Genomic DNA, 56,849 nt, shown 5'->3' with positions numbered 1-56,849 from the left:
CCTGCTGAACGCCGAGGCCGGCACTACCCTGCATTTTGGCAAACAGCAGATTGAGGTAGGCCTGATTGGCCGCAATCTCCTGAACACCGCCTACCGCGATTACCTGAACCGTTTCCGGTACTACGCCGATGAAGTAGGCCGGTCCATTACCCTGCGGGTGAGCATCCCGCTGAATTTTTAACCTTATTTTTTCACCAGACTAAAGATTTGAAATCTATATGAAAGCATTTTTGAAACCATCCCTCGCCATTCTGTTCACCGCTTCTGTGTTCATGACTTCGTGCAGCAATGACGAAGATCCCGTGCCCACTAACGAGGAAGAACTAATCACCACTGTTAAACTAGCGTTTAAGCCCCAGGGCGGAGGAACTACCGTCACCGCAACTTATCAGGATCTGGACGGCGACGGCGGCCAGGCTCCAACCGTGACCGGCGCTACGCTGGCCGCCAACAAGACGTATGACGTGACTGTGCAAGTGCTGGATGAGTCGAAGAACCCCGCCGAGGACATCACCGAGGAAGTAGAGGAGGAAGGCGATGAGCACCAATTCTTCTACGTGGCTTCCAACGGCCTGAACCTGACAGTAGCCTATACTGATACCGACAGCAACAACCGCCCCATTGGCATTCACACCAGAATCACCACGGCAGCGGCCTCTACCGGCAACCTGCAAGTAGTCCTGAAGCACCAACCCGACCTGAAAAGCGCTACCAGCACCATCAATACTGGTGAAACAGACGCAGAAGTAACTTTCCCTATCACCATCCAATAAGGAGGGGTTCCAATACAAGAAAAGGCTTCGGCGGTGCCGGGGCCTTTTCTGTTTTACAGCCCTTTTCTAGAAAACAGCTTTAAAACGCCCCATAAAAAAGGGTTGGCTCTGCTTAGAACCAACCCTTTTTTTATGGAGGCTGTGCCGCTTAGTCCATTACGGGTTCCACCTTGTAGCCTTGCTCGCGGAGCAGCTGAATCAGGCCGCCCTCGCCGGGCAGGTGGGCCGCGCCTACGGCAATGAACGCGGGAGATTTTTGCATCATATCCACCAGGGGAGTCAGCCACTTTTTGTTTCGCTCGTCCAGCAGGAGCGCCTGGGTTTCCGCAGCTTCGTCCTGGGAGGTAATTAGGGCGTACAGGCCGTCCAGATCCTCTTGCTGGTACAGGGCCAGCATCTTTTGCATGGTCTTGCGCTGCTGGTCAAACTGCTTCACGCTGTTGAGCAGTTGGGAGGTCTGCAACTCAAGGGTGGTTTTGTCAAACAGGGCCACCTGCTCTTCAGGGGTTTCCAGCACGTAGATAGACTTGTACCATTTCTTGGCCAGGTTGAGCAGGGCCAGGTCGTATGACTCTGGGTCGTAGCCCAGCAGCTTGGGGTAGAGCAGCATCTGGCCCAGGTAGCCGGGCTTCACGTACCGGAAATGCTGCAGGCTCCGCTCCAGGCTATCCTTCACAAACTGCGAGAGCAGATTGTAGTCTTGCTTGGTCATGAGCGTTTCAATGGGCTGGCTCATGCGCATGTGCTTGGACAGCAGGTTGCTTAGCTTGGGACTGTCCAGATCAACCTCAAACACCGCTGTCTCGGATTTCACTAATTTTTGTTTTACCTTACTTGGCAGAACAAACTGGTCTTTGGGCACCAGGTGAAAAGTCCCGTACAGGTACGAGGTCTTGATGCCTTTGCCGCTTACTTTCCAAAGCAAGGAGTTCTTTTGGGTGTTGGGAGTGCCACAAGTCCCACTCTTCGGAAGCAAGGTTCCAAAGAACAGGCTTACGGTGAACAACCAAAAAAAAGCGCTTTTATACGTGCCCATAGGGAGGAAGGTTACAGTACTTTGACAAAAGTATTACTTTTTTCCGGAGCACAACATGTTTTTTACCAACAAAGCGATGAATCGGGAGAATTTCCCGACCAAATCTAACAAACTGGAGATAAAGCATTTACCCCGCAAGGGAGCTGCAACGCATTTATTCAAAAAGTACAAAACAGACCTATAACCCATATTTGCTTCTTCCTGTATGCAAGCCACTGCCCCGCCGGCCCCCCACCGCAAGCTCTTGAACACGGCCGTGATTGTGGCCGCCCTAGGCTATTTTGTAGACATCTATGACCTGGTGCTCTTCAGCATTGTGCGTATTGCCAGCCTGCGCGACCTGGGCATCACCAATGCCACGGCCTTGCTGGAAGACGGGGTCTACCTGATAAATATGCAAATGACGGGCATGCTGTTGGGTGGGATATTCTGGGGAGTTCTGGGCGACAAAAGGGGCCGCATCTCGGTGCTGTTCGGGTCTATTTTTTTGTATTCTGCCGCTAACGTGGCCAATGGCTTTGTCACCAACCTGGAGCTGTACGCCTGGCTCCGGTTCATTGCCGGGGTGGGCCTGGCCGGTGAACTGGGCGCCGGCATTACGCTGGTAACCGAGGTACTGCCCAAGGAGAAACGGGGCTACGGCACCACCATTGTGGCTTCGGTGGGCATCTCGGGGGCAATTCTGGCCGGGGTGATCGGCGAGTACTTCCACTGGCGCACGGCCTATTTTGTGGGCGGCGGCCTGGGGCTGCTCCTCTTGCTGCTTAGGATAGGGGTATATGAATCTGGCATGTTTGAGCGCACTCAGCAGCAGCAGGTGCCCCGGGGCAACTTCCTGAGCCTCTTTACCAGCGGCGCCCGCTTTTTCAAATACCTTAAATGCATTCTCATTGGGGTGCCCATCTGGTTTGTGGTGGGCGTACTCATCACGTTCTCTCCGGAGATCAGCCAGGCCCTGAACATCACGGCGCCTATCTCGGCGGCCAAGGGCATTGCGTTCTCTTACTTTGGGCTTACGCTGGGCGATCTGGCCAGCGGTCTGCTCAGCCAGAAACTGCGGAGCCGCAAACGGGTGGTGGTGCTGTTCTTGCTGTTGCTGGCGGGCATCATTGCCCTGTACCTGCTGGCGCAGGGTGCCAGCGAGGCGTACTTCTATGGCTTATGCGTGGCGCTGGGCTTTGGCGGGGGCTACTGGGCGGTGTTTGTGACCATTGCGGCCGAGCAGTTTGGCACCAACATCAGGGCCACGGTGACCACCACGGTGCCCAACTTTGTGCGGGGCGCGGTGGTGGTGCTCACCCTCTCGTTCAAGAGCCTGCAGGATGACCTGGGGCTGCTCACCACGGCCGCTCTCCTGGGCGCGGTCACCCTCCTCATTGCCCTGGTCTCCATCAGCACCCTGCCCGAAAGCTTCAGCAAAGACCTGGATTACGTGGAATAGGGTTTTAGGCCCGTTTCAGGGGAAGTAGCCTCAAAACAGCGCTGCAAGTTACTGAGTGAATGAAAACCGGATGGGCAGCACAAACCGCTGCGAAACGGGTTCGCCCTCCAGGGTGCCCGGCTTCCAGTTGGGCATGGTCCGCATGACCCGCATGACCTCCTGGGCAAACTCCCTGAAGCTGGCTTCCTTGATCCAGACCCGCTCCACCTTCCCGTCGGGGCCCACCACAAAGTTCACGACCACCTTGCCGCCCACGCCGGCTAAGATGGCGGCCTCTGGCATCCTTCCTCGGTTGAGGATGAATTTGCGTAGTCCCGCGGTGCCGCCCTTCGGGAACTCGGCCAGGGTCTGGTAGGGAACGTACGGCAGCTCGGTGCTGTCTGGGGCATAGCAGTGGCCTTCCTTCAGTCTGCCTTTCTGGTACACGTCTTTGCGTTTAAGGGCACCGGTGGGGTAGAAGGTCTTCAGCGTTCCGTGCAGGGTGTCTTGCCAGTACGTCATCAGAGCCTTCCGGGTGCCGTCAGCGTACCATTCCTCACTAATGCCCTGCAGCCTGTTCTGGTGGTAGTACTTCTTCTCAGAGACCTGTCCGCTTTTGTACCAGTCCATCGCCACGCCCTCCCGCACGGCCCCCATCACTGCAAAGGGCACCACGCTTTCTTTTTCGCCGGTGAGATAGTAGGTGATTTCCGTGCCGCTGCCGTCTGGAGCGCCGTTCCAGTGGCTGATTTTGTAGTAAGTCGCCTCCTCCTTTGATTTTACCCGTACCCGGTCCTTATCTAAGTACTCCAGCGAGTCTGTCTGCGCAAAAACCGCCAATGCGCTGCCGGCCCATAGCAGCAGCACCATCCCTATTCTATTCATACCTTTTACTTGTGCGGTCCAGTAGTCTCGTATATTGCACTAAACCGTTCCTTCAATCGTTGAAAGATAAAGATTAATTTTGGGAATGATTCTGTTCAACGAGACCGTAAACATTGACAATGCCGTGGCGGCCGAATGGCTGCAGTGGATGCAGGAAACCCATATTCCGGAGGTAATGGCCACTACGTACTTTGTGCGCTACCAGATTGCCAAGGTAATGGAGGAGGAAGACAACGGCGGCACCACGTACGCCGTTCAGTACTACGCCCGCCACATGGATGACCTTCTGGAGTACCACCGCGAACACGACAAGGCCCTGCAGGCCAAGATGCAAGCCAAGTACGCCGGCCAATACGCCGCTTTCAGAACCGTGCTGGAGGTAGTGGGATAGTTTTGGCTGAGAGTCTTTAGTTGTTCGTTGTTAGAGAACAGCACTCTTGTCAATCTCTCCCGTTTCTGGCCTACTTTCAAAGAAACAGCCCGAAAACGTTCCATCGCTTTCGGGCTGTTTTATTTCTGCCGAGTGCTCCCGTTAAAACCGCCGCAGCTGCTCTGCCGTGAGATTGCAGTTGATCCACTCGCCGTCCAGGTTGGCGCCAATGCTGCGGTAGAAGTTGATGGCGGGCTCGTTCCAGTCCAGCACCTGCCATTTCATGCGCTTGTAGTCTTCCTCCTTGGCGGCCTTCACCACCTGGTTGAACAACAACCGCCCAATGCCTTTTCTGCGGTGCCGCTCAGTGACCACAATGTCTTCCAGAAACAGCATTTTGCCTTTCCAGGTGGAGTAAGCGGTATAGTACAGCGCAATGCCCACAATGCCTTCCTCCGGCGACTCGGCCACGAAGAACTCAAAGATCGGTTTCTCCCCAAAACCATCCCGACGCATGTCTTCAATGGTATTAGAGACCTCATTGGGCGCTTTCTCATAGACCGCCAATTCCACAATCAGGGCGTGCACGCCGGGCAGATCGGCCTCCGTTCCTCTCCTTACGGATATAGTTAGACTCATACTACTTTTCTAAAGGGCCTCTCGGCCGATGGTGCTGCAAATTACGCCTCCGCGGGCCTAAACCCAAAGGGCTCCGGCACTGCTTTTCTTTAATTCATCCGCCAGCACCACTGGCCCTTAAGCTTTCAATTATTCTAAGTTATGCCGTCTTCCCGTTTTTAGCCCGAATTCCCCAAAGAAGCACAAAAGCCGATACTCCAGAAGAACATCGGCTTTTGGCTATTGTTGATTTGGTCTTCTACTGCGCTCCGTACGGATTTACGCCCATGTTGTAGAAGGTGAAGGACCAGACATCGGTGGCCTCGGCGATCTGGGCGGTGGTGGATTTACCGGCACCGTGCCCGGCTTTCACGTCTACCCTGATGAGGCACGGGTTAGGTCCCGCGCCTTTCTCCTGCAGCGTGGCGATGTACTTGAACGAGTGGGCCGGTACTACGCGGTCGTCATGATCGGCGGTGGTGACCAGCGTGGCCGGGTAGTTCACGCCTTCCTTGATGTTGTGGATGGGCGAGAACTTCATGAGGTTCTGGAACTGCGCCGGATCATCTGAGGAACCATACTCCGGCACCCAGGCCCACCCGATGGTGAATTTATGGAACCGCAGCATGTCCATCACACCCACGGCCGGCAGGGCCACTTTGAACAGATCCGGACGCTGGTTGGCTACGGCCCCGATCAACAGACCTCCGTTGGAACCACCGGCAATAGCCAGTTTCTGCGGCGAGGTGTATTTCTGGTCTCTCAGGTACTCGGCGGCGGCAATGAAGTCGTCAAATACGTTCTGTTTGTTGGGTGTCATGCCCGCTTTGTGCCAGGCCTCACCGTACTCGCTTCCGCCCCTGATGTTGGCAATGGCCAGCACGCCGCCATTCTCCAGCCACAGCATGCGCGAGATGCTGAAACCAGGCGTCACCGCCGAGTTGAATCCGCCGTAGGCGTACAGGTAGGCGGGGTTGTCGCCGTTCAGTTGCAGGCCTTTCTTGTGCGTGATGAACATAGGTACCTTGGTGCCGTCTTTGCTGGTGTAGAACACCTGCTTGGTCTCATACGCATCCATGTCCACGTCTACCTCGGCCTTGCGGAACAGGGTAGATTTATTGGTTGCCACATCGTACTGGTAAATGGCACTGGGGTAGGTGAAGGAAGTGAAGGTGTAGAATACCGTTTTGTCTTCTTTCTTCCCGTCAAAACCACCGGCGGTACCCAGGGTGGGCAGCTGTACATCATGCAGCCACTTGCCCTTGGTGTCATGCACGCGCACCAAGGTGGCGGCATCTTTCATGTAATTCAAGATCAAACGCCCGTTTACCAGAGAAGCCGAGTTCAAGACGTTCTCGGTCTCGGGCACCAGGGTTTTCCAGTTGGCTTGCTGCGGCTTCTTCAGGTCAATCTCTACCAGCTTGTACTTTGGCGCGCCCTGGTTAGTGAGCACAATGAGCTTGTCGCCTACGTTCTCCACCACGCCGTACTCTTTGTCAAAGCTTTCCACCAGCGGCAAAATAGGGCTATTGGCTTTGGAAAGGTCTTTCACGTACAGGCTGTTGTTGCTGGTGCCTTCAGAGGCGGTTAAAATCAGGTATTTCTCGTCTTGCGTGGTGCCCGCGAACAACAGGCGCAGCGGGTGCTCTTTGGCCTCCCAGATGAGTTTGTCCTGGCTCTGCGGGGTGCCTATTTTGTGGTAGTACACTTTGTGGTACTCGTTCTTGTTGGCCATTTTAGAACCTTGGGTAGGTTCTGGGTAACGGCTGTAAAAGAACCCGTCTTTGTGCCAGCTGGTGCCGGAGAACTTGATCCAGTGCAGCTCATCTGCTAGTTTCTTGCCGGTGGCCACGTCCAACACGTAGGCATCGCGCCAGTCAGAACCACCGGTGGAGGTGGTGTACACCGCGTACCTGGCGTCTTTGCTGAAGGCCAAACTACCTAGCGAGGTAGTTCCGTCTTCTGACAGCTTGTTGGGATCCAGGAAGAGTTCCGGAGTGCCGTTCAGGCCTTTTTGCCGGTACAACACCGCCTGGTTCTGCAGACCGTCGTTCTTGTAGAAGTAGTAATAATCGCCTTCGCGGAACGGAGCGCCGTACTTGGGGTAGTTCCACAGCTTGGTGAGGCGTTGCTTGATCTGCTCCCGGAACGGGATTTTCTCCAGGTAATCAAAGGTAACTTCGTTCTGAGCTTTGACCCAGGCCGCTACGTTCTGGGCCGTATCGGCTTCCAGCCAGCGGTAAGGGTCGGGCACCTGGGTGCCGTGATAAGTATCTACGTGGTTTATTTTCTCGGTTTTCGGGTACATAAAAGATGGTTTAGCAGTGGCTGCCGCCGTCACCGCGGCCTTGTCCTCTGTAGAAACAGAAGCCGACGGAGCATTGGTCTTGCAGCCGGTGATCGCCGCAAAGGCGGCAAGGCATAGAAACGCAGACGGTTTGTTCATGTTGTTTCGGGTTTGTTTTTAGTTAGCGTAAGCTTTTCAGCCTTCCCCAATTTACTCACCAAATTAATCATTTTGCAGGTTAGAGCGGGTGATTCTCCAGTAGAGTTCGGTGAATGGTTTCACCCCCGGGAAGTACAGCAGCCCCGCCAGGTAGTAGTGCCGGTCCAGCAACCGTTGACGGTAGGCCTCAAAGCCGAAGTAGACATCCTGTTCGCCGTTCTCATACTGACGCACATAGCAAGCCTGCCGTTTTCGCCCTGTAAAACGAATTTCCCGCGGAAAACTGTATTGGGTCAGATGCTTCCTGAAAATAAGGCTATATGGGAAAAACAGGCAGAAAACGGTCAGACAGGTCACCACAAAGAAAATAAGGAAGGCGAACTGGTTGATGAGGTGAAAGCAGATGAGCAAAGCGCCAATCCAGGGCCGCAGGGGAGGATGCCAGGCCGCCACTACCGCCGAGGTCAGGAAATAAACCGTGATCACAAACCCGATCTGCCACACCCACGGATACTCCAGATACAGGTGGGCGAATGGAAAAGGCTGGTCATAGTCTCTGAAACTGACCAACGCATTGTACAGGGCCGCCTCAGGTTTGAGCCAATGCACCTCCGGCGATTGAGACAGCAGTTTCTTGCTCAGCGCCGCTATCTTCCACAACCCCGACAAGGTATAGACAAACAGCAACCCAAAATAAAACCAGTTGATGCTTGCGTATTGGTACTTGTCTGGCTCATTCACCGCGGGGCGCTCCACCGCCACGAAGATCAGAAACAGGTGCGCCAACAGAAACAAATGGTTCACGTGCGGCAGATAACCGTAACTCCACAGCACCAGGTTAATCCATAGCAAGGCCGCCGCCAGCATCACTTGCGGGAGCATCGCCTTTTTAAGGAAGAACTTACTCCCATTCGCCAGAGTTGCCACGGCTACTACGCTCCAGAACACTTCCTTTGGCGGGAAAGCAGGCGCGACCAACCGGCCCACCATATTCAGCGGCTCAAACAACTCGGCTGGTCTATCTAAGTACAGGTTGAACTTCTGCACGGCCCAATAGAGCCAGACAAACGTGAAAAGCCGCAATGTCAACTCGGCATAGAAGAAATCTATGCTCGCGCGCAGGTATTGGTTATTGACGACATGAGTGCTGGTCTGATGCTTTCTTTCTGCCGTTGCCTCCATAGAATCAGAACCAGACCACTGTATCGGCTTCATAGTTGTTGGGGTGATGCAGCAGTTCTTCTACCGTGGTGCTTTCCCGCACGATGCGGTATTCACTTGCTTCTGGGTGCAGGTATTTGATCAAGGTATGCAGTCGGGCTTTGCTGTTGGTGGTGCCAGCAGAATCAGCCAAGGTGCGGTTAACCCAGTAGTCTAGGGTGTAGACGTAATCGTCCTGGTCAAAGGTGCGGGTGGGGCGTACGGCTTGCCGTTGAAAGGTCTTTTCCCCGGCGGTACGGGTGTAGATCCGATAGGTGCTGTAGTGATTGTCGCTGCCGCGGGGCTGGGTGAAGAGCTTCCAGTTGGCAAATGGGTACAGCTCGCCCCAGCCTTTGATAAGGGTAAACGAGGAACACAAAGACCCGATGATACTCACCACCACCAGTACCCTAAGCCAGACCAAACGCCGATAAGAGGAGGGCATACGCCGGAAAATTTTATTCACCGATATTAGGGAAAGAATTCCTATATTCCCAATAGGGCAGCAGTCTGCCCCGCAAGCGGTTTCCTCCTCCGTAGAGCCTTTCCCTAGGTTTGCCCTTTGCCCGGTCTTTCCCTGCGAAGTGCTGTCAAGATTTACCTTAACTTAGCTACACCTATTTTTATCTCTATGAAATTAAAGCACTTTTTCCTGTTCGTCGCGCTTCTTTTGGGCGCCGCCACGGTTCAGGCCCAAACCAAACCCATCGCTAAGGAACCCGCCGAGGGCGAGATGAAAACCTATTACATGGCGTTCCTGAAGAAAGGCCCCAACCGCGGGCATGATTCGCTCACCGCCGCCAAGATTCAGGAGGCGCACATGGCGCACATCAACAAAATGGCCGCTGACGGCAAACTCACCCTGGCCGGTCCGTTCCTGGACGACGGTGACCTGCGCGGCATCTTCATCTTCAACGTGCGCACCATGGAAGAAGCCAAAGCCCTCACGGAGGCGGACCCAGCCGTGAAAGCCGGCCGATTGGTGATGGAACTGCACCCGTGGTATGCCCAGAAAGGCGCCAAGCTGCAGTAAGCCCGTTTTGGGGCTACTTTGAAAAAAACAGCCCAAAAACCCGAAAAAATTTCTGCGACTGCACAATATATCCCCGCAAGCCTGCGTTTATAGGGCGTAATAGTTGTTGTGTACAGACCGAAGGGATTCAGCCGGCTTGGCTGGATCCTTTCGTGTTGTAAGGCCCTTTGGTTTCTGGCTCATTTTGTGAGATTCGGGCCAAAAACAGGGACCGCTTTCTTACCCATCGCACAATATCAGCGACTGCCCGGCGTTTCTATCCTGAAGTAGTTTCTGTTTAGCTTATTGGGGCATCTGTCTGTAGGGATAGGTGCCCCAATTTTTTTAGGCCCCGCGCACTTTCCCAGCCATCCGCAGAGAGTATATATCCGTAGTAGTATTGCATTGGTGTCACTGGTCCAGTAACTTACTACAGCGGAGGACTCCATGCTGGTATCACCTTCTGCACAACTAGCAATGGCAACTATGAAGCATAGGTTTACGCGCCTTTCCTCTTTTTTCCAAAAGAACTTTCTTACGGTTTTCCTCCTGGCGTTAGGGCTGGCGCTGGCGGGCCCCGTTACCGCGCAGGACGTGTGCCTGCTGGTGCCCCTTTCTCTGGAAGAGCGGGTAGACTCCGCAGACCTGGTGGTGGAGGGCAAAGTCATTAAACAGCGCTCCTTCTGGGACGACCAGCACAAGAACATCTACACCGCGCATACCGTGGAGGTGTACAAAGTATTCAAGGGCAGCCCTGCGGCCAACACTGTGGAAATCATCACCGAGGGAGGCCAGGTAGGTCTGGACATTCATGTGTACTCGGCTACCCTGCAGCTCAAACCGCAGCAGCAGGGCGTGTTTTTCCTGCAGCCGGCCAAGCGCAAGGTGGCCAAGGCGCGCTATGAGGTATTTGGCAGCATGCAGGGCTTTATCAAGTACGAACTCCCGCAGGGCACGGCCAAAGATCCGTTTGCCCGGTACTCCTCCATTGCCATGCAGGTGTACAGCCCGCTCAGGCGCTTGTCGGGCAGCGCCCTGCGCACCATCAAGGCCAATCCAGACCTGGAAGAGGCCCTGAAACCCAAGGCCGCCACCCAGAACCAGCGCCGGCTCATTCCCTCCATCACCAGCTTCAATCCCACCACCTTACGGGCCGGTACCGGCGACGTGCTCACCATCATGGGAAGCAACTTCGGGAACACGCGAGGCAACGGGTTTGTGGAGTTCCGCAACGCCGATGACGGGGGACAAACCTTCATCAAGCCCCTGGCCACCGATTACCTCAGCTGGACCGATACCGAGATCAGGGTGAAAGTGCCCACCCACGGCGAAGACGGCGGCACCGCGGGCACCGGCGTGTTCAGGGTGGTGAACAATGATCCCAACACGGCCACCTCGGCCACCCAGCTCACCATCATCTACGCCCATTCCAACGTGAGCTATGAAGACGCCGAGCGGGGCATTCCGCTGCAAAGTTTTCAGCCGCGGCTCATCTCGCAGAACGGGCAGGGCGGCTATACGTTCCGGTTCGGGGCCAGTTTTGAGAACAACACGCCGGCCCTCTACGCCTTTAAGCGGGCCATGAACGAGTGGTCCTGCAACACCTACGTGAACTGGGTGGCCGCCTCTAATGTGCCCATTGCCACCACCGAGGAAGACAACGTGAACTCGGTGCGGTTTACCACCTCCGGCGAGCTGCCCAACAATGTGCTGGGACGCACCATCAGCCGCTACCGGGGCTGCATTGTGGGTACCACGGTCAATTTTTGGGTGCGCGAGATTGACATGGAGTACGCCTCTAACTTTAACTGGCAGTATGGGCCAGAACCCGCCACCAACCAGCAGTTCGACTTCCAGTCGGTGGTGCTGCATGAGTTGGGGCACGGCCACCAGCTCAGCCACCTGATCTTGCCGCGGGCGGTCATGCACTACGCCGTGGCCCGGGGGCAGTCTTCGCGCGTGCTGAACCCGCTCAGCGACATTGCCGGCGGCAACTACGTGATAGCCCGCAGCCAGGTGCCTTTCTCCTGCAACGCGGCCCTCATGGTGCCCAAAACCGCCAACGCCTGCGCCATTCCGGTGGAGTTGATAATACTGGAGGGCGTGCTCACCAGCGAGAACCAGGTGCTGCTGCAGTGGACCACCCAGCAGGAGGTAGGCATCACCGAGTTCTTGATTGAGCGCAGCCCCGACGGGGTGGCCTACACCACCATTGGCTCTGTGCCTGCCCAGGGCGGTCCCAACACGGCCCGCTCGTACCAGTTCACCGACCCGGCCCCTTTTCCTAACCTCAACTATTACCGCCTGCGGGTAGTCAGGACCAACAACGCCACGGAGTACTCTGAGGTGGTGCAGGTGGCGGGTCCAAACTTCACGGTACAGCTGGCCCCCAATCCTGGTGGCAACCAGACGTTTCTGTACTTCAGGACCACCGAGGAGGAGAAAGTTAACCTGGTGATCTATGACGTGGCAGGTCGGGTCTTCGGTACCGTTGAGCTGAACGTGGCCCCCGAGTCGAACCGCTATGAGCTCACCCTGCCGCCCATCGGCCGCGGACTGTTCCTGATCAGGTGGGAGACGGCGCGGGAAAGCGGCACCATCCGGTACCTGAAACTGGAGTAAAGCCTACTTTAGGTTGCTCCGGCGCTGGGTTTGTGGTCCTGCGCCTGGCTGGGAGCATCCCTTCGCCTTAAAAAAAAACTCCGTTTAGGGGCTGTTTTCTGCAAAACGGCTCTTAAATGGAGTTTTCTTTTACCCGGCCGGGGAGTTGCATGGCACGGTGGCTCACCGTAGCTTAGGGTTTTAGAGTTTTGCCATGCCACAGATGAACTGGGAGCGCCTGATCTCCAAGAAACGCTTTGACACCCAAACCCAGGCCCACGCCACCGATGAGTCGGTGCGCGGGGAGTTCCAGCGCGACTATGACCGACTGGTCTTTTCCACGCCGTTCAGGCGCCTGCAGAACAAGACGCAGGTCATGCCCATGCCCGAGAGCGACTTTGTGCACAACCGCCTTACCCACAGCCTGGAGACTTCGTGCGTGGGCCGTTCTTTGGGCCGCATGGTGGGCAAGGTGCTGCTGGAGCGTCACCCGGGCATTCTGGAGGCCCATCCGGGCATGCTGGAGTCAGACTTCGGGGACATGGTGGCAGCCGCCTGCCTCACCCATGACATCGGCAACCCGCCGTTCGGCCATTCCGGCGAAGACGCCATTTCCTCTTTCTTCAGGAGCCCTGAGGCGGCGGGTTTCCTGCAGAGCCTCACCCCAGCCCAAACCGCCGACCTGCAGAACTTTGAGGGCAACGCCGCCGGCTTCAGGATTCTCACCCACACGCACCCGGGCCAAAGCACCGGCACCTGCGGCATGCGCCTCACGTACAGCACGCTGGCCACGTTCACCAAGTACCCGCGCCCCTCAGACCAGGTGGTAAAGGGCAGCAAGCGCGCCAGCGAGAAGAAATACGGCTTTTTTCAGGCCGAGCAGGCCCACTTCAGCAAGATCGCCCAGGAACTGGGCATGCTGCCCGCCGGCGAACACGCGTTTCACCGCCACCCGCTGGCGTTTCTGGTAGAGGCCGCCGATGACATCTGTTACCGCATCATTGACTTTGAGGACGGCTGCCGCCTGGGGCTCATCCCGTTTGAGCAGGCCCGCGAGCTGCTGCACCCACTCCTGAACGAGCGCCCGGGCAAGGTGCACAGCACCACGTTCCACGACTGGCGCGAGCAGCTGGGCGTCTGGCGGGCCGTGATCATCAACAACCTGATCTACGAATGCGCGGGCATTTTCCTGGAGCACGAGGCCGAAATCCTGGACGGCACCTTTGACCAGTCGCTGATTAACCTGGTGCAGCAGAAAGAGGCACTGGATGCCATCAAGAAGATCTCCATTGACCGCATCTACCGCAACCGGCCGGTGCTGGAGATTGAGGCTGCCGGCTTTGAGGTGCTGGGCGGTTTGCTGGAGGCTTTTCTGAAGGCCGTGTTTGACCCCACCACCGGCCGGCACCGCAAGTACCTGGACCTGGTGCCCGATCAGTTCCTGGGTCCTCAGCGCCAGATTTCCCCGGATACCTACGAGAAGATCCTCAACATCACCGACTTCATCTCGGGCCTCACCGACAGCAGCGCCATTGGCCTGTACCGCAAGATCAAAGGAATAGAACTGCCCCGGATGTACTAGAGGATTGTTGATTGTCTATTGCTGATTGTTTTCCTGCGATGAGTAGAAAGGCGGCGCTTGGGGGCTGTTTTTTGGGAAACGGCACCTAAATAGACAGGGAGATACCATAGGATTTACACAAATCTTGGCTTCTCCCTCTTTTGTCATCCTGAAAGGACCTTGTGGACGAACTAGAAAGGCTTTGCGTAGCTGCCTTTACTGTTTGCTCACAAGATCTTTCCAAGAGGACAAAGAAGAGGGAAGGAGGCTATGGATGGGGCTACCGCCTTGGCAAGGAAGCCAACTTAACCCCACCACCAGCCTCACCCCTTAAAAGATGATGGTCTTATTGTTGCTCACGAACACCCGCTCAGCGAAGACCAATTTAAGCGCCTGCGCCAGCACAATCTTCTCCACATCACGGCCCGACTGCGCCATTTCCCGGGGGCCCTGGGTGTGGTTTACCTGAATCACGTTCTGGGCAATGATGGGCCCCTCGTCCAGGTCACTGTTCACAAAGTGGGCCGTGGCGCCAATGATCTTCACGCCCCGCTCATAGGCCTGCCGGTAGGGGTTAGCGCCAATAAACGCGGGCAGGAACGAATGGTGGATGTTGATGATGCGGTTGGGGAACTGGGCCACAAACCCGGGGCTCAACACCCGCATGTACTTGGCCAGCACCACGTACTCGGGTTGGTAGAGACTGATGACCTGGCTCATCTCCAGATCATGGTTCTCGCGCGTCTTATGGTCATGGGAGACGTGGTGAAACGGAATCCCGAACCGGGACACCAGTGACTCCAGCTCTGCATAGTTGCCCAGCACCGCCAGGATGTTGGCGTTCAGGTCGCCGTACTCGTGGCGCAGCAGCAGGTCGCCCAGGCAGTGGTGCTCCTTGGTCACCAGCAGGACGATGTCTTTCTTGCGCTCCGGCACTAGCCGGATGTTGGCCTCGGGGGGCAGCTCGGCCTGGAGTTCCCGCACCAGCTTCTGGGGGAGCACTTCGCCGGCCAACTCGGCCCGCATGAAGAACTGGTTCTGCTGCCGGTCTACAAACTCATCATTGCTGGTGATGTTGAGGTTGTTCCGGAACACAATCTGCGTAATGGTGAAGATAAGGCCCTTTCGGTCTGGGCAGTCAATCAGGAGGATGTGTACCATGGGTGCTTGTGATCTTGCGGCCGTTTTAAGTCCTTTTGGCCGAAAACGGCGCTAAAACGGCTTGGGGCAGGTGCAGGGTTAGAAACGGAGCTTTTGCAGCTCGGGTAAGTCTTTGAGTTGTTTGAAGGTTTCCAGCAGGCCCAGCTGCTTCATGACCGCGCCGGCGTTCGGCAAGCCCACTACCTGCCAGTAGGTGCCCTGGTCCAGCATCTTCACTTCCACAATCACCGGGTTGGGGTGGGAGGGCACCCGCAGGTCTAAGCCCACCACCGCCAAAGAATCCTCGCGGTTCACGTAGGAGATGCCTTCCAGGCGGCTGTTGCGCAGCGGGTTTTCCTGCAGCAGCTTCTGCACGGGCAATACTCGCTGCAGTTGCTCCCAGTCTTCCTCACTGATCTGGGCCGGCGGGCCGGTGCCGGCTTTGCCGTGCTGCACGTACTGCTCAATGCCGCCGCGCAGGGCCTGCAGCACTTCGCCCTTCTTGGAGGCCATGGCCATGCCCAGCGCCATGGCGGCCATAGCCTGTTCTTTCTGGGGCAGCTCGGCCATGCCGGCCTGCACGGCCTGGTCCAGGAAACTGGCGGTGGTACGGTCCACGTCTACGTACTTCTCCAGCGCCACCAGGTCGCGGTTGTCTACGGCTTGCTTTATCTGGTACAAAGAGAACTCAGGCCCCTGGGCATAGCGCTTGTAGAGCCAGAAACCAACGGCTCCTACCAATGCCAGCACAGAGAGCCAAACCATCACTTTCTTCATAAGGAGTTTTCTTGGGTGGAAGCGTACTTCTACGCAATGTATTGCCGGTGGCCCATGCTCCCGCGCCCCTCCTAGTTTTATAAGCTGGTAGGGAGCGGGTAGCAAAGGCACTTCTATCTCCTCAGACGCAAAAAGCCGCCTGCTTGTTTTTGCCTCTTTTTCTTGAAAGTACGCTAAAAACAAACAGGCGGCTCTATGCAGGCTAGTTATGGCGAAGATTTACAGCATGCCCGCGGCAATGGCAATCAGGGCGCCGGCCAGCGTGGCCAGCAGTTTGCCCTGGTTGAAGCGGTGCTCTGGGCTGGTTTCAAACAAGATGGTGGTGGAAATGTGCAGGAAATTGCCCACTACCAAACCCGACAGCACGGTATAGGCCTCGCCGGAAAGCAGCTTTTCCAGGGCCACGTAGTTGCTGAACAGCAAGCCCAGCGGCGAAGCCACGGCAAACAGGAGCAGGTACCCGAAGGCTTTCCGGAAACTGTGCAGCCGCGTCACCAGCACCGACATCAGCGCAATGGCCGCCGGAATGTGGTGCAGCGCAATGCCCGCCAGAATGTGGTAGAAGTTGTCGCCTACATGGTGGTGGCTGTGCAGGTGTTCATGTACCTGCTGGGCGGCCATGCGGCTCTGCACCATTACGCTGCCCTCCAGAAACGAGTGGATCACCAGCGAGGTCAACAGCAGAACTGGCACCGTGCCACCCGCGTGATGGTGGTCATGCTGCCCGGCCGGGTGCGCGTGGATGTGCCCGTGCTCTACCCCGTGCGAGAAGACCTCCAGCACCAGCTGCAGGAAAAAGCCCGCCAGAATGTAGAACCCCACGCGGTGCGGGTCCTGGGTACTCAGCAGCACATCTGGCAAAATGTGCAGGATGGTGAGCGCAAACAGGTACGCCCCGCTAAACGCCAGCAGCAACTTTAGCCAGCGCTGGTTGTTCTGGGGCAGGAAACGCACCAGCCAACCGGCCAGCACCACGGTACTAAATAGAACGGAGACCGCTACTATCATGGGTTATTTCTTCAGGATGAAAATCATGCGCTCGCTCTTCTGCGGATCAAACGGGTTTAGCTGGTAATCGCCGAACACGTCTGCCAACCGCAGCCGGGCCATCTGGAAGTACTCCAGAAACTCCTCATAGTGGAGCGCCCGCACTCTTTCCACAAATTCATACGGCTGGCCCTGGTCCTCAAACCGGATGGTCTTCAGGATAAAGCCGGCCTCTACTTTTCTAGTGATGTGGAAGGTGATGCCCTCTACCTGCTTGGTTTCCTGCGCCACCAGCCGCCCAATGACCCGGGGCGTGTTCATGAAGTCAATGACCAGCTTGCCGCCGGTTTTGAGGGCGGCGGTAGTGGCCCGCAAGGCTACCACGTTCTCGGCATCGGCCTTGAAGTACCCAAAGCTGGTGAACAGGTTGAACACAAAGTCAAACGCCTCTGGCCGGAACACCTCGCGCATGTCATGCACGTAGAAGCGCAGCTTCTCGTTCTCAAACTGCCGGGCGTAGGCAATGTTGTGCTCAGACAGGTCCAGGCCGGTGACCTCATAGCCTTGCTGGTTGAGGTACACGGCGTGCCGCCCTTTGCCGCAGGCCAGGTCCATGAACGTGCAGGTGGGCTTGGGCCTGAGGTGCTCCAGCAGCCGGTCTAAAAAGCGCTGGGCCTCTTGGGCATCACGGTTCCTGTACAGTACATGGTAGTACGGCGAGTCAAACCAAGTGTGGAACCAATCGGCCGGTTGTGTCATGCGGGGGTGCGGGGAAAGAGGAAGAAGGCGGCCGTTTCAGCGGCACCTCCTCGGGCGAAGCCTTACAGGGTAACCGTTGAGTCAGCAGGGGCCTGATACGCCGGGTTTTTCTCCAGGTCCATGCCGCACACCGGGCATTTGCCGGGCTGCATGCTGGCGCTGCCCTCGCACTCCATGGGGCAGATGTAGGCCATTTGCTGAGCTGGGGTGCCGGCGGCTGTGGTATCCTGGGCTGCTCCCTGGTGCTCTGCAGTGGCGGGCTGCTCCTGCGTGCCAGAACTGTTGCAGGAAGTTACCGTGGCGGCGGTGGCCAGGGCCAGGGCCCAGGCAATGAAAATCTTTCTCATAGAAAATAAAAGGTACGCCGAAGCCCGTTTTTGGCCGGTTTACAGAAAAACCGGCCAAAAACGGGCTTCGGGCAGGGTTGGCTATTCGTGGTTTTCTACCGCTTCTTTTTGGACGCTTTTCTGGGCAGGAGCAACTTCTTCCTGCTTTTTGGTATTGGTAGGGTTCTCGTGCTCGTCGTGGTTGATGTGTACATCCGGACGAGTCACGGCCTCTTCATTGTTCCCATTGTCAATGTTGGCCGTGTTGTTCCGCATTCCTGGGGGCACGTAGTCGGTGGTAACTTTTACTTCAGGACGCAGGTCAGACGGTTGGCTGCTGCAGGAAGCCAGGACAAGCGCACCGGCTACAGCAAAAACAGAAAGGATATTTTTTATCATTTTTAAGGAAGTTAAGTCTAAAACAGATTCTTGGTTTAGACGCTTATGCAGGAATAAGGTTTTTACGGCGCAACAGGGACTCCATCAATTTCAAATCATTGGGGCTGTTGAAGATTTTGTACGGCAGGTGCAGGAACACCGGCACGTTGAAGGTTTTGGCCAGCCAGCCTTTCCAGCCTTTGGGCAACTGGTCGGCCGCCGGGCCTTTGAGGTACAGTTGGTAGGCGTCTTTGGTCTGGCTCACGCGGTCAATCATGTCCCACTGCAGGGCCATGCCCTCGCGGTCGTTGCGCTTCATCAGGATCTGGCGCTGGTCTATCTCAAACATCACGCGCTCAAACAGCACGTTGCTCTGCTCCATCTGGGTCACGCCCATCACCTGCGCAGAGCGCACCAGGATGTAGAGCACGGTTACAATTACGGCACCGGCCACCCACCACCAGGAGAACTCATAAGCTGCCGGCAGGGAGAACAGCACCAGCGGAATAAGCGCCCGCCACCACTCTTTCTTCCAGACCTGTGCTAGCGCCATTTTGGCGTAATCATTCTTGTCCAGCTGATTCTTCTTCGTACGGATTGCCAGCGGATTAAAAGGCTGCTGTTGCTGAACCCGTTGCCCCCCTCTTTGACTTGGTTGTTGCATAGTGTTAATTAGTGTCAGGCGTGGTAGGTTTTGGGGCTGTTTTCTAGATAATGCGCCCAAAACGCGCCGGCCTGCTTCTCCTCTTTCTTTCTCTCTTTTACTTGTTTACGATATTTTAAAGCTAGTGGACCGTTCAGCTGCTTAATCTTTGAACGCCTTCAGGCTCAGGTCCAGGCTGCGGTTAGAGTGCGTCAAGGCCCCCACGGAGATAAAGTTCACCCCGGTCTCGGCCACCGCCCTGATGGTCTGCTCCGTAATACCGCCTGAGGCCTCGGTCTCGTACCGCCCGCCAATCAGCGCCACCGCTTCGCGCAGCGTATCCACCGCAAAGTTGTCCAGCATGATGCGGTCAATGCCGCCAGTCTCCAGCGCCTCACGCACCTCGGCCAGGTTGCGGGTTTCCACCTCAATCCTGAGCGGCTTGCCCAGCTTCTCCAGGTAGCGGTGCGTGGCTTCAATGGCCTGCCTGATGCCGCCGGCGTAGTCCACGTGGTTGTCTTTGAGCATGATCATGTCATACAGGCCAAACCGGTGGTTGGTGCCGCCGCCAATCAGCACGGCCCATTTCTCCATCATCCGGAAGTTAGGCGTGGTCTTGCGGGTGTCCAGCAACCGGGCGCCGGTGCCTTCAATCAGCTTCACCAGGCTCTGGGTGTAGGTGGCAATGCCGCTCATGCGCTGCATGCAGTTGAGTACCAGCCGCTCGGCGGTTAAGATAGACCGGGCCTTGCCGTGCACGGTGAACACCACGTCCCCGGGACTGATCTGGGCGCCGTCCTGTAAAAACACCTCCAGCCGCAGCGTGGGGTCTACTTCATGGAAGATTTTCCACGCCAGTTCTACCCCGGCCAGCACGCCCCGGTCTTTCACCAGGAGCTTGGCCTGGTTCTGGGCAGTCTCCGGAATGGCCGCCAGAGACGAGTGGTCGCCGTCGGCAACGTCTTCCTGCAGGGCCTGCCGGATAAAGGCCCTCATGCCTTCTTGGGTAAGGTAGGATGCTTTCACAGTGCAAAAATAAAAAAAGGCACCAAACATTTGGTGCCTTTTCTTTGGATTGTCCAGTTAAGGGGAATATATCTGGTTATTTAAACTCAATAGTGTCAATCTTATAGGAATCGCCGTACTTCTTCACCTTCACCACCACGTTGTAGCGGCCGCCCTTGTGGGCGTATTTGCCAATGGCGTAGCGCTGGCCGTCTTCTGAGCCGCCCTGGTGGTCAAAGCTGAACCCCAGCGGGGCGTTTTTACTGAAGAAGTTACGCACCACCATCTCGGCCTGGCTCTGGCTGTAGCTGCCGTTGTCGCCGTCTATGTTCACGTCTACCTTAGAATTGAAGTAGCGGGCCAGGTCGCGCGAGGAACCCGCCCTGATAGCCGACTGAATGCCGCCCATAACGTCAGACTGAGCAGCAACCTGTCCGGCACCCACCAGTATTCCCAACAGCACCAAGGTCATCGCCATCAATCTTCTGAAATTTTTCATGTCTTTGTTTCCCAAGTTTTACTTCTTCAGTGCCAAAACTATGCCAAAGGCAGATAAGTTCACCGGCCTAAAGATACAGGAAATCTGCAGAAACAAACCGCCATGGCTCTTTTTTCAAGCTAGGCTTGTATCTTTACGCGCATGAGCAAAAAGGTACTTTTGATGATTCTAGACGGGTGGGGACTGGGAACAGACCCTTCCGTATCGGCGATAGCACACGCGAATACTCCTTTCATGGATTCCCTGTTCCACCGTTTTCCGCACGCCCGCCTGCAGGCCTCCGGCGAGGCCGTGGGCCTGCCCGAAGGGCAGATGGGTAACTCTGAGGTAGGCCACATGAACCTGGGCGCGGGCCGCGTGGTGTACCAGGACCTGGTGCGCGTGAACGTAGCCATTAGGGAGAAAACCCTGGGCCAGAACCCGGTGCTGCAAGACGCCTGGCAATACGCCCGCCAGCACAACAAGCCCGTACACTTCATTGGCCTGGTGTCTGACGGCGGCGTGCACTCGCACATTGACCACCTCAAGGCCCTGTGCACCATTGCGCAGGAAGAGGGCGTTTCAGACGTATTTGTGCACGCCTTTACTGATGGCCGCGACACCGACCCCAAAGGCGGCCTGGCGTACCTGACCGATTTACAGGCTACCTTAGATAAAACCGGCGGAAAACTAGCCTCTATCATTGGCCGCTACTACGCCATGGACCGTGACAACCGCTGGGAACGCGTGAAACTGGCCTATGACCTGCTGGTACACGCCAACGGCCGGGGCTCGGTGAACTGGCGCGAAGCCGTGCAGGAGTCCTATGACAACGGCACCACCGATGAGTTTATCCAGCCCATTGTGTGCCTGAACGAGGAAGGCGAACCCACCGCCAAGATTCAGGAGGGTGACGTGGTGATCTGCTTCAACTTCCGGACCGACCGGGGCCGCGAGATCACGCAGGCCCTGACGCAGCGCGCCTTCCCTGAGCAGGACATGCAGCCCCTGAACCTGCGCTACTACACGCTCACCAACTATGATGACACCTTTGTAGGCGTGCAGCCCATCTTTGACAAAGACAACTTGGCCAACACCCTGGGCGAAGTTTTGGCCAACGCCGGCAAAACCCAGATCAGGATTGCCGAGACCGAGAAATACCCGCACGTGACGTTCTTCTTCTCCGGCGGCCGCGAGCAGCCGTTTGAGGGCGAGAAGCGCCTGCTGTGCCCTTCGCCTAAAGTGGCCACCTATGACCTGCAGCCCGAGATGAGCGCCTTTGACATCAGAGACGCCATTGTGCCCGAGATAGAAGGGGAGACCGCTGACTTTATCTGCCTCAACTTCGCCAACCCAGACATGGTGGGCCACACCGGCGTGTTTGAGGCGGCCGTGAAAGCGGTGGAAACGGTTGACCGGTGCGCCGAGGCTGTGGTGAACGCCGCCCTGGCACACGGGTACGCGTCCATCATCATCGCCGACCACGGCAACGCCGATGTGATGCGCAACCCAGACGGCACGCCCAACACTGCCCACACCACCAACCTGGTGCCCGTGATCTTAGCCGATAACGACTACAAAGGAGAACTGCAGGACGGGAAACTGGGCGACATTGCCCCCACCGTACTGGCCCTCCTGGGCGTACAGGCTCCCGCTGACATGACCGGCACCTCGCTGCTGATCCCTGCCACGGAGTAACCCCTGATCTATAGGAAACGGAGACAAAGGAGCGGCTTTGGCGTGCTTTGTCTCCGTTTTTTATCTGTTTTGCGTACAACAGGCCCAAAACGCCCGTTCTCACCTATTAGCCTTCGCGTACACCATGCCTACTCTACTGCCCGCCCGCCAGTGGCTCCAGAAATCAGCGGTTATTATATGTGCGGCCCTTGCGGTGGGGGCAAGCGCCTGCCAGGAAGACACGGCGGCTCCGGCGGCAAGGCGCACCCAGCAGGCGTATGACCTGGCCGGCTTCCTGGACCAGGAGGCAAAGGCCCTTTCTGCCCAGCAAGCCGCCGCCCGCAAAACAGTATCGGAGGGAGGTGTTATTAAGGAGGCAAAGACCGTTTCTACCCTCAACTGGGCAGAGGAACTGGGCCCGTTCGCCGATGCCGACATCAACAAGCCAGCCCTTACCGGGCTTTTCACCAAGACCACATCCTTCAACGCCCAGGGCCAGCAGGTGCACCGGTACCAAGCCAAGGAAGATGTTGCCTCCAATGTGAAGGAAGTAACCTACACGCTGGATGCCCAGGGACAATTGGTGCGGTTAGACGCCACCATTGTGCAGGAAAACATGCTGTTCCAGACCCAGAAACTCCTGCACCTGGAGGCGCCATCTGGCCCCTCGCCGCGGCTGCTCCGGTATTCGCTGGATGAAACGCAGAAACTGCTCCTGATGGAGCCCGACCGCTACCGCGTCACCGGGGAAGTGATCCGCTAGCCGTCAGGCCATTCCCGGTTACTCGCCTACCAGCCGGAAATACCGCACGCTTACGCTGCCAGGCACCAGCTTTGTTCCCTTCGGGATGCCGTGGTGGGAGTCGTGGTAGTGGTGGCTCTTGTACCAGGTTTTGAAGCTTTCCTCATCGGTCCAGTAGGTTTTCAGCCAGATTTCCCTGGGGTTGTCCTCTGGCGACAAGACCTCCAGCCGCAGGAAACCCGGGGCTTCCTCTACCAGGCGGGGCCGGTTCCTGAATGCCTCCTTCACCAGCTCGTGGGTGTCATTGGCAACGGTAAACGTACTGAGGGAGATAAACATAGTGGGGTAGATTGGCCTGCACGCTAAAACAAGCTAAAATAAATAGTGTACCTTAGCGCCCAGGATAAAGGTGGTAAAGATCAGAAAGGTAGGAAAAATTACCACGTTTTTTGATTGTTCCCCGTAAACCCTGCACGCGCTGCTGTTCCCTTAGAGAGTAGAATGCGGGGAAGCAAGAAGTAGCATGCAAAATTATCTGAACCACAAGGTAGACCTCACCAACTGCGAAAAAGAACCTATTCACCTCATTGGCCAGATTCAACCGCACGGTTTCCTGGCGGTGGTAGACGCGGCCTCACGGCAGATGGAGCAGGTTAGCCAGAACGTGGGGCAGTTTCTTCCCTTTTCCCCGGCGCAGCTGCTGGGCCAGCCGCTGGAGTTTCTGCTTGCCCCTGAAGACGCCACCCTGGACCTGACCCTGCCCGACTCCCAGTTCCTGACGCTTGCGGGCCTGCCGTTTCTGGGCCATTTTCACCAATCCGGGGCAAAAATAATCCTGGAGTGTGAGCCGGTACGCCCGTACCCAGACGCGGAGAAGATGCGGCACAACACGCTCCTGAACCGCCTGCACCAACAGCTCAATACCTTGTTCACGCTGGAGCAGGTGGCCCAGGCCGTGGCCGATGCCCTGCGCCTTATTCTGGGCTATGACCGCGTAAAGATCACGCAGTTTGACCAGGAGTGGAACACCGACGTGATTGCCGAAAGCCGCACCGGGCGCCTGAATTCCTTCATTGGCCACCACTTCCCGGCCTCTGACATCCCGGCCCAGGCCCGGGAACTGCTCCGGCAGAAGCACGTGCGGCAAATCCCAGACGTAAACGCCACCCCAGTGGCCATTCACCCGTACTACAACCCCACTACCGGCAGGCCCACCAATATTCTGCGCTCAGAGCTGCGCAACCCCTCAGAGATCCACCTGGAGTACATCCGCAACACAGGGGTGGCGGCCACCATCTCGTTCTCTATCCTGGTGAAAGATACCCTCTGGGGCGTGATTGCCTGCCACCATGCTGAGCCGGTGTACATAGACGTGTGGCGGCGGCAACTGGCCGATGTGGTCACCAAAACCTTCGGAAATGTGATTGCCTCCATTCAGGAGAAGCGCGACCTGGAGCAGTACGGCCGCTACAAGGAAGTGGAGCGCACCCTGGTGCAGCGGCTCAACAGCGGCGTGCCCCTTCAGGAGGCGCTGTTCGGTCAGGAGCCCACCTTGCTGCACCTGACTGAAAGCCACGGCGCGGCCCTGCTGGTAGACGGCACTTTGGTCACCATCGGGCTAACGCCCACCCTGGAGGAAATTGAGGGACTGGTGCGCTGGCTTGCGGGCGCCGTGCCTGACAGCGTTTTCTCCACCCACCAGCTGTCTGCTGCCTGGCCGGCGGCCGAAGGCTTCAGGGAGAGGGCCAGTGGCCTGCTGGCGCTGGAGATTTCCAGGTACAACCAGGAATACCTGCTGTTCTTTAAGCCCGAGATCAAGGAAACCATCACCTGGGCGGGCAACCCCGAGAAGCCGGCGCTGGGCGACAACCTGCGCATCCATCCGCGCAAATCCTTTGAGAAGTGGGTGGAGGTGATCAGGGGTAAGTCCCGGCCCTGGACCCTGAACGAGGTGGAGATGACCCAGGTGCTGCTCAAGGACCTGATTGCCATCAGGCTGCGCAACCAGGCAGCCGAGCTCCAGAACCTGAACCAGGAACTGTTGCTCAATACAGAGCAGCTCCGCAACCGCAACGCGCAGCTGGAGGACTTTGCCTACATCACGTCCCACAACCTGCGCTCGCCCCTGGCCACCATCAAAAGTCTGCACCAGTTCTACACCGCAGAACCCGGCCAGGAAACCGCAGACTACGTCATGCGGCAGGTGCAACGGGTAAGCGAGAACATGTCGGAAACCATTGAAGACCTCAACGTGATCCTGAAGACGCACCTGGTAAAACAGCTGCCGCAGGAAGAGGTGCAACTGACCGAACTGATTGCCAAGGAAAAGCAGAACCTAGCTGCGGTGATTGCCCAAACCCAGGCGGAGCTCAACACCCACCTGGAGGTAAGCACCCTGTACATGCCCAAGCTGTACCTGGAGAGCATTCTGCACAACTTTATCTCCAACGCCCTCAAGTACCGCGCCCCAGACCGCCAGCCCAAAGTGTTGGTGAAGAGCTGGAGCACGCCAGACTCCCTCTGCCTCTCTGTCTCAGACAATGGGTTAGGCATGGATCTGGAGAAAATAGGCCAGAATCTGTTTGGGCTGTACAAGGTATTCCATAAAACTGAGCAGTCTAAGGGCCTGGGGCTTTACCTTACCCATGTGCAGGTAAAAGCGCTGGGCGGCACCATTCAGGTAGAAAGCACTCTGGGCCAGGGCAGCACGTTCACGGTGTGCTTTCCGCGGGCAGGGTATACCAGATAAGCCCGCAGCGGCGGCTTTAGCAGGAAAATTTTGGGCTGGGCCTGCTCTTCGCTAGGAGGGTATGGCGGGAAACCCTTATCTTCGTTTCCCCCTTTCTTAACTACCCTTTATACTATTCTGCTTTCATGAAAAACCTCCGCCTCTTGCTGCTCGGCCTGGTACTGGCAGCGTGTGCCCCAAAAGTTTCCACCAAACTTTCCTCTTCCTATTCTCCCCTTGACTACCGCGAAGACGTGCGGGTCTACGGCCTGCAGGATGCCTACCCGGCCAGTGCCGAAGAGGTGGGCCTGGTTAAGATCACTGACACCGGCTTCTCCGTGAACTGCGGCCTGGAGCAGGTGCTGGAGAAAGCCAAGGCTGAAGCCCGCCAGGCCGGCGGCAACGCCCTTAAACTGGTGGAACACCTGCAGCCCAACCTCATGACCAGCTCCTGCCACCGCATTACCGCCAAGATTCTGCGGGTAAGCAACTTTGACGAGGCGCTGGTGAGTACCGCGTCCGCTCCGGAGGACAACAGCATCCCAGACGCAGACTATGCGCTGCTGCACGTGTACCGCGCCAGCGGAATGGGCCCCTTGGTGAACTATGACCTTTTCCTGGGCGACTCGCTGCTCTGCCGCGTGAAGAACAACTGGAAGCAGACCATCAAAGTGAAGAAAGACGGCCTGAATACACTGTGGGCCAGGACCGAGAGAAAGGTGGAGGAACCCATTAAGATAGAGCTGGGCAAAGAGTATTACGTGCGCTGCGGCCTGAGCATGGGAGCCTTTGTGGGCCATCCGCAGATTACCGTGGTAGACAAAAGCACCGGCAGCCTTGAACTGCAATCCATCAAAGAAAAAGCCGCTAAGAAAAAATGAAAAAACTTTTACTCCTTCTATTCCTTACCGTTACCGCCCACTTCCTGCAGGCCCAGGACCTGATTGTCACCCAGGAGGGCGACTCCCTCAACTGCAAGATCAGCAAAGTGGCCAGAGACCGGGTGTACTTTACCTTCGTGCACAAAGGCGAGGTGCGCAAGACGCTGCTTTCCCGTCACCTGATCAAGAATTACCAGCATAATTTCTACGCCACCAGCGCCCTACCCGAGGACTACAAATACCAGGAGGACCTCCAGATGTTTCCGCGCCTGCGGTTGGGCGTGAGCGGCGGCTGGAGCTACCGCCTGGCCAGCGTCAATGACGGCGTGCCCGCCGATTTCAAGGAATACATTGAAGGGTTGAAGAAAGGCTATAATATAAGCGCCGATGCAGCCTACTACTTCTCTGAGCAGATGGGGGCGGGCCTGCGGTACAGCACCTACCGGGCATCGAACGAGATAAACGATGTATCGGCGGTGTCATCTGGGGGCACCATCATCCACGGCAAGATGAGCGACAAGATCAGCGTGACGTTTGTAGGCCCATACTTCAGTTCCAGAATGCTGAGCGCCAACAAGCTGAACGGCTTCTTCGCTAACCTGGGCCTGGGCTACCTGGGCTACACCGATGAGGTGGTGCAGGTGAATGACCGCTTCACCATTAAAGGCAGCACCGTGGGCTTGTCCGGCGATTTGGGGTACGACGTGCGCATTGCCAAGAAACTGTCGCTGGGCTTTCAGCTGTCAATGGTAACGGGCACCCTGCGCGAGTACGAGGTAAGCTCCGGCACCTCTACCCGCACCGTGAAGCTGGACCAGGAGAACTACGAGAACCTATCCAGGATAGACCTTTCGGTGGGGCTGCGGTTCAACCATTAGGCATCCTAATCTTACCTGAAACCCGAAAGCCGGTTTGGGGCTGTTTTCAAGAAAACGGCCCCAAACCGGCTTTCTAGCGTACAGTAATTGTGAAATTATTTGCCCTGCAAGGTGACCACCACGGTGCGCTTGCCGCCGTGGTTTCGGTGTTCGCAGAGGTAAATGCCTTGCCAGGTGCCCAGGTTAAACCGCCCGTTGGTGACAGGAACCGTGACAGAGGTGCCCAGCAGCGCCGCCTTGAGGTGGGCGGGCATGTCATCTGCGCCTTCCAGGGTGTGGCGGTAATAGGGCGCGTTCTCGGGCACCATGCGGTTGAAATGTTGCTCAAAGTCATGCCGCACGGTGGGGTCGGCGTTCTCGTTGATGGACAGGCTGGCCGAGGTGTGCTGGATGAAGATATGCGCCAGGCCCACCTCTATTTCCTCCAACTCGGGCAACTGAGACTCTACCAGATCAGTGATGAGGTGAAAACCCCGTTTTACGGCCGGCAGCCGCAAAGATTTCTGAAACCATTTCATAGGCACGCAAAAGATTAATAGTCTACCTCCATGGCGCCGGCATCGGGCTTCTGCGCGTCACGGGGTTTGTTCTCGTAATCGGCGGTAATGCCGGGCACCGGCACGCCCGCCGCGTTGGCCGGCGAGAGCTTGATGAGCTGGAAGTCAAACTTAGGGGCGTCGCGGAACTGCGGATCTACGTTGAGCTGGTTGCCGTTCTGCCCAAACTCGGCCCGGTAGGCCTGGGTTTTCAGGAAGGAGTTACGGATGGTTCTGCCGGAGGTGCCGGTCATGGCCCCAAACCGTAGCTCTTCCTCTTGCCGCCCCCACAAAATGCTGTTCAGGATGTCTACCTGGTAATTGCCCTGCCGGATGAGCTTGCCCTCTACCTCGTACCGCTCCTCAAACACAAAGGAGGGCGTGAACCGGATAAAGTCATAGGCGAAATTGGCCAGGGTGCTGAACACCACCTGGTACCGGCCGCCACCCAGCCCCGCCAGGGCGTACTCGGCGCAGTTGGTAATGATGCTGTTCTGGAGGTGCACCTGGCCGCCATGGCTCAACACCCCGGCGTGCAGCATGTTTTTCACCAGGGTATTGCGCAAGGTTACCTCTGGTACGGCATCGCCCTGGGCTTTGAGGTACACCCCGTTTACGGCATTCTTGATTTCGGCGTAGCTGATCTGCCCTTGCCCAGTGGCCACAAACTCCAAGCCCTGCCACTGCCCCGGCGCATTGCGGTATTGTTCTTCACGGCGCACTTGCTGAAAGACCACCCGCTTCTCATGTTCCCCTTCTACCCGCAACGTGCCCAACACCTTGATCTTGGCCTTGCCGTGCAGGTGCACCTGGCTCCCTTTCTGGATGGTAAGCGTTTGCCCCGCTGGCACCGTAACCGAGTCATAGATTACGTGCGCCTTGGCCGCCGTCCAGACTTCGCCGGAGGCGGTGGTGTACTGGCGCTGGTAGTAGCGAGCGTTCTGTCCGTAGGCCACCAGTTTCACCTTCTGCTGGTTTCCGTTGGTCAGGAACAGGAGCGAGTCGTTCACCAGGAAAGGCTGCTCAGCCGCCGTAGGGTTAATGGTGGCTTTCACCAGCACCAGCAGGCTGTCTTTGCCCCGCAGCTCCACGTCCTGCACCTGCGGCCCCGCCAGCCCGTTGACCACCACCTCAAAAGGCGAAGCTCCCAAGCCGGCCACCTTTATCTCTGAGATGCGAACGGCGTTCTTGTGGGGGTTGTAGACTTTGAGGCGCTTGGTAATGCTGCCCACCTCCGTGAAGACGGTATCAAACAAGACGGTGTCTGCCTCAAACCGCAGCAGGGCGCTGCCGTCTGGGGTAATCTCCTCGTCGCGCGGCGTGCACGCACTCAACCACCAGCCCACCAGGCAGGCCAAAGCCAGGCTTTGCAGGAAAGCGTTCAGGGAAGCAAAGGAAAAGTGCCGCTTAATCATCTACTCGTCTGTAAAGATATATACCGCCCACCTGGAGCGTTACTGTTGGCAATAACTAAGATAAACAGAATAAAAAAAGCGCCACCCATCACAGGTCGCGCTTTTCGTTTTTAGGCTGAACTTACGCCTGTACTCCTTCTTTCAGGCGCTCGGCGTTTTCGGCAATGCGTAGTTGCTCTACAAACTCGTCAATGTTGCCTTCCATAACGGTGGGCAGGTTGTACACGGTAAGCCCGATGCGGTGATCGGTTACGCGGCCCTGCGGATAGTTGTAGGTTCTGATCTTGTCTGAGCGGTCGCCGCTGCCCACCATGCTCTTGCGCTGGGCACCTTCAGCCTCGTTCTTCTTGGCCAGCTCAATCTCGTACAGACGCGAGCGCAACACCGCCAGGGCCTTGTCAAAGTTCTTGAGCTGCGATTTCTGGTCCTGGCACTGCGCCACAATACCGGTGGGGATGTGGGTAAGGCGCACGGCAGAATACGTGGTGTTCACCGACTGCCCGCCCGGTCCTGAGGACATGAAGAGGTCTTTCCGGATGTCGTTCATGTTGATCTCAATGTCCAGCTCCTCTACTTCGGGCAGCACCACCACCGAGGCTACCGAGGTATGGATACGGCCCTGCGTTTCGGTGGCCGGCACGCGCTGTACGCGGTGCACCCCAGACTCAAACTTGAGCTTGCCGTACACGTCTTCGCCTTTGATGCCCACAATGATCTCTTTGTAGCCCCCGGCGGTTCCTTCCATGGCGTCAATGAGCTCCATCTTCCAGCCTTGCTTCTCAGCGAAGCGGCTGTACATTCTGAACAAGTCACCGGCAAAGAGGGAGGCCTCATCGCCACCGGCGCCCGCCCTGATCTCCATGATGATGTCTTTGCTGTCATCTGGATCTTTGGGGATGAGCATTTCCTTGATGGTTTCCTCCATCTGGTCGCGCTGCGGCAGGAGCTCGTCCAGTTCCTCCTTGGCCATCTCCCGGAAATCCTCGTCTTTTTCCGTGGCGATCACCTGCTTGGTATGTTCAATGTTGCTGAGCAACAATTTATAGCGCTCGTATTCGGCTACAATCTTCTCCAGGTCTTTGTACTCCTTGTTCAGCGTCTTGAATCGCTTCATGTCGCTGGCCACATCTGGTTGGATGAGCTGCTGGCTTACTTCCTCAAACCGTTCCTTGATTGCTTCCAGTTTATCTAACATCTTCTGCGTTACTTAATTCAGGGGGCAAAGATACGAAATTCCGGCTCATTTGCTGACCTGTGTTTTTGCCTTGTTTCTGGGAAAACAGCCCGTAAACCGAAAAAGTTGCCCCCTGCCTTACCGTACCTGCAGCTGGGTGGTGGCCCGGCCCAACTGCCCCTGGGCGGTGAGGCCTTCCACCACGGCCTGGTAGGTGGTCTGCGGGTCTGCGCAGTAAAACGAGAACGAGGCCTGCCCCCGGGCATCTGTGGTAACGATGGGGCTCCAGTACAGGGTGGTGCGCAGGTCTGGCAACTCTGCCTCTGCGGCCCGTTGGTGCTGCGGCATATAGAATTCCCGGGCCCTCTGCAGCCTGACGCCCCGGTAGGCGGCAATTCCGCGGTAGCGCGTAGAAGCGGGAGCACTGGTGCCGCCCCTTTTCAAGATGACCGAGATAACCCCGCCGTTACCGCGTGAGCCGAAGATGGTAGCCATAGGCCCCGGCTTAATGATGTCAATGGCTTCCACCTCAGTCAGGGAAATGCCTTTAATGAGCTCCACTTCCACGGGCATGCCGTCTAGCAGGTAAAGCGGGGGCCCGCTGCCGCGCATGGAGACCTGGCCACCTACCACCATTACGCCCGCAACCCGCCCCTGCAGCGCTGAAATAAGATCCATGGCGGGCGGCAGGGTTGAAGCCTTGAGGCTGTGGTCGGGCTCCTGGTAGAGTTGGCCTTGGCGCAGCTCCTGTTCTTCTGTCCGTATCTTTTTGGCCCTGATTTCCACAGAACTCAGCAAAACGCTTTTCCCGGCCAGTTGATCCAGCCGCAACTGCTCCCGGTTGTTTCTGAGGTAGGCCCAGGTGCTTTGCGAGAGCAGGGCGGGCGGCACGTGGGCAGGAGCTTGCCGGGAGACCGGCGGAACGGGCACGCCCTTGTCCAGGAGTACCTCCAGCCAGTCTTTGCCCTTGGCGGTGCGGGCTTGCACGACCACATGGGCGCTGTCATCTAACGTGGCCAGGCCAAACGCGAACCTTCCCTGGGCATCGGTGGTGTCAAGGAGCAGCATGCCCGGCGCGCGCAGGCTGATCAGGGTCACAATGGCGTTGGCTTCAGGCTTGCCGGACGGCCTCTGCACCGTGCCCGTTACCGCCATACCACGTTCCACGGGAAAAGGCAAGGCCAGCGGTTTCTCCTGCAGCAGGTCTTTCCACACAAACCGGCGCCAGCCCTGGGTGAGCATGAGGTTGTCCAGGGCCTCGGGGGCTTCCGGTTCCGGCGAGAAGTAATAGCCCGGTTGCTCAATGTGGCCGCGCAGGTCTGAGGTAAGCAACAGGGTAGACAGAATAGAGGGGGCGTACGGCTCTGGGGTAACTTTCCGGGCATCGGTGACGGCCACGGAGAAGTGCCCCGAGACTGGAGTGCCCTCCGCGTTGTGGGCCTGCAGGTGCATGGTTACTTTCTCGCGGGGCTTGTAGCTGGGCTTGTCTGGCGTGAGCGTGAGCTGCAACTGGTCCTGGCGGTTCACGAAGACCAGCCGTTCGGCCAGGGGATCACCGGTGTGGGAGAAAAGCGTAAACTGCACCACGCCCGTGGGCAATTTATGCCGCGGCACGCTCATCTGGATCAGGTCTTTGGCGGCGGCGGTATGCCCCGTGAAGTAAACGGTTCCCCGGCTCTGCGCCACCATGCTGAGGGAGGCCGGCCGGTCTTCGGCGCCGGCGTAGCCCACCAGGTAAGCCCTTATCTGCACCGCGTCTGGCTTGCTGTTGTCTACGCGCATAACCACGCCTTTGGCCCGAGCGGCGGGTAGCGGGTATTGGGTCTGGGAGCCGTTAGGGTTTTGGAGCAGGGCCACGTAGCGTTTGCCCGGCTGTGGCAGAAACCCAAACCGCCCCATCCCAAACTTCAAGCTTTTGAAATCCGCTACTTTCCGGCCGGTGTCGTCCACCACATGGCCCTGCACGTCTTTGCCCAGCCCGTTGGCGTCTACCGCCTTGAAGCCCACCACGCTCCACATGTTCTGGACCAGCTCGCCGCCCTCGGGGAAGAACTCCAACTCCACCTGCTCGCTGGCCTGCGGAATCTGGAAGTGCCGCTGCATCTCTGTTTTGCCTTCTTTAAGGCTCAGCCAAAGCTGGGCCGGTTGCCGGGCCTCGCCGGTTGGCAGAAAGAACGCATAGCGCGCCTTTCCTTCCTTGCTGGTGATTGCTTTGCGCCTCGCCGAAATTTTCTTGCCCATGCGGGTATGGAACGCGACGGGCCACTGCGCCAGCGGTTCTTCCTTGAGGTTCCGCAAAGCCACATCGGCCCACACCGAGTCTCCCGCGCCGTACCGCTTGAAACTAAAATGAACGGAGGGCACCAGGTCCGCCAGCCTGGGGTTGAACACCCGCACGTTCTGGTGGAAGAAGTAGGCCTCGTCAAAGTTCTGCATCCAGCTGGTGTAGGCCCGCAGGCGGTACTGCCCTTCGGGAATGGTGTCTTCCAGCGCCAGGTCACCCCGACCCATGCCGTTCTCCATGTTCACGACCACGCGCCGGTAAATAGAATCTTCTGGTGTTACCAGATCTACGTACAGCACCTTGCTGATGGGACTGGGCGCATGGGTGGCCGCGTCTACCAGGTAGGCCTTGAACCACACATCCTCGCCGGCGGCGTAGTACGGCTTGTCCAGGTGCAGGTAGACTTTCTCCTGCGGATAACTCTTGCCGAATTGCTGGAGCTGCGCGATGATTTTCTGCAGCACCCCATCCTGCAGCCATTGCTTCGGCCCGAAGGCGCACATCAGGAACAAGCCAAGGGAAAAGAGGGCAAAACGTAACGTAGGCGTAACAGACATACGGGTGGGGGGAAGAGCGATTAAAAAAGGGTAGGCAGGGCCGTAGGGATTGGTTCTGCAGGTAACCTACAAAGTTTCCGGCAGAACTCTGGCACCTATTCACCTTATTTTTGTTTCCGGGCTATTTCCCGTAAAACAAGCCCAAAACGACTCCCATAACCTCAACCTTCGCCCCACAGCCTTTCCATGAAGTGCACCGCGTTTCCGTAACTGAGTGCCGACAGCTGCTCTGCCGAGAACTGTTCTTTCAAGGTCTCTAGAATGGTTTGATACTGCGCTGCATTGCGGTGCTGCGGATGGAAATAAGATTCGCCACCTTCCATGATGCCGGACTCCTGGAAAAAATCGGTCCCGAAACAGAGAGCTTGCGGGGCGTGCTCAAAGCCATGGCGGATGTGCTCCAGCAGCACCTCGGGCCGGGTTGGGTGCACAAACTTCTTCAGGAAATTAATGCCTATCAGTCCCTGGCGACGCACCACTTCCTGCACCAATTCCGGCGGCAGGTTGCGGGCCTCATTATGTACCACCCAGAAATTAGAATGGCTGGCGATGATGGGTATGTCCAGCCCGTGTTTGTCAATGAAGTTCAGCAGATCATAGGCAGCGGCGTCTGAGGTATGGGCCAAGTCCACGGCAATGCGCTTGCCGCTTAGGTATCGGAGCAGTTCTTCTCCATCTGACTTCAGGCCGATGCCGGGGGTGAAGTTTCCACCGGAGAAGCGGTTCTCATCTACGTGGGTAAAGCTGATGTACAGCAACGGACCGGCCAGTTGGATGATCTGCTCCAGCCGGGTAAAAGCCAGGCCCAGCGGTTCATCTTCCTCGCACAACCCCGAGGCGTTCTCAATGGCCGCCACCAGGGCTACCCGGTCCGCGTGGAGCACCTGGGCTGCCAGTTCCCTGGGGCGCACCAGTGTAAACACATCCTGGTTCTGCAGCAGGTTCTCCCTGAAAAGTTGGGCTTGTTTTAAGGTAAAGGCAGCGCTGCCCGGCTCGGTGGGCGTGAAGAAGGCCATGGTCTGCAGCCGCACCCGGCCGGCCTGCAAGTGTGGAATGGCACAGCCTATGATGTCCACATCCATGGGGGTGGAACCAGGTATCCAGGCCAGGTAGCCGGTCAGGTCGCAGTGCAGGTCAACAATGGGCAGTCGGGTATCTTCCAATTTTAATGAGTGAGGGAGTGAATGTGCGAATGAGCGTTGCAAGACTCATCCAGAGCGAGTTTACGAAGAACCGTTCCATCTCCCGCCGCAAACCCGGATTTTTTCCCGAATTTTGCAGAAACAACGCAAAAACGTACGCTACTTCTACCGCGTACCTTCTGGATTATGACAACACTTCCTTCCGTTATACTGCACGCCGGCAAAGAAATCTCGCTCAAACGCTTCCACCCGTGGGTTTTCTCAGGGGCCATCAAGAAGATTGAGGGCGAGGTGCAGGAAGGCGATATAGTGGCGGTATACTCTAACCGCCGCGAGTTCCTGGGCACCGGCCATTACCAACCCGGCTCCATTGCCGTGCGGATTTTTTCCTTTGAAGAAGTAGAGCCCAACTATGATTTCTGGCGAAGCCGCGTGCAGAAAGCCGTGGAGTACCGCCGCCAGCAAGGCTTCCTGGACAACCCCAATACCGATGTCTATCGCCTTATCTTCGCCGAGGGCGACCAACTGCCCGGCATGATCATAGACATCTACGGCAACACCGCCGTGCTGCAGGCGCACAATGTGGGCATGTTCCACGTGCGACAGCACATTGCGCAGGCTTTGATGGAGGTGTATGACGGAAAACTGACCGCCGTGTACGATAAATCGGCCGAGACGCTGCCCGCCAAAGGTCCGGTGCAGGGCCAGAACGGGTACCTGTTCGGCGACACGCCGGTACCGCACGTGGTCACCGAGAACGGCAACAAGTTTCTGGTGGATTGGGTGACGGGCCAGAAAACCGGCTTCTTCATTGACCAGCGTGAGAATCGTGATCTGCTGGCGCACTACGCTCCCGGCAAAACCGTGCTGAACACCTTCTGCTATACCGGCGGTTTCTCCATTTACGCGCTCAACGCCGGGGCTAAGGCTGTTCACTCCGTGGATGTCTCCAAAAAAGCCATTGACCTCACAAACCAGAACGCCGAGCTGAACCAGGGTCAGGACCGCCACGAAGCCTATGCCGTAGATACTTTTGAGTTCCTGAAAGGAAAAGAAGGCCTGTACGACCTGATCATCCTGGACCCGCCGGCCTTCGCCAAAAGCCAGAAAGTGCGCCACAACGCGCTCATGGGCTACAAGCGCCTGAACGCCGAGGCCATCCAGAAAATAAAGCCGGGCGGCATCCTGTTCACCTTCTCCTGCTCCGGCGTAGTAGACAAATACCTCTTCCAGAGCACGGTTATGGCAGCGGCTATTGAAGCTGGTCGTAACGTGAAAGTGATGCACCACCTCTCCCAACCCGCCGACCACCCGGTGAGCATCTTCCACCCGGAAGGGGAGTACCTGAAAGGCCTGGTGCTGTACGTGGAGTAGGGAGGTAGCACGTAGCAAGTATCACGTAGCAAGACCTTAGGTTTTAGCGCTTAGAGGAAAAATGGTGTTTCGGAACTGATTTCTGGAAATCGGCTCCAAAACACCATTTTCAATTTTTATAAGCTAACCGCGAAATGAAGTAAACTGCTCCGCAACATTTTGATGTTCATGATGGCGCGGAAGTTACTTCCATACCTTGTGTTAAGGGGAAAGGCACGGAAGTTACTTCCGCGCCATAGTAGCGGATAGTAGCGCATGGGGTTCCTGAACCCAGGATTACTCTTGGAATAATTTAGAGAACCGCTGGCGCGAGACTCTGATCTCGTGATTAGGGATGGTGCGAACGCTCCTGACTCGCCGGAACTATCTTTTGTGTTGCCCTATGGCGCGGAAGTTACTTCCGCGCCTTTCTCAGGTAGCTTCATAGCATAAAACGGGAATAATTACCGTGCTGTAGTTTGACTATGGTTCCTCAGCAATGCGTAGAATCGCTGCGGTGCAGCGAGGATAATCAGGAGACTATCTGGCATCTGTAGGCACGAGTCTGGAGCGTTCGCGCCAGCGGAAACGTCTTCAGGCATGAGTTGCAAACTCACGCCAACGGAGGGGTTAGCAGAAGCAGTCTAACTGTGTAAGCTGCCACTACATGGCATCAAACGCGTCCTAAGGTAAACAGCCCTGCCAGGTTCTGGGGCTGCAAAGCTTCATCCAGGCTCATTCTTATGCGCCATTCTTTGGGGTAATGGTTGTTGACGCGGTTCTGGAGCTTTTTGCCCCAACCCAGGCCCACGCCGTTGAACTGCACCAGCACCCAGCCGTTGGCGGAATTCTCCAGGACCACATCTTCGCGGTGCAGGAACTTGAGGGCGGTGGCCAAGTCTACCTCTGCATGCGGGAAAGCGTCTGGGGACAAATGCTGGGAAAGCGCCAGGGCCGGCAGCGGCTTGGCGTTGTTCTTCATGACCTCGGCCACCTCTATGCCGCCGTAGACCACGCGCAGATTTTCGTATAGTTGCTCCAGTTCCAGCATCCAAGCTTTGGGAAGTGCCCGCAGGGTATCTTTGTGCTTCACAATCTCCCAGTTTTGGGACTCTTTTAACCAATCCTGCACCAAACCCTTTTCCTGCTTAGAGGCGCTCACCAGGAATGGCCGCTTGCTCTTGCGGTAAGGCCGGGCTTCCTCGCCTTCGGTTTTGCGGACGGCCGCCAGGAAGAAGCCTTCGCCCTGGGTGCGGTGCGGGTAGAAGCGGTAGCCGTGCATGCCTTCCAGTTCGGTGGCGGTCACGCCCCAATCAGGGAGGAGTTGCAGCGGGATGGTTTCAGCGTCTTGCTGGCGGGCCAGCCAGGCCAGGTTCTCTTCGTTTTCTTCCTGGTTGTAGGTACAGGTACTATAAATCAGAACACCGCCGGGCTTGAGGGCATCCCACACGTCCATCAGAATACGGCGCTGGCGCTCAGAGCAGAGCTTCACGTTGGCTTCTGACCACTCGTTGATGGCATCAGGATCTTTGCGGAACATGCCTTCGCCGGAGCAGGGTGCGTCCACTACCATCACGTCGAAGAAACCCGTGAGTTGGCCAATGTGGCTGGGGTCATTGTTGGTCACGATCACGTTGCCGCTGCCCCATTTCTGCAGGTTCTCGGCCAGGATATTCGCCCGGGGTTTGATGACTTCGTTGGCCACCAACAAACTATCTGGAGAAATAAGCGAGGCGATGTGCGTGGATTTTCCGCCGGGCGCGCCGCATAGGTCCAGCACGGCCAAGGGCTGGGTTAGGTCAACGCTTTGCTTCAGGGCCTGCTCCAGAAACATGGAGCTGGCCTCCTGCACGTAGTAAGCGCCGCCGTGGAACAGCGGGTCCAGGGTGAAGCTGGGGCGTGAGGCCAGGTAGAACCCGGTCTCGGTCCAGGGCACCGGCGGCAAACCGGCAGGCACTGGCAGCTTGGCTTTGTTCACCCTGATGCTGGTGGGCGAGGGCTGGTCCAATGCCTCGGCAAAGGCCGGGAAAGCCTCCCCTAGTTGGTTCTGCATGCGGGTCTGGAAAGAAGCGGGAAGTTCTAGGCTCATACACGTGGTGCCCGGCTTAAACCGAAGCTCCTGCAAAGATACCGATTCTGTTTTTGGCCTGTTTCTGAAAATATGACCTTAAACCGGACTCATTCCGCCGCCAGGATAGGCTCCCGGCGCGTGGTGATCTTGGCCGGTTTGCGCACGGTGCGGGTCTGGTACACGGGGTTGTCTATAAAAGCTACCACTTTCAGGGTCAGATCCAGGCCAGTGATGGTGCTAGGGTTCTCAAAGCCCAGATACAGGTACCCGTCCTCGGTTTTAGGCGTCTGGCTGGCCAGCACTTTGCCGTAATCTGAGAGCACGTCTTTGCCTTTGGCTACACCGTAAGGCTTCCAGCCGTCCTCATCCTCGGTGAACAGGTAGGCGTTGTTCTTGTTGAACAGGTAATAGCTGATGTACCCGCTGGATTTCACCTGCGGCAACTGCGGCAGCAATCCCAGCCCGAACGCCACCAAGGGGTTGCCCCCGGTCAGCAGGGCTGTGGCACCTTTGGCCAAGGTCTTACCGGTTTCCTGCAAAGACTGGACAGATTCCTGCCCCACCCCAACCCAGTATACCCAGTGCTTGGTACCGGCGGGCAGCTTAAAGCGCTCGGTGCTGCGGTTGTTGCGGGTGATGTTTGTGAGGGAAGCCAGCTGAAACGTCTTGTCCACTACCGTCTCAGATTTAAGATCGTTTTTCACCAGTACTTTCTCGGTGGTGGTGGTCCAGGTGGTGTCTTGCACGGTGCGCCAGGCCACCAGCGTATTGAAATTCTGGGTGGCCTCAGTGCCGGGGATGCGGGTGAGGGTGAAATGGCTCCTGGTGCTGGTCTCAGACAGACTCTGCAGCGTGATGGTGTACACCGATTTCTGCGGCACCGTGAGGCGCAAATTGTTCAGTTTCCTGGTTTCCTCTATGCTATACAGCGGCGATTTAGAGAAATACTCCTGCACGGTTACCTTGTAGTTGGTCTTGGTTTTGTTCTCCAGGTCCAGTACAATCACATCGCCGGCCTGAAAAGCGTACTGGTACTGGGTGGCTGGCTGCTTGGTACCGGCCACCTGAATCTCCAGATCGGCAATTTTGATGGGTTTTCCGGCCTGCGCCACACAAACCAAAGAGCACATAAAAAACAGCCCACAAAGCAACAGGGCAGAACGAAAGAAAGAGCTACACATACAGAGAGCAGAAGAAAAACCAATTTGGCGGCAATTTACGAAAACCAGCTCAGAATCAGTACCTCGGCTCAATCCACATCTTCCGGGCAACGCCCAGGCCCACAAAGTTTCCGCGTCCGCCGCCGCGCATCAGAATGGCTACGTTCTGTCCTTCATAGAGCTCGCTCAGACTAATGGAGCCTCCGTTCAGCCCCACAATCTGGGTAACGGGCGTTACCAACACGTAGCCCCGGTTATAACGGGAAAATCGGGTATCGGTACCGTAGCCTTCTACTTCAATGGTCACCTGGCCCCGGTCATACACTCGCCGGGTGATGGTTCCTCTGAGGTCTACCCGGGTGGGAGCCAGGCTGTTCTGAGCTCTGGCATCGGCGGCGGCGTTGGCCGAAGTATCTGTGCCAACCGGAGCTGCAGTCTGGCAGCCAAACCCGGCAATCGTGACAAGTAGCACTAATACGAGATATGCGAATGGAATCTTTATGTTCTTCATGGTCTTAGAGTTAGCCCAAAACCTATGAACGAAAAAGAAGCCTCAACGGCTACACTTAGGAAAAGTCAATTGGGTTGTTTTCAGGGTATTTTGAGAAAAACAGGACAAAACGGAGTATTTATACGGAAGAAGTTGTTATCTCTGTACCTAGTTAGTTGCCGCTTAATCCTTAACTTCACCTTATTTCGCGGCGCGGAACAATCATCTTTATGGCTAAAATCAAAACAGCATATTTCTGCCAGAACTGCGGTGCGCAGTCGGCTAAATGGATAGGCCGCTGCCCGGCCTGCGGCGAGTGGAACACATACGTGGAGGAAGTGGTGGCCAGGGAGGACGTAACGCCCACCACCGCCTGGAAAGTAGGCACCAGCAGCCAGCAGGTGGCCAGCAAGCCCAAACCCATTGGCGAGATCACCTATTCTGAACAGGCCCGTATCATCACCGAGGACGCCGAACTGAACCGTGTGCTGGGCGGCGGCATTGTGCCCGGTTCCATGGTGCTCATCGGGGGCGAACCCGGTATAGGGAAGTCCACGCTCATGTTGCAGATTGCCCTGAGTCTGCGCAGCCAGCGCGTGCTCTACATCTCCGGCGAGGAAAGCGAACAGCAGATTAAGATGCGCGCCGAGCGCCTGGGCACCCAGCACCCCAACTGCTTCATCCTCACCGAGACGGGCACCCAGAACATCTTCAAGCAGATTGAACAGCTTCAGCCCGATGTCCTGATCATTGACTCCATCCAGACGCTGCATTCTTCCTTTATTGAGAGCGGCGCAGGCAGCGTGGCGCAGGTGCGGGAATGTACCGCCGAGCTGCTCAAATTCGCGAAGGAGAGCGGCACGCCGGTGTTTCTCATCGGGCACATCACCAAAGAAGGTAACCTGGCCGGGCCTAAGATTCTGGAGCACATGGTAGACACCGTGCTACAGTTTGAAGGCGACCGCCACATGACGTACCGCATTCTGCGCACCACTAAAAACCGTTTCGGGAGCACGTCTGAACTGGGCATTTACGAGATGTTGGGCACCGGCCTCAGAGAAGTGAGCAACCCGTCTGAGATCCTGATCTCGCAGCGCGAGGAGTCGTTCAGCGGCATCACCATTGGAGGCACCATGGAAGGCAACCGGCCTCTGCTCATTGAGGTGCAAAGCCTGGTGAGCCCCGCTACCTACGGTACGCCGCAACGCACTGCCACCGGCTTTGACGTAAAGCGCCTGAACATGCTCCTGGCCGTGTTAGAGAAGCGCGGCGGCTTTAAATTAGGCACTCAGGATGTGTTCCTGAACATTGCCGGTGGCCTCAAAGTGGAAGATCCCGCCTTGGATTTAGCCATTTGCGCTGCCCTGCTTTCCTCGTTTGAAGATGTGGCTATTCCGCACACCACCTGCTTTGCCGCTGAGGTTGGTTTGGGGGGCGAGGTACGGGCCGTACATCGCATTGAGCAACGCATCTCTGAGGCCGAAAAATTGGGTTTTCAGGACATCTACATCTCAAAATATAACAAAAAAGGAGTAGACCTGGACCGGTTCAACATCAGAATTCACGCGGCCAGCCGCCTTGAGGAGGTATTTAGTAGTTTATTTGGGTAGTTGGGCTATATTTGAACTATTCTGATAAGGCTGGGCGTTCACTAGCCATTACTATCAGAATAGTTCATCCTTCTAATTATCTGCAATGCTCCGTTATTCTAAAAGGTTATTGTCTTCCCTGGCCCTTTCGGTGGCGCTTTGCCTGGGCACTGTTACCCTGGCCCAGGCGCAGGCAACGGTTACCATTACCGGTAAAATCAACAACCCCGTAAGTGACAGCGTGCTGCTGGAGTTGTACACGGTGCCGGCCTCTTACTCCGGCGAGTCGCACACGGTGGCCCTTAACCAGAACGGGGAGTTTACCCTTACCGCCCCCTTGCCCGAAGCCATGCTGGGTGAGTTAGTGCACGGGCCCGAGTCGGTCATGCTGTACCTGCAGCCCGGCAACCGCCTGGACGTACGCGCCGACGCCGAGGACATGGTCACCAGCGCCAAGCTGAAGGGACAAGGCATGCAGGAGAACAATTTCCTGCTGGAGTTTGAGCGCAAGTTTGAGGAAGAGGAAGATTACCAGGTCCTGCCCAACAACATCCACAAGCGGGAGAAAGAGTTTCTGCTTTTCCTGGAGGAGCGCCGCGAAGACCAGCGCAAGTTTCTGGAGAAATTTCTGAAAAACGCCCAGGTTTCAGAAGCCTTCAAGCAGTACGCGCAGGCGCAGATTGACTTCAGCTACGCCCTGGACCGGCTCACGTACGTGGAGGTGCGCAAGCGCGTGGGCGATCTGCCGCCCCAGCTTTCGGCCAATTACTATGATTTTCTGAAGCAGGTGAACCTGAACGCCCCCGGCGCGCTGCGCAACCAGGCCTACCTTGATTTCCTGAACAACTACTTCCAGTTCAAGGCCCTGCAGGCAAAACCCGGCCAGGCCGACCGCGACTATTACCCTACGCTGTACAGCATGGCCAAGCAAGAGTTGCAGGGTACAGCCCGCGACATGATGCTGGCCCGCATCCTGTCCCAGTCCATCCGGTTTGGGTACGTGCCCGATACCGACGCCATGTACGCAGATTTTCAGAAAGAAGCCAAGCACCCCACGTTTGTGGCTTTCGTGAACGCCCAATACAAGCAGCACCGCCGCATTGGGCTGGGCAGCACGGCGCCGGCGTTCACCTTGCTTTCGGCCAACGGCGACAGCGTTTCTCTGGGCCAGTTCAAGAACAAGATGGTGTACCTAGGCTTCTGGCGCACGCACTGCGGCATCTGTACCGTAGACCAGCAGGCCTACAAATACTTCGCGCAGCAACTGGCCGACAAAGACATTGTGTTGCTGCAGGTATCGGTGGGGGAGGACTTCAATACCTGGAAAGCTAATACGGCCCAGAAGAAACTGCCGGGCACTCAGCTGTACGCCCCAGACCTTTCGGCCAGGATCCTGCAGGACTATGACGTGAAGAACTTCCCCACGTATTTCCTGATTGCCCCAGACGGCACGCTCATCAGCACCAATGCCCGCCGCCCCGGCCACGCCGAGGGGGCCCGCGACATTGCCGCCGCCGTGGACCAATATTATAAGTCTGCCCGCAAGTAGCGCTTTTTGCGTACTTTTGGGAAAACAGGTTTAAAACAGAAGCAGGTGCCGCCCGTACAAGGCGGCACCTGTTTTCACATAGCAACCCCGCACCTTGACCCGAGGCACCCTTCAGGATGGATTGAATCTGGCTTCCAAGCTTACCCCGCGCCGCGCCTGGAACGCGCTGCAGGTGGTAGGCAGCTACGCCCTGGCCCGCCTCACCAAAAAACCAGTGCACTGGGGCGCTCCCGTGAGCATTTCCTTTGAACCCACCACCTCCTGCAACCTGCGCTGCCCCGAGTGCCCCAGCGGCTTACGGTCCTTCACCCGGCCCACAGGCATGCTGGAAGACGGCCTGTTCAAGCAAACCATAGACCAGCTGCATGACCGGCTCTTGTACCTACTGTTCTACTTCCAGGGCGAGCCATACCTGAACCCCTCGTTCCTGGACATGGTCAAATACGCCTCCGGCAAGGGCATTTACACCGCCACTTCCACCAACGCCCACTTTCTTACCGAGGAGAATGCCCGTCGCACCGTGGCGTCTGGCCTAGACCGGCTCATTATCTCCTTAGACGGTACCACGCAAGACGTGTACAAGCAGTACCGCGTGGGCGGCAAGCTGGACAAAGTGCTGGAAGGCACCAAACGGCTGGTGAAGTACAAACGCGAGCTCAAGTCCCAAACCCCGTACCTCATTTTCCAGTTTCTAGTGGTGCGGCCCAACGAGCACCAGATTGAAGACGCCAAGAAGCTAGCCAAGGAGCTAGGTGTGGACGATGTTTGGTTCAAGACCGCGCAGATCTATGACTATGAACACGGGTCGCCGCTCATCCCTACCATAGACTATTACTCGCGCTACCAGGCGCAGCCCAACGGCACCTATACCCTCAAGAACAAGCTCATTGACGGCTGCTGGAAGATGTGGCACTCCTGCGTGATCACCTGGGACGGTCTGGTGGTGCCCTGCTGCTTTGACAAAGACGCCCAGTACCGGCTGGGCAACCTGCAGCAGCAGAGCTTCAAGCAACTCTGGAAAAGCGACTCGTACAGGAAATTCAGGGGATCCTTGCTTAAAGGCCGCAGCCAGATAGAAATGTGCCGAAACTGCTCTGAGGGCACCAAAGTGTGGGGCTAAGCGGTTTTCGCCACTTTCTGTAGCTTGTTTCCCCGCTCTTGCGTATGAGGAATTTAGCGCCCGGGGCTGGCCCCTGGAACGTCATGTCTGTATTACTCTACCCGCATACCCGTGACTGAAATAAACGAAGCTTTTCAACTCCTGTGGCGCAAGCTTGAGATCTGGATGAAGCAGATTGTGCTCATGCTGCCCAACCTCTTTTTGGCGCTTCTGGTGCTGGTGGTTACGTTTTTTGCCGCCCGGCTGATACGCCGCACCTCAGACAAACTCCTCATCAGGTTCACCCACAGCAGCGCCCTCAATAACCTGGTGGGCACCACCGTGTACGTGGCAACGCTTACGCTGGGCATCTTCTTCACCCTGAGCATCCTGAAACTGGACAAGACGGTGACCACCTTGCTGGCCGGTGCCGGTATCATTGGGTTGGCCCTGGGTTTTGCCTTCCAGGACATTGCCGCCAACTTCATCTCGGGGGTGATTATCGCCTTTAGAAAGCCCTTTGTGGTGGGCGACGTCATTGACACCAACGACCATTTCGGCACCATTGAGCGCATCAACCTGCGCACCGTGGACATCAGGAGGCAGACCGGCGAGCTGGTGAAAGTGCCCAACCGCAAGGTCTTTGAGTCGGCGCTGACCAACTTCACGCACTACGGCATCCGGCGGATTGACCTGAAGGTGGGAGTCTCTTACGCCGAGGACCTGGAGCGCGTGCAGCAGATTGTGAAGGCCGCCATGGTAGACATTCCCAACATGATCACCGGCAAGGAAGTGGAGGTGGTGTACGAGGAGTTTGGCGACAGCAGCATCAACTTTCTGGTGCGCTACTGGATCCAGTATAAGCGCCAGACCGATTTTGTGTACGCCAAGAGCGAGGCCATCATCAAGATCAAGAAGGCCTTTGATGCCCACAAGGTGGAGATTCCGTTCCCAATCACCACGCTCAACTTTGGAGTGAAGGGCGGCCGAGATTTATCTATTGAGCTGAAAGACGGGCTTCCGCAGAATGGCCACCCCACTGAGTTAAAGGTAAAACCCCAGGAAACCGCAGACGACAGTCCTGAAAACAAAGAAGCGGCCGAAGAATAATCTTCGGCCGCTCTGTTATACCGGGGTAAAGCCCGTTCTTACTTGGCCTTGTCTATGTTCTTGCCCAGGTCCTCTACCTTCCGCATGAAGGCGTCAATGTTCTGGTCGGCGTAGGGGCCGTAGGAGTTGGAGATGATGCCACGGGTGCCGTCGCTGCACTCCAGGGCGTACAGGATGGCCATGTCATCGGGGTTGGTTTCGCCCTCAAAGCGGTAGAAGTTGACAATGGTCACCTCTTCCACGCCGTAGCTCTTGTCGCCCTTGTAATTCCAGAGGCGTTCATCCTCGGCCACTCTAAAGTCTTCTGTATAGCCTTCTTTCCTAAGTTTAGCCTCAACCTTTACCTGGCTGGTCAGTTCTTCTTTGTCTTGCATAACCAAATATGTTAGAAGTGTTCAATATCAATGGTTGGTATGTGGGCTATACGTAAAACTACGGCAGGGTTGCCGCCTATATTCAATAAAAAAGATATACCGTTCTTCCGGTCCGCTCGGGCATCGCCAGGCCTATAGCCGGGCCCGGGCTGTTTCTGCCCTGATTTTCAGGAAATAGGCAAAAAAGAAGGCCACCCCGGGCAGGGTGGCCTTTTAGAGTGCATTCAGTAAGGGGCGGCGTTATTTCACCGATATTTTTTTTGCCTCCATTTCCCGCTGAATCTTGGCCAGGTCAATGGTGGAGCAGGCCCCGCCGCAGCCTTTGGCGCAACCGGTCTCTTTGGAAAAGAAGCTTTTATACCCCTGCCGCAGCATGTAGCCCGCCGCCAGGGCAAACACAATGAAAATGATGATTTCCTGTACCATAACAAAGGCTTAACGCCGGCAAAGGTACAAATAGTTTATTTACGTGCCCGATTCAGTGACTGAGCGCCGGTGCTGTTTCAGGGCTACTTCCGCAAAAACAGCCCTGAAACGCCTTTGACGTCACTCCCCGCGCGAGTAAAAATATCTACTAGTGACGGCAAGTATCACTGTTCCTGCTGCTTAACCTGCGGGGCAGGCAGAAGCCGCGCCAGTGGGCTGCGGTTTAACGGCTAACCATACACTAATCTGCCGGAGGCCGCGTTTTAGAGAAGACACTCCGCTCATGGCGTAGCGCACGTATCCCATCTTCTTAGCAACCTTTAACCTACCATTCCTATGAAATGTCCCTCCTGCAATGAAACGCTCCTGATGAGCGATAAGAAAGGAATTGAAATTGATTACTGCCCCAACTGCCGGGGCATCTGGCTTGACCGGGGCGAACTGGAGAAGATCATTGAGCGCTCCGCCGACCACTACTCCAAGAAAGAGAACTATGAATCTGACTACAAGCGGTACGGCTACGGCGAGTACGGCAATGATTATCACAAGAAACACCCGCACCAGAAGAAGCGGTCTTTCTTGAGCGATTTGTTTGACTAAGGCGCGGTAGCGGCCCAATAACTTTTCCCCACGCTAAAAAAAGCAGCTCTCCCAATGCTATGTCTCTTTCAAGAGGCACAGCATTGGGAGAGCTGCTTTAAGACCAGATTGGAGAAAACACGCCCTAAACGGGAGGGGCCTACTCCTTCCAGAACGGTTCAATGAGTTTGAGCATTTCCTGCTGCACGGTGGGGTTGTTGCTCACGCAGATTTCCCGCCCAAACACGTAGTTCTTGCCACCCCTGAAATCGGTGACCTGGCCGCCGGCTTCCTGCACCAGAATGGCGCCGCCCGCCACGTCATATGAGTTGATGTTGAACTCAAAGTAGCCCTCAAACTTACCGGCCGCCACGTACGCCAGGTCCAAAGCGGCAGAACCCAGGCGGCGCACGCCGTGGCAGCTTTCCATAAAGGCACCCATCACCTGCAAGTATTTCTGCATCAGGTCAAAGCTGTAGTATGGGAAACCGGTGGCAATGAGCGAATCGCCCAGGGTAGGCGCCCCAGACACCGAGATTTTCTGGTCATTGCAGTAGGCGCCGCCGCCTTTCACGGCGTGGTAGCACTCATCACGGGTAATGTCATAGACCACGCCCAGGACTAGCTCGTCACGCTGCTGCAGGGCAATGCTCACCGAGAACACCGGCAAACCGTGGATGAAGTTGGTGGTGCCGTCCAGCGGGTCAATGATCCAGTTGAATTCCTCAGACAGCTCAGACTTGGTCTCCTCCTCGGTAATAAAGCCCGCCTCTGGCAGGAACTTCTCCAGGCCGGCCACCAGGCGCTCCTCGGCCTCTTTGTCTACGTAAGACACCAGGTTGTTCAGGCCTTTGAGCTCCAGCCTGGACCTGTCAAAATTGGTGAACTCCTGCAGAATAAACTGGCCTACTTCTTTGGTGAGCGCTACCACCTGGTCGCGGAGGGCTGCTATGTCTGTCATAGTGTTAGTTGGTATATCCGCCGGAGCGGAATGCGTGTTAGATTAAACTTTGGCCGAACGGCGGGTAAACGCAAGCACCACGGCCAGCACCACCAGCCCCAAAGCCAGCCATTGGGTACCATGGCCAATAAACTCGCCGTGGCGGGTGTAGAACGTTTGCTCCTGGTTAAACCTGATCTGCCCCCGCAAGGCCGCCGGCACCCACCAGCCTGATCTCTGCACGATTTCGCCTTTCTGGTCTATAAACGCCGAGATACCCGTATTGGCTGAACGGGCCACCGCCCGTCTGGTTTCAATGGCCCGCAACGAGGCGTACTGCAGGTGCTGCTTGTGCCCCGGCGAATCGCTCCACCAGGCATCATTGGTGATGATGAAGATGGCGTTGGCTCCGTTGCGGATGTACTCGCTCACGTACTCGCCATAAATAGACTCATAGCACACCACTGGCGCCCCCGACAGCTGCGGGTTCTGGCTATGCCCGAAGACCGACCGGGTCTCCTGCACGCCCATGTTGCCAGCAATGCCGCCCAGGTCAATGGCAAACGCTTTCAGGAACTTGAACACCGCCGGGTAAGGGGTTTTCTCCACCCCAGGCACCAGCTTTGACTTATGGTAGAACTCATGCTGCCCGGTGGGTTTGAAGTGGAGCCCGGCGTTGAACACGTCATAGTAGCCCACCTCGGGGTGGAAACGGGCCGTGCCGCTCTTCTGGGTAGAATCTTGGTACACCTTGCCCGAGGTAATGCCCGCCACCAGTTCCACGCCGGGGTGCCGGCTCAGAAAGTCGCGCAGGGTGTAACTCACCGGACTCATAGCAAAGTTCTCTTCCCAGTTAATGCCGTTGCTGATGGAGGTCTCGGGCCAGAGTACAAACTTGGTGTTGGGCGTGATCTGCTGCTCAGACAGAGTAATGAGGCGCGCCAGCTGCTGCTCAAACGGAATGTAGCCTTCGCCGCCCTCAAATTTCTCGCGGTACGGGTCCACGTTGGGCTGCACCACTACCACCTCGGCCAGATCGCCCTTCTCCTGGTACCGGCTCCCGATAAAGAAAGAAAGCACCAAGGGCACCACCACGGCCAACACCGGCGCGACCCACTTCGTTAAGCTCTTTTTTTGGGAAACCAGGGCGAAAAACACCAGCAGGTTCACCAGCCACACCCAGAGCGAGCCGCCTAGGAAACCGGTGTACTCGTACCACTGCACCCAGCTGGGCAGCGCGGCAAAGCCGTTCCCCAGCGTGAGCCAGGGCCAACTCAGGTCCCAGTTGAGGTGGAACTGCTCAAACGCGATCCAGTAGACCGGCAGACTGAGATAGCCCAAGGTGTTTCCGACGGCCCGTTTGGTCCAGAAGAAGGCCATCATGGGCACACTCATGAACAGGGCATTGAACACCACGGCCGCAATGCCGCCGCCCAGCGTGGAATAACTCACCCAATAGGTAGTAAAGACATTCCAGAGGAACAGCGTGAGATAGGCGTATTTGAAAAAGGTGCGCCCGCGTTTTGGGGCCGTTTTGGCCGAAATAGCCCGTTCCAGGAACAGGAACGGCACCCAGCCCACAAACAAAACAAACGCCAGCGGTTTCACTGGCCAACCCAGCCACAACAGAAAGGCGCTCAGAAACGCCAGCATGGGGAGGTAAAAACGGTTATTTGCTTCCTTGAACAACAATGACAAATTCTCCTTTGATAGCTTTGGTAGTAAACGTCTGCACCATCTCTTCTAAGGTGCCATTCAGCGTTTCTTCGAACATTTTACTGATTTCACGGCTCACCGAGACCATGCGCTCGGCCCCGAACACCTCTTTGAACTGCTCCAGCGTTTTGAGAACCCGGTGCGGCGACTCGTAGAAAATCATGGTGCGCTCTTCCTGCGCCAGGCTCTGCAGGCGCGTCTGCCGCCCTTTCTTGATGGGCAGGAACCCTTCAAACGTGAACCTATCGGTACTGAAGCCCGATTTCACCAGGGCGGGCACGAAGGCGGTAGGCCCGGGCAGGCACTCAATCTTGAGGCCTTCCTGCACGCAGGCTCTTACCAACAAAAAGCCGGGGTCAGAAATTCCGGGCGTACCGGCATCAGAGACCAGGGCCATTTTCTCGCCCTTTTTCAGGCGTTCCACCAGGTGCGCCACGGCTTTGTGCTCGTTGTGCAGGTGGTGGCTGTGCATGCGCTTCTCAATGCCCAGGTGGTTTAGCAGTTTTCCGCTGGTGCGGGTGTCCTCGGCGAGTACCACGTCTACCTCCTTCAACACGCGGATGGCCCGCAGGGTAATATCCTCCAGGTTCCCGATGGGAGTGGGCACTAAATACAAACAGGTTTCTTCTACAGGCTCGGCCATACGGTCAAAGATACGGAAAAATGAGTTCGGAGTCCTGAGTACCGAGTCCTAAGTCATGAGTCCTGAGTACCGAGTACCGAGTCCTGAGTTCTGAGTTCTGAGTCCTAAGTCTTGTGTCTTGAGTAGATAGGGCGTTTTGGGGCCGTTTTGGGGAAAACAGGGCTAAAGCAGGAACTAGACGCCATACCGCTCGGCCAGTACGCTGATGCGTTGCGCCAGCACGTGGTCTTTCTCGGTGACGGTGTTGCCGGCATCATGGGTGGTGAGCCTGATCTCCACCTTGTTGTACACGTTGCTCCACCACGGGTGATGGTTCATTTCCTCGGCCACTATGGCCACTTCGGTCATGAAGGCAAACGCCTCTTTGAAGTTCCGGAAGGTGAAACTCCGGGTGAGCTGGTTGTCTTGTTCGGTCCACATAACGGGAAAAGGGTTAGGGTGAAGGCCGCCTTGTGCACCAAGCCAGGGGCCGTGCCTGTTTTTACTTTCTTTTCTGAAAAACGGCCATAAAATGTATCTCTTCGGGGCAGGATAAGTAAAAAGAAGGCAGCTTCTCTGGCAGCGGCTGCGCCTTAAACCTGAACCTACCACTTACACCTCTAACAGCATGGCAACAGAAAAACCGCAGGAAGTCCCTGACCAGCACCAGTCGCACCAGCCGGGCCTGGAGCATGAGATGGGCCCCGAGCCCGTTGTGATCAGAAAAAATTACAAAGGCAGCGACAAGCTGAAAGGCAAGAAAGCCCTCATCACGGGCGGCGACAGCGGCATCGGCCGGGCGGTGGCCGTCCATTTCGCCCGCGAGGGTGCCGACGTGGCCATTGCGTACCTGGACGAGCACCAGGACGCCGAGGACACCAAAAAGATGGTGGAGGCCGAAGGGCAGAAGTGCGTGCTCCTGCCCGGCGATCTGCGCGACGAACAGTTCTGCAAGTCTTGCGTGGAGCAGGCCGTAAAGGAGCTGGGGGGCCTCAACATTTTGGTAAACAACGCCGCCGAGCAGCACGAGAAAGAAGACCTGCGCGAGATCACCGCTGAACAGCTGGAGAAAACTTTCCGCACCAACATCTTCGCGTACTTCTACGTGGCGCAGGCCGCCCTCAACCACCTGCAGAAGGGCGACTCCATCATCAACACCACGTCCATCACCTCGTACCGGGGCTCTAACCACCTCATGGACTACTCAGCCACCAAGGGTGCCATCACGTCCTTCACCCGCTCGCTGGCCTCTAACCTGGCCGAAAAAGAGATCAGGGTCAACGCGGTGGCTCCCGGCCCTATCTGGACCCCGCTCATCCCGGCCACCCTGGAGAAGGTGGGCGAGTTTGGCAAAAGCCAGCCCATGGGCCGCCTGGGCCAGCCTTCAGAAGTTGCGCCGGCTTACGTGTTCCTGGCCTCTGAAGACGGCTCCTACATTACTGGGCAGACCATTCACGTGAACGGCGGCGAACAGATTGGCGGGTAATGCTTAACCTTTCCACGTGGAAAACAGTAAACTAAGGACGAATCAACCTTAAACCACATACGCCTATGGCAACTGACAATAAGGAGCACCCCAATGGGCACGACCGCCCCATACGGGTGATAGACGATACTGCCGCCAACTTAGAGGACATGATGGCCGGGCACATTATACCGGGCGCAGATCCGCCTAAGAACGAGGCGCAGCGCGGGGGCTTCGGGAACCGCGACGGCAAGGAAGGCTATGGCGTAGACAGCTCAGACGGCCCAACCGGCGTAAGCGTGAACGAGGACGCCGACAGCACCGAGCACCCCAAAGACAACATGCGCACCGAAGACGAAGGACGCGGCACATGAGGCCCGTTTTTGAACCGTTTTATCCAATGTTAAACCAAATTAGAAAAGGAGGAACTCATGCCCTATAAAAGCAAGAACACCAGCCACGATTCTAAATCAAATAAAGGAGAGCCTACGGGCGAAGGCATCAGCAAGGCCGGCGCAAAATCTACCGGCGGGCCAGAGGAGATTGACCGTTCTGAAGAAATTGCGGCCAGACACCTGGGCGACGACGGAATGCCCAGCCCCGATATCATAAGCCACCCCAACCGTAACCTCCACAAGCCAGACATCAACAAACCTGGCTACGGCGGCACGTGATGCCAACTAAGATATTCACGTATAAAAAAGCACCTTCTCACCGGAAGGTGCTTTTTTGTGCCGTTTCTGCCAAACTGCCGCAAAACTGGCATTGGCCGCAGCTTAGAGTGGCAGCCAATGGTGAAGTACGGCAATCTAATATATAGCGCTTATTATATATACAGAGAGTACCGCCGGAAAGGCCAACAAGAAAAATGAAGCGTTCTGTCCGTCTCTTGCTTTACACCAGATTCTAGAATAACATCCTGCATATGGCCCGTTACGCAATCTCAGACATTCACGGCTGCCTGGTCACGTTTAAGACGATGGTAGAGGAAGTCCTTCAATTACAGCCCCAAGACCACCTTTACCTCCTAGGAGACTACATCAACAAAGGGCCCGACAGCAAAGGCGTGCTGGACTACATCTTCTCCCTTCAGCAGCAAGGCTACCGGCTTACCTGCCTGCGGGGCAACCACGACCAACTTCTCCTGTATGCCGTTGACAAAGGAGAGCACACCGTATGGCTCACCCCTGAGGACAAGCAGAAAACCCTGGAGAACTTTGGGGTCACCCGCTTCTCAGACATTCCCTCCATTTACATCTCCTTCATCAGGTCACTTCCGCTTCTGGTCCTGCTAGACGACTATGTCTTGGTGCATGCCGGGCTGGATTTCACCTTACCCAATCCCCTCCTCACCAGCAACCACCTTTTACTGAATACCAAGCACATGCAACCCACCTGGGCCAAACTGGGCTCCCGAAAGCTGCTCCACGGCCACTTACCGGTACCCAGAAGCACCATTGAGCGTGCCGTAAACAAAAAAAAGCCGGCTTTGAACCTAGATGCTGGTTGTGTCTACTACAAGAATGATCAATTTGGTCAGCTATGCGCGTTCAACCTAGATAAAATTGAACTTTTCTTTTTAAGCAATCAGGAGCCTTTTTATTCCATCAAACTTAAATAGTTTACCTATTCTTACACATTCTTAAACTAAACAAACAGCACATCAAAATAATCTAATTGCCAATAAATTACATCCAATGAGCAAATAAGAATAATACAATCAACTTCAATCTCTACCTTCATTTCCCAGCTACCAGCAATTTAATTATATCAATTTAACAAAATCAAGCTGTAATTCTTAATTAAAAAATTATAAAAATTATTTAGAGCATCTTAAACATTCTAGTAATTTTGCCCGTAAGAGAGCGGCCAATTATATACCGGAATTTGAATATGTACTAACTCAATTATAGGAATATTCAATCACTAAATAGGCCATAGGGCTAGCTTTCAGCAGAAAACAACAAACAAATCACAAGTTTAATTATAGTAAGTTTATCAATTTAGAGTAGCGTTATGGAGAAAAATTTACTCAGAAAGAAAGCTTCCGGGGAAAGAAGTGTTAAGAAATTATTTCTTATAATACTCAGTCTATTTAGCCTTGCAACAATTTATGACACTAATGCCCAAGGGGCAGGAGCTGAAATAAATGTAGTATCACCTACGGCACAGCAAAGCAGTGGTTCTACATACAGATTTGCAAACCAAAATGTATTTACCACAAGCCCTCCAGTAACATTCACAATTCAGAATAATGGATCTCAACCATTATCAATAACAACACCACTTATGTTGAGTGGAACTAATTCTAGCCAGTATGAGATTGTGGAGCAACCTGCATCATCTATCCCTTCAGGCAGCACCTCATCTTTTAAAGTGGTGTTTAAACCAACATCAACTTTCACTAAGAATGCCACAGTTACTATTCTCAACAATGATTCCGATGAAGGTACCTACGAAATCAAATTACAAGGGCTAGCCAATCAATCAACTCCCACATTTACTAGCTTTACTCCAGAGAAAGCTTCGCCAGGATCAACTATAACTATATCTGGGACAAACCTTCAAAGTGTCAATCAAGTCATTTTTTTCGAGAATATACCAGCACTTCCTGAATTAGTTAATAATCAGACTTTAACGGTGAAAGTACCGTCAAATGCTAGCACTGGGATAATAAGACTAAAGTATAATACAGCGAGCTATGTAAGTAGCACCAGCGAACTGACAGTGGTTGTATTAACGCCGACCATTAGCAATGTTGACCCCAATATAGGGGCGCCCGGCGCCTTAGTCACTATTACAGGTACAAATCTTGCAGAAACCGAGAGCATCACCATCAACGGAACAGAAGCACCTTTTTTTGTAGACACAGATGAAACAGTCTATATCGAAGTCCCACTAGGAGCCACATCAGGTCCATTGGTTTTGACCACCCCACATGGTTCGGCTCAGGCACAATCAGACTTTACAGTAGTAGCACCTATTATAGAATCCTTTTCGCCTTCCTTTGGACCAGTAGGCACTGAGGTTATAGTGAGAGGAGCTAACTTCTCTACCCCAGATAATGCAGGGGCTCTCCTTTTTAGGAATTCTGCTGGAGCATACATTCCTGCTACGGATTACAGACTAATCAGCACAACCGAGATAAGAGGAAAAGTACCTTCTGGTGCAGTAACTGGACCAATAGCTGTAAAGGATGAGTACGGCCAAATCACTGAGAGCAGTATCAACTTCACAGTAACACTACCTCCAACCATTACTGAATTGAGCCCCGACTTTGCGCCTATTGGCACAGAAATCACGGTTCTGGGAACTAATTTTGAGAATATCCAAAGCATTACTTTTAACGGGAAGGCCGCAATTACCTATAACAGAGTCAATGCTAATAGCTTAAAAGTTACAGTACCACAGGGTGCTACCTCTGGTCCTTTAGTTGTAACTACACTTGGAGGTACAGCCCAGAGAAACTTCACAGTAGATAGCGCACCACTTCCCGTAGAACTCGTTGCCTTCACAGCCAAAGCCACTACTCAAGGCACTGTTCTTACCTGGCAAACCGCCTCTGAGCAAGACAACGACTACTTTGAAGTAGAGTCAAGCTCAAACCCCACAAAGGAAGGATTCAAAGCCATCCAGCGCGTGGACAGCAAAGTAACCAACAGCCAGGTGCTCACCTCTTATGAGGCAGAAGACAGAAATCCGGCAGGCAAGGTTACCTATTACCGCCTGAAGCAGGTTGACTTAGACGGCAAGTTTGAGTACAGCAAGACCATTTCAGTACAAACCAAAGCGGTAGCGCAGACCGCCTCACCAGTGAAAGTCTATCCAAACCCGTTCATTGAAAACCTGAGCATTGAGGTAGCAGCGAAAGAGGCCGGCCAACTGAACGTGGCGCTTTACTACGTAACCGGCAAGAAAGCCTTTGAGAAAGTGGTTACGGTAGAGGCCGGCGTATCAACGGTAGAAATCGCGCTAGAGAGCAGCAGACTCGCTTCCGGCATGTACATCTTGTCTACTGAACTGAACGGCGAGGTGAACACTACCCGCGTCATTAAAAAATAACAAGGTCCATGATCACCAAAAGAAAGGGGAAGCAAATGCTTCCCCTTTCTTTTTTACAGGCACAGGAAGAAGCGCTAGGAACCAAGGCCGCGGAGGCCACGCCACCAACCACCTGGCACCACTGTTTTGGCAAGGGTTTTAGAAAAACGGCTGTAAAACACCCGCTACTGGTTTCTTAAAGCCATGTCAGGCAGAACCATTGGTAATTTGCCGCAATGGCCGTACTTTTGGGCACCTACTAACAGAATACAAATGCAACGCGATTCCCAAATCTTTGACCTTATCCAGAAAGAGCATCAGCGCCAGCTGCATGGCATAGAACTTATTGCTTCTGAGAACTTTGTTTCAGAGCAGGTAATGGAAGCCATGGGCAGCGTGCTCACCAATAAATACGCCGAGGGTCTGCCGGCCAAGCGCTACTACGGTGGCTGCGAGATTGTGGACCAGTCTGAGCAATTAGCCATTGACCGGGCCAAGCAACTGTTCGGGGCCGAGTGGGTGAACGTACAGCCGCACTCGGGCGCGCAGGCCAACGCGGCGGTGATGCTGGCGGTGCTGAACCCCGGTGACAAGATCCTGGGCTTTGATTTATCGCACGGCGGACACTTGACCCACGGCTCTCTGGTGAACTTCTCGGGCAAGCTGTACCAGCCGTCATTCTACGGCGTGGAGCCCGAGACCGGTGAGATTGACTGGACCAAAGTGAGAGAAGTAGCGGAGCGCGAAAAGCCCAAGCTGATCATCTGCGGCGCCTCGGCCTACTCCCGCGACTGGAACTACCAGGCCCTGCGCGAAGCCGCCGATGCGGTAGGAGCCCTCTTACTGGCCGATATCTCGCACCCGGCTGGGTTGATTGCCACCGGCCTGTTGAACGACCCGTTTGAGCACTGCCACATTGTGACCACCACCACCCACAAGACCCTGCGGGGCCCGCGCGGCGGCATGATCATGATGCGGAAAGACTTCGAGAACCCGTTTGGCCTGAAGACGCCGAAGGGCGAGCTGCGCATGATGTCCTCTCTGCTGGACGGCGGCGTATTCCCGGGTACGCAGGGCGGACCACTGGAGCACGTGATCGCGGCCAAGGCGGTGGCCTTCTTTGAGGCGCTTTCGCCTTCTTACAAAGAATACACCGCCCAGGTGCAGAAGAACGCGCAGGTGCTGGCCAAGTCGTTCGTGGACCGCGGCTACAAGCTGATCTCCGGCGGCACCGACAACCACCTGATGCTGATTGACCTTCGTTCCAAGGACCTTACCGGAAAACTGGCCGAAAACACCCTAATCAAGGCAGACATCACCATCAACAAGAACATGGTGCCGTTTGACGACAAGTCTCCTTTTGTGACCTCCGGAATCCGGATTGGCTCGGCGGCCGTAACTACCCGCGGGCTGAAGGAGCAAGACATGGACCGTGTGGTGGACTATATTGACCGCGTGCTCATGAACCACGACAACGACACCATCCTTTCAGAAACCAGAAAAGAAATCAACAACTGGATGCAGCAATTCCCGTTGTTCAGTTACTAAGCAATAAGACGCACGTAGCAGGAAATCAGCCCCAGCGCTTTCACTCATTTAGATGAATCCGCAGGGCTGGTTTCCGGGTTACTATTAATTAATGGTGAAACACTAATGGCACAACGTTCCGGAGAGGTGGCAGCGCACGGCGGAGAAGAGCATGAAATGACCTTTTTGGACCACCTGGAGATTCTCAGGTGGCACTTGATCCGTTCGGCCATCGCAATTGTGATCTTTACAGGACTGGCCATGGCCAACAAGGAGATTGTCTTCCATGACATTATCCTGGGGCCCTCC

56 protein-coding genes (2 of these 56 cut by a window edge) are annotated in these 56,849 nt (G+C 56.0%); 26 read left to right on the top strand and 30 right to left on the bottom strand.

Going from position 1 to position 56,849, the window contains the following annotated elements; all coding sequences use genetic code 11:
* Positions 1-181 carry the 3' portion of a TonB-dependent receptor gene (locus JT718_RS06565; protein WP_205501436.1) on the top strand. Its footprint begins 2,222 nt before the window's first position, so only the last 181 of its 2,403 coding nucleotides appear in the window; its start codon lies beyond the left edge, outside the window; its stop codon occupies positions 179-181.
* A 37-nt stretch (positions 182-218) separates the two neighbouring features.
* Complete coding sequence (locus tag JT718_RS06560; protein WP_205501435.1) at positions 219-773, top strand: hypothetical protein; 555 nt, start codon at positions 219-221, stop codon at positions 771-773.
* Positions 774-921: 148 nt separating this feature from the next.
* Here JT718_RS06560 and JT718_RS06555 read toward each other — a convergent pair whose 3' ends face one another.
* Positions 922-1,698, bottom strand: coding sequence for a TraB/GumN family protein (locus JT718_RS06555; protein WP_205501434.1), 777 nt, complete (start codon positions 1,696-1,698; stop codon positions 922-924).
* Positions 1,699-2,014: 316 nt separating this feature from the next.
* Between JT718_RS06555 and JT718_RS06550 the strand changes: the two genes are divergently transcribed.
* Entirely contained in the window at positions 2,015-3,250 is a 1,236-nt protein-coding gene (locus tag JT718_RS06550) for an MFS transporter (RefSeq protein ID WP_205501433.1), read from the top strand.
* Between the two features lie 48 nt (positions 3,251-3,298).
* Here JT718_RS06550 and JT718_RS06545 read toward each other — a convergent pair whose 3' ends face one another.
* The gene (locus JT718_RS06545) at positions 3,299-4,114 is read right to left on the bottom strand and encodes an energy transducer TonB (RefSeq protein ID WP_205501432.1); all 816 of its coding nucleotides are present in this window, start codon (positions 4,112-4,114) and stop codon (positions 3,299-3,301) included.
* A gap of 85 nt (positions 4,115-4,199) precedes the next feature.
* On the opposite strand from JT718_RS06545, the gene JT718_RS06540 reads away from it, so the two are divergent.
* Positions 4,200-4,505: a DUF4286 family protein gene (locus tag JT718_RS06540; RefSeq protein WP_205501431.1), complete on the top strand. Its 306-nt coding sequence runs from the start codon at positions 4,200-4,202 to the stop codon at positions 4,503-4,505.
* Between the two features lie 141 nt (positions 4,506-4,646).
* Here JT718_RS06540 and JT718_RS06535 read toward each other — a convergent pair whose 3' ends face one another.
* The 4 genes from JT718_RS06535 to JT718_RS06520 form a co-directional block, all read right to left on the bottom strand.
* The gene (locus tag JT718_RS06535) at positions 4,647-5,123 is read right to left on the bottom strand and encodes a GNAT family N-acetyltransferase (RefSeq protein ID WP_205501430.1); all 477 of its coding nucleotides are present in this window, start codon (positions 5,121-5,123) and stop codon (positions 4,647-4,649) included.
* Between the two features lie 238 nt (positions 5,124-5,361).
* Positions 5,362-7,548 carry a prolyl oligopeptidase family serine peptidase gene (locus tag JT718_RS06530; protein ID WP_205501429.1) on the bottom strand — a complete coding sequence of 729 codons (2,187 nt, stop codon included), beginning with the start codon at positions 7,546-7,548 and terminating at the stop codon, positions 5,362-5,364.
* A gap of 63 nt (positions 7,549-7,611) precedes the next feature.
* Positions 7,612-8,763, bottom strand: a complete 1,152-nt coding sequence (locus JT718_RS06525) for a hypothetical protein (RefSeq protein WP_205501428.1) — start codon at positions 8,761-8,763, stop codon at positions 7,612-7,614.
* Positions 8,735-9,193, bottom strand: a complete 459-nt coding sequence (locus JT718_RS06520) for a hypothetical protein (RefSeq protein ID WP_205501427.1) — start codon at positions 9,191-9,193, stop codon at positions 8,735-8,737. Before JT718_RS06520 ends, JT718_RS06525 begins: the two co-directional genes overlap by 29 nt.
* 186 nt (positions 9,194-9,379) lie before the next feature.
* Here JT718_RS06520 and JT718_RS06515 point away from each other — a divergent pair, with 186 nt between their 5' ends.
* From JT718_RS06515 to JT718_RS06505, 3 genes are all read left to right on the top strand, one after another.
* Positions 9,380-9,781 carry a YciI family protein gene (locus tag JT718_RS06515; protein ID WP_205501426.1) on the top strand — a complete coding sequence of 134 codons (402 nt, stop codon included), beginning with the start codon at positions 9,380-9,382 and terminating at the stop codon, positions 9,779-9,781.
* A 465-nt stretch (positions 9,782-10,246) separates the two neighbouring features.
* A complete protein-coding gene (locus JT718_RS06510) occupies positions 10,247-12,382 on the top strand; it encodes an IPT/TIG domain-containing protein (protein WP_205501425.1) in 2,136 nt (711 codons plus the stop codon).
* Positions 12,383-12,575: 193 nt separating this feature from the next.
* Positions 12,576-13,943: a deoxyguanosinetriphosphate triphosphohydrolase gene (locus JT718_RS06505; RefSeq protein WP_205501418.1), complete on the top strand. Its 1,368-nt coding sequence runs from the start codon at positions 12,576-12,578 to the stop codon at positions 13,941-13,943.
* A gap of 309 nt (positions 13,944-14,252) precedes the next feature.
* On the opposite strand, the gene purU is transcribed toward JT718_RS06505, so the two are convergent.
* The 9 genes from purU to JT718_RS06460 form a co-directional block, all read right to left on the bottom strand.
* Positions 14,253-15,083, bottom strand: a complete 831-nt coding sequence (purU, locus tag JT718_RS06500; RefSeq protein ID WP_205501416.1) for a formyltetrahydrofolate deformylase — start codon at positions 15,081-15,083, stop codon at positions 14,253-14,255.
* A 78-nt stretch (positions 15,084-15,161) separates the two neighbouring features.
* Positions 15,162-15,839 carry a DUF2939 domain-containing protein gene (locus tag JT718_RS06495; protein WP_205501401.1) on the bottom strand — a complete coding sequence of 226 codons (678 nt, stop codon included), beginning with the start codon at positions 15,837-15,839 and terminating at the stop codon, positions 15,162-15,164.
* 219 nt (positions 15,840-16,058) lie between these two features.
* Positions 16,059-16,847: a ZIP family metal transporter gene (locus tag JT718_RS06490; protein ID WP_205501399.1), complete on the bottom strand. Its 789-nt coding sequence runs from the start codon at positions 16,845-16,847 to the stop codon at positions 16,059-16,061.
* A gap of 3 nt (positions 16,848-16,850) precedes the next feature.
* Positions 16,851-17,585: an SAM-dependent methyltransferase gene (locus JT718_RS06485; RefSeq protein ID WP_205501396.1), complete on the bottom strand. Its 735-nt coding sequence runs from the start codon at positions 17,583-17,585 to the stop codon at positions 16,851-16,853.
* 62 nt (positions 17,586-17,647) lie between these two features.
* Entirely contained in the window at positions 17,648-17,932 is a 285-nt protein-coding gene (locus JT718_RS06480) for a heavy metal-binding domain-containing protein (protein WP_205501395.1), read from the bottom strand.
* An 81-nt stretch (positions 17,933-18,013) separates the two neighbouring features.
* Positions 18,014-18,310 carry a hypothetical protein gene (locus tag JT718_RS06475; protein ID WP_205501394.1) on the bottom strand — a complete coding sequence of 99 codons (297 nt, stop codon included), beginning with the start codon at positions 18,308-18,310 and terminating at the stop codon, positions 18,014-18,016.
* Positions 18,311-18,353: 43 nt separating this feature from the next.
* Positions 18,354-18,953: a hypothetical protein gene (locus tag JT718_RS06470; RefSeq protein ID WP_205501393.1), complete on the bottom strand. Its 600-nt coding sequence runs from the start codon at positions 18,951-18,953 to the stop codon at positions 18,354-18,356.
* Between the two features lie 141 nt (positions 18,954-19,094).
* On the bottom strand, positions 19,095-19,958 hold the full coding sequence (gene nadC / locus JT718_RS06465) for a carboxylating nicotinate-nucleotide diphosphorylase (RefSeq protein WP_317195489.1): 864 nt from the start codon (positions 19,956-19,958) through the stop codon (positions 19,095-19,097).
* Positions 19,959-20,034: 76 nt separating this feature from the next.
* Positions 20,035-20,436: a DUF4783 domain-containing protein gene (locus tag JT718_RS06460; protein WP_205501391.1), complete on the bottom strand. Its 402-nt coding sequence runs from the start codon at positions 20,434-20,436 to the stop codon at positions 20,035-20,037.
* A 141-nt stretch (positions 20,437-20,577) separates the two neighbouring features.
* On the opposite strand from JT718_RS06460, the gene gpmI reads away from it, so the two are divergent.
* The gene (gene gpmI / locus JT718_RS06455; RefSeq protein WP_205501390.1) at positions 20,578-22,113 is read left to right on the top strand and encodes a 2,3-bisphosphoglycerate-independent phosphoglycerate mutase; all 1,536 of its coding nucleotides are present in this window, start codon (positions 20,578-20,580) and stop codon (positions 22,111-22,113) included.
* A gap of 124 nt (positions 22,114-22,237) precedes the next feature.
* The gene (locus JT718_RS06450) at positions 22,238-22,855 is read left to right on the top strand and encodes a hypothetical protein (RefSeq protein ID WP_205501389.1); all 618 of its coding nucleotides are present in this window, start codon (positions 22,238-22,240) and stop codon (positions 22,853-22,855) included.
* Between the two features lie 18 nt (positions 22,856-22,873).
* On the opposite strand, the gene JT718_RS06445 is transcribed toward JT718_RS06450, so the two are convergent.
* Positions 22,874-23,173 carry an antibiotic biosynthesis monooxygenase family protein gene (locus tag JT718_RS06445; protein WP_205501388.1) on the bottom strand — a complete coding sequence of 100 codons (300 nt, stop codon included), beginning with the start codon at positions 23,171-23,173 and terminating at the stop codon, positions 22,874-22,876.
* A gap of 184 nt (positions 23,174-23,357) precedes the next feature.
* Here JT718_RS06445 and JT718_RS06440 point away from each other — a divergent pair, with 184 nt between their 5' ends.
* From JT718_RS06440 to JT718_RS06430, 3 genes are all read left to right on the top strand, one after another.
* Positions 23,358-25,583: an ATP-binding protein gene (locus tag JT718_RS06440; RefSeq protein ID WP_205501387.1), complete on the top strand. Its 2,226-nt coding sequence runs from the start codon at positions 23,358-23,360 to the stop codon at positions 25,581-25,583.
* A gap of 125 nt (positions 25,584-25,708) precedes the next feature.
* Complete coding sequence (locus JT718_RS06435) at positions 25,709-26,443, top strand: hypothetical protein (RefSeq protein WP_205501383.1); 735 nt, start codon at positions 25,709-25,711, stop codon at positions 26,441-26,443.
* Positions 26,440-27,321: a hypothetical protein gene (locus tag JT718_RS06430; protein WP_205501381.1), complete on the top strand. Its 882-nt coding sequence runs from the start codon at positions 26,440-26,442 to the stop codon at positions 27,319-27,321. Before JT718_RS06435 ends, JT718_RS06430 begins: the two co-directional genes overlap by 4 nt.
* Positions 27,322-27,416: 95 nt before the next feature.
* Here the strand turns inward: JT718_RS06430 and JT718_RS06425 are convergent, their stop codons facing one another.
* From JT718_RS06425 to JT718_RS06405, 5 genes are all read right to left on the bottom strand, one after another.
* Positions 27,417-27,839, bottom strand: coding sequence for a secondary thiamine-phosphate synthase enzyme YjbQ (locus tag JT718_RS06425; RefSeq protein ID WP_205501379.1), 423 nt, complete (start codon positions 27,837-27,839; stop codon positions 27,417-27,419).
* A gap of 14 nt (positions 27,840-27,853) precedes the next feature.
* Positions 27,854-29,272, bottom strand: coding sequence for a hypothetical protein (locus tag JT718_RS06420; RefSeq protein ID WP_205501377.1), 1,419 nt, complete (start codon positions 29,270-29,272; stop codon positions 27,854-27,856).
* Positions 29,273-29,393: 121 nt separating this feature from the next.
* A complete protein-coding gene (gene prfA, locus JT718_RS06415) occupies positions 29,394-30,467 on the bottom strand; it encodes a peptide chain release factor 1 (protein ID WP_205501375.1) in 1,074 nt (357 codons plus the stop codon).
* Between the two features lie 117 nt (positions 30,468-30,584).
* Entirely contained in the window at positions 30,585-33,287 is a 2,703-nt protein-coding gene (locus tag JT718_RS06410) for a TonB-dependent receptor plug domain-containing protein (protein WP_205501367.1), read from the bottom strand.
* A gap of 161 nt (positions 33,288-33,448) precedes the next feature.
* Positions 33,449-34,450 carry a dipeptidase gene (locus tag JT718_RS06405; protein ID WP_205501358.1) on the bottom strand — a complete coding sequence of 334 codons (1,002 nt, stop codon included), beginning with the start codon at positions 34,448-34,450 and terminating at the stop codon, positions 33,449-33,451.
* Between the two features lie 165 nt (positions 34,451-34,615).
* Between JT718_RS06405 and JT718_RS06400 the strand changes: the two genes are divergently transcribed.
* Positions 34,616-35,803, top strand: a complete 1,188-nt coding sequence (locus tag JT718_RS06400; RefSeq protein WP_205501356.1) for a class I SAM-dependent rRNA methyltransferase — start codon at positions 34,616-34,618, stop codon at positions 35,801-35,803.
* Positions 35,804-36,455: 652 nt separating this feature from the next.
* Here the strand turns inward: JT718_RS06400 and JT718_RS06395 are convergent.
* The 3 genes from JT718_RS06395 to JT718_RS06385 form a co-directional block, all read right to left on the bottom strand.
* Positions 36,456-37,871 carry a methyltransferase RsmF C-terminal domain-like protein gene (locus JT718_RS06395; RefSeq protein WP_205501354.1) on the bottom strand — a complete coding sequence of 472 codons (1,416 nt, stop codon included), beginning with the start codon at positions 37,869-37,871 and terminating at the stop codon, positions 36,456-36,458.
* Positions 37,872-37,960: 89 nt separating this feature from the next.
* Complete coding sequence (locus JT718_RS06390) at positions 37,961-38,983, bottom strand: hypothetical protein (RefSeq protein ID WP_205501351.1); 1,023 nt, start codon at positions 38,981-38,983, stop codon at positions 37,961-37,963.
* 106 nt (positions 38,984-39,089) lie between these two features.
* Positions 39,090-39,524 carry a hypothetical protein gene (locus JT718_RS06385; RefSeq protein WP_205501349.1) on the bottom strand — a complete coding sequence of 145 codons (435 nt, stop codon included), beginning with the start codon at positions 39,522-39,524 and terminating at the stop codon, positions 39,090-39,092.
* Between the two features lie 209 nt (positions 39,525-39,733).
* Between JT718_RS06385 and radA the strand changes: the two genes are divergently transcribed.
* The 4 genes from radA to JT718_RS06365 all read left to right on the top strand — a co-directional run bounded on the left by radA (position 39,734) and on the right by JT718_RS06365 (position 44,850).
* Positions 39,734-41,113, top strand: coding sequence for a DNA repair protein RadA (gene radA, locus JT718_RS06380; RefSeq protein ID WP_205501339.1), 1,380 nt, complete (start codon positions 39,734-39,736; stop codon positions 41,111-41,113).
* 85 nt (positions 41,114-41,198) lie between these two features.
* Positions 41,199-42,641: a peroxiredoxin family protein gene (locus JT718_RS06375; protein ID WP_205501337.1), complete on the top strand. Its 1,443-nt coding sequence runs from the start codon at positions 41,199-41,201 to the stop codon at positions 42,639-42,641.
* 94 nt (positions 42,642-42,735) lie between these two features.
* Complete coding sequence (locus JT718_RS06370) at positions 42,736-43,761, top strand: SPASM domain-containing protein (protein ID WP_205501335.1); 1,026 nt, start codon at positions 42,736-42,738, stop codon at positions 43,759-43,761.
* Between the two features lie 111 nt (positions 43,762-43,872).
* Positions 43,873-44,850 (top strand): mechanosensitive ion channel family protein, encoded by a 978-nt coding sequence (locus tag JT718_RS06365; RefSeq protein ID WP_205501333.1) that lies wholly within the window; start codon positions 43,873-43,875, stop codon positions 44,848-44,850.
* 38 nt (positions 44,851-44,888) lie between these two features.
* Here the strand turns inward: JT718_RS06365 and JT718_RS06360 are convergent, their stop codons facing one another.
* Positions 44,889-45,224, bottom strand: a complete 336-nt coding sequence (locus JT718_RS06360) for a hypothetical protein (RefSeq protein ID WP_205501331.1) — start codon at positions 45,222-45,224, stop codon at positions 44,889-44,891.
* A gap of 240 nt (positions 45,225-45,464) precedes the next feature.
* Positions 45,465-45,650 (bottom strand): FeoB-associated Cys-rich membrane protein, encoded by a 186-nt coding sequence (locus tag JT718_RS06355; protein WP_205501328.1) that lies wholly within the window; start codon positions 45,648-45,650, stop codon positions 45,465-45,467.
* Between the two features lie 336 nt (positions 45,651-45,986).
* On the opposite strand from JT718_RS06355, the gene JT718_RS06350 reads away from it, so the two are divergent.
* Positions 45,987-46,250, top strand: coding sequence for a TFIIB-type zinc ribbon-containing protein (locus JT718_RS06350; protein WP_205501326.1), 264 nt, complete (start codon positions 45,987-45,989; stop codon positions 46,248-46,250).
* Positions 46,251-46,389: 139 nt separating this feature from the next.
* On the opposite strand, the gene JT718_RS06345 is transcribed toward JT718_RS06350, so the two are convergent.
* From JT718_RS06345 to JT718_RS06330, 4 genes are all read right to left on the bottom strand, one after another.
* Complete coding sequence (locus tag JT718_RS06345) at positions 46,390-47,190, bottom strand: inositol monophosphatase family protein (RefSeq protein ID WP_205501324.1); 801 nt, start codon at positions 47,188-47,190, stop codon at positions 46,390-46,392.
* Between the two features lie 42 nt (positions 47,191-47,232).
* Positions 47,233-48,822, bottom strand: a complete 1,590-nt coding sequence (gene lnt, locus JT718_RS06340) for an apolipoprotein N-acyltransferase (RefSeq protein WP_205501322.1) — start codon at positions 48,820-48,822, stop codon at positions 47,233-47,235.
* Between the two features lie 16 nt (positions 48,823-48,838).
* Positions 48,839-49,528 carry a 16S rRNA (cytidine(1402)-2'-O)-methyltransferase gene (rsmI, locus tag JT718_RS06335; protein ID WP_205501320.1) on the bottom strand — a complete coding sequence of 230 codons (690 nt, stop codon included), beginning with the start codon at positions 49,526-49,528 and terminating at the stop codon, positions 48,839-48,841.
* A gap of 174 nt (positions 49,529-49,702) precedes the next feature.
* Positions 49,703-49,948 carry a 4a-hydroxytetrahydrobiopterin dehydratase gene (locus JT718_RS06330; RefSeq protein ID WP_205501318.1) on the bottom strand — a complete coding sequence of 82 codons (246 nt, stop codon included), beginning with the start codon at positions 49,946-49,948 and terminating at the stop codon, positions 49,703-49,705.
* A 187-nt stretch (positions 49,949-50,135) separates the two neighbouring features.
* Here JT718_RS06330 and JT718_RS06325 point away from each other — a divergent pair, with 187 nt between their 5' ends.
* The 8 genes from JT718_RS06325 to tatC form a co-directional block, all read left to right on the top strand.
* Complete coding sequence (locus JT718_RS06325; protein ID WP_205501316.1) at positions 50,136-50,993, top strand: SDR family oxidoreductase; 858 nt, start codon at positions 50,136-50,138, stop codon at positions 50,991-50,993.
* Positions 50,994-51,058: 65 nt separating this feature from the next.
* The gene (locus tag JT718_RS06320) at positions 51,059-51,346 is read left to right on the top strand and encodes a hypothetical protein (protein ID WP_205501314.1); all 288 of its coding nucleotides are present in this window, start codon (positions 51,059-51,061) and stop codon (positions 51,344-51,346) included.
* Between the two features lie 57 nt (positions 51,347-51,403).
* Positions 51,404-51,646, top strand: a complete 243-nt coding sequence (locus JT718_RS06315; RefSeq protein WP_205501312.1) for a hypothetical protein — start codon at positions 51,404-51,406, stop codon at positions 51,644-51,646.
* 251 nt (positions 51,647-51,897) lie between these two features.
* Positions 51,898-52,593 carry a metallophosphoesterase gene (locus JT718_RS06310; protein ID WP_205501310.1) on the top strand — a complete coding sequence of 232 codons (696 nt, stop codon included), beginning with the start codon at positions 51,898-51,900 and terminating at the stop codon, positions 52,591-52,593.
* A 395-nt stretch (positions 52,594-52,988) separates the two neighbouring features.
* Complete coding sequence (locus JT718_RS06305; RefSeq protein WP_205501300.1) at positions 52,989-55,034, top strand: IPT/TIG domain-containing protein; 2,046 nt, start codon at positions 52,989-52,991, stop codon at positions 55,032-55,034.
* A gap of 8 nt (positions 55,035-55,042) precedes the next feature.
* Positions 55,043-55,213: a hypothetical protein gene (locus JT718_RS06300; RefSeq protein ID WP_205501289.1), complete on the top strand. Its 171-nt coding sequence runs from the start codon at positions 55,043-55,045 to the stop codon at positions 55,211-55,213.
* 73 nt (positions 55,214-55,286) lie between these two features.
* Positions 55,287-56,561: a serine hydroxymethyltransferase gene (gene glyA, locus JT718_RS06295; RefSeq protein ID WP_205501279.1), complete on the top strand. Its 1,275-nt coding sequence runs from the start codon at positions 55,287-55,289 to the stop codon at positions 56,559-56,561.
* Positions 56,562-56,666: 105 nt separating this feature from the next.
* A protein-coding gene (gene tatC, locus JT718_RS06290) for a twin-arginine translocase subunit TatC (RefSeq protein WP_240336964.1) crosses the window boundary here: on the top strand, positions 56,667-56,849 show its beginning. 672 nt of this gene lie beyond the right edge of the window; the window shows 183 of its 855 coding nt (coding positions 1-183); the start codon lies at positions 56,667-56,669; its stop codon lies beyond the right edge, outside the window.

The sequence above is a fragment of the Rufibacter psychrotolerans genome, assembly GCF_016924645.1.
In the GTDB taxonomy this organism is placed as follows: domain Bacteria; phylum Bacteroidota; class Bacteroidia; order Cytophagales; family Hymenobacteraceae; genus Nibribacter; species Nibribacter psychrotolerans.
The sequence above is the reverse complement of the archived record's forward strand: the minus strand, read 5'-3'. Positions and strand labels throughout refer to the sequence as shown.

Coding starts and splice junctions, on each gene's coding strand:
- JT718_RS06420 (WP_205501377.1), bottom strand. CDS start 29,272: ATGATTAAGCGGCACTTTTCCTTTGCTTCCCTGAACGCTTTCCTGCAA.
- JT718_RS06520 (WP_205501427.1), bottom strand. CDS start 9,193: ATGCCCTCCTCTTATCGGCGTTTGGTCTGGCTTAGGGTACTGGTGGTG.
- JT718_RS06510 (WP_205501425.1), top strand. CDS start 10,247: ATGAAGCATAGGTTTACGCGCCTTTCCTCTTTTTTCCAAAAGAACTTT.
- JT718_RS06485 (WP_205501396.1), bottom strand. CDS start 17,585: ATGACACAACCGGCCGATTGGTTCCACACTTGGTTTGACTCGCCGTAC.
- purU (WP_205501416.1), bottom strand. CDS start 15,083: ATGGTACACATCCTCCTGATTGACTGCCCAGACCGAAAGGGCCTTATC.
- JT718_RS06490 (WP_205501399.1), bottom strand. CDS start 16,847: ATGATAGTAGCGGTCTCCGTTCTATTTAGTACCGTGGTGCTGGCCGGT.
- JT718_RS06350 (WP_205501326.1), top strand. CDS start 45,987: ATGAAATGTCCCTCCTGCAATGAAACGCTCCTGATGAGCGATAAGAAA.
- JT718_RS06305 (WP_205501300.1), top strand. CDS start 52,989: ATGGAGAAAAATTTACTCAGAAAGAAAGCTTCCGGGGAAAGAAGTGTT.
- JT718_RS06300 (WP_205501289.1), top strand. CDS start 55,043: ATGATCACCAAAAGAAAGGGGAAGCAAATGCTTCCCCTTTCTTTTTTA.
- JT718_RS06400 (WP_205501356.1), top strand. CDS start 34,616: ATGACAACACTTCCTTCCGTTATACTGCACGCCGGCAAAGAAATCTCG.
- gpmI (WP_205501390.1), top strand. CDS start 20,578: ATGAGCAAAAAGGTACTTTTGATGATTCTAGACGGGTGGGGACTGGGA.
- rsmI (WP_205501320.1), bottom strand. CDS start 49,528: ATGGCCGAGCCTGTAGAAGAAACCTGTTTGTATTTAGTGCCCACTCCC.
- JT718_RS06460 (WP_205501391.1), bottom strand. CDS start 20,436: ATGAAAAATTTCAGAAGATTGATGGCGATGACCTTGGTGCTGTTGGGA.
- JT718_RS06535 (WP_205501430.1), bottom strand. CDS start 5,123: ATGAGTCTAACTATATCCGTAAGGAGAGGAACGGAGGCCGATCTGCCC.
- JT718_RS06310 (WP_205501310.1), top strand. CDS start 51,898: ATGGCCCGTTACGCAATCTCAGACATTCACGGCTGCCTGGTCACGTTT.
- JT718_RS06395 (WP_205501354.1), bottom strand. CDS start 37,871: ATGAGCCTAGAACTTCCCGCTTCTTTCCAGACCCGCATGCAGAACCAA.
- JT718_RS06530 (WP_205501429.1), bottom strand. CDS start 7,548: ATGAACAAACCGTCTGCGTTTCTATGCCTTGCCGCCTTTGCGGCGATC.
- radA (WP_205501339.1), top strand. CDS start 39,734: ATGGCTAAAATCAAAACAGCATATTTCTGCCAGAACTGCGGTGCGCAG.
- JT718_RS06545 (WP_205501432.1), bottom strand. CDS start 4,114: ATGAATAGAATAGGGATGGTGCTGCTGCTATGGGCCGGCAGCGCATTG.
- JT718_RS06505 (WP_205501418.1), top strand. CDS start 12,576: ATGCCACAGATGAACTGGGAGCGCCTGATCTCCAAGAAACGCTTTGAC.
- JT718_RS06480 (WP_205501395.1), bottom strand. CDS start 17,932: ATGAGAAAGATTTTCATTGCCTGGGCCCTGGCCCTGGCCACCGCCGCC.
- JT718_RS06410 (WP_205501367.1), bottom strand. CDS start 33,287: ATGTCTGTTACGCCTACGTTACGTTTTGCCCTCTTTTCCCTTGGCTTG.
- JT718_RS06445 (WP_205501388.1), bottom strand. CDS start 23,173: ATGTTTATCTCCCTCAGTACGTTTACCGTTGCCAATGACACCCACGAG.
- JT718_RS06390 (WP_205501351.1), bottom strand. CDS start 38,983: ATGTGCTCTTTGGTTTGTGTGGCGCAGGCCGGAAAACCCATCAAAATT.
- JT718_RS06345 (WP_205501324.1), bottom strand. CDS start 47,190: ATGACAGACATAGCAGCCCTCCGCGACCAGGTGGTAGCGCTCACCAAA.
- JT718_RS06435 (WP_205501383.1), top strand. CDS start 25,709: ATGAAAAACCTCCGCCTCTTGCTGCTCGGCCTGGTACTGGCAGCGTGT.
- JT718_RS06540 (WP_205501431.1), top strand. CDS start 4,200: ATGATTCTGTTCAACGAGACCGTAAACATTGACAATGCCGTGGCGGCC.
- JT718_RS06325 (WP_205501316.1), top strand. CDS start 50,136: ATGGCAACAGAAAAACCGCAGGAAGTCCCTGACCAGCACCAGTCGCAC.
- JT718_RS06355 (WP_205501328.1), bottom strand. CDS start 45,650: ATGGTACAGGAAATCATCATTTTCATTGTGTTTGCCCTGGCGGCGGGC.
- JT718_RS06525 (WP_205501428.1), bottom strand. CDS start 8,763: ATGAAGCCGATACAGTGGTCTGGTTCTGATTCTATGGAGGCAACGGCA.
- JT718_RS06515 (WP_205501426.1), top strand. CDS start 9,380: ATGAAATTAAAGCACTTTTTCCTGTTCGTCGCGCTTCTTTTGGGCGCC.
- JT718_RS06495 (WP_205501401.1), bottom strand. CDS start 15,839: ATGAAGAAAGTGATGGTTTGGCTCTCTGTGCTGGCATTGGTAGGAGCC.
- JT718_RS06450 (WP_205501389.1), top strand. CDS start 22,238: ATGCCTACTCTACTGCCCGCCCGCCAGTGGCTCCAGAAATCAGCGGTT.
- lnt (WP_205501322.1), bottom strand. CDS start 48,822: ATGCTGGCGTTTCTGAGCGCCTTTCTGTTGTGGCTGGGTTGGCCAGTG.
- JT718_RS06375 (WP_205501337.1), top strand. CDS start 41,199: ATGCTCCGTTATTCTAAAAGGTTATTGTCTTCCCTGGCCCTTTCGGTG.
- JT718_RS06550 (WP_205501433.1), top strand. CDS start 2,015: ATGCAAGCCACTGCCCCGCCGGCCCCCCACCGCAAGCTCTTGAACACG.
- JT718_RS06440 (WP_205501387.1), top strand. CDS start 23,358: ATGCAAAATTATCTGAACCACAAGGTAGACCTCACCAACTGCGAAAAA.
- JT718_RS06425 (WP_205501379.1), bottom strand. CDS start 27,839: ATGAAATGGTTTCAGAAATCTTTGCGGCTGCCGGCCGTAAAACGGGGT.
- JT718_RS06360 (WP_205501331.1), bottom strand. CDS start 45,224: ATGCAAGACAAAGAAGAACTGACCAGCCAGGTAAAGGTTGAGGCTAAA.
- prfA (WP_205501375.1), bottom strand. CDS start 30,467: ATGTTAGATAAACTGGAAGCAATCAAGGAACGGTTTGAGGAAGTAAGC.
- JT718_RS06385 (WP_205501349.1), bottom strand. CDS start 39,524: ATGAAGAACATAAAGATTCCATTCGCATATCTCGTATTAGTGCTACTT.
- JT718_RS06320 (WP_205501314.1), top strand. CDS start 51,059: ATGGCAACTGACAATAAGGAGCACCCCAATGGGCACGACCGCCCCATA.
- JT718_RS06475 (WP_205501394.1), bottom strand. CDS start 18,310: ATGATAAAAAATATCCTTTCTGTTTTTGCTGTAGCCGGTGCGCTTGTC.
- JT718_RS06470 (WP_205501393.1), bottom strand. CDS start 18,953: ATGCAACAACCAAGTCAAAGAGGGGGGCAACGGGTTCAGCAACAGCAG.
- JT718_RS06560 (WP_205501435.1), top strand. CDS start 219: ATGAAAGCATTTTTGAAACCATCCCTCGCCATTCTGTTCACCGCTTCT.
- glyA (WP_205501279.1), top strand. CDS start 55,287: ATGCAACGCGATTCCCAAATCTTTGACCTTATCCAGAAAGAGCATCAG.
- JT718_RS06430 (WP_205501381.1), top strand. CDS start 26,440: ATGAAAAAACTTTTACTCCTTCTATTCCTTACCGTTACCGCCCACTTC.
- JT718_RS06315 (WP_205501312.1), top strand. CDS start 51,404: ATGCCCTATAAAAGCAAGAACACCAGCCACGATTCTAAATCAAATAAA.
- JT718_RS06330 (WP_205501318.1), bottom strand. CDS start 49,948: ATGTGGACCGAACAAGACAACCAGCTCACCCGGAGTTTCACCTTCCGG.